General features: G+C 64.9%; 62 protein-coding genes (2 of these 62 cut by a window edge). 26 read left to right on the top strand and 36 right to left on the bottom strand.

Features of this window, described 5'->3' with window-relative positions:
* The 5 genes in view from CFP68_RS12565 to CFP68_RS12545 are tightly spaced (at most 57 nt apart) and all read right to left on the bottom strand, a layout consistent with a single transcriptional unit that may run on beyond the window.
* A protein-coding gene (locus tag CFP68_RS12565) for an NAD(P)-dependent oxidoreductase (RefSeq protein ID WP_099827279.1) crosses the window boundary here: on the bottom strand, positions 1–375 show its beginning. It extends 513 nt beyond the left edge of the window; the window shows 375 of its 888 coding nt (coding positions 1–375); it begins with the start codon at positions 373–375; the stop codon falls past the left edge of the window.
* Positions 368–871 carry a gluconokinase gene (locus tag CFP68_RS12560; protein WP_206601912.1) on the bottom strand — a complete coding sequence of 168 codons (504 nt, stop codon included), beginning with the start codon at positions 869–871 and terminating at the stop codon, positions 368–370. The genes CFP68_RS12565 and CFP68_RS12560 overlap by 8 nt, the downstream gene beginning before the upstream one ends.
* A 57-nt stretch (positions 872–928) precedes the next feature.
* Entirely contained in the window at positions 929–1744 is an 816-nt protein-coding gene (locus tag CFP68_RS12555) for an iron chelate uptake ABC transporter family permease subunit (RefSeq protein WP_193825228.1), read from the bottom strand.
* Positions 1741–2484, bottom strand: a complete 744-nt coding sequence (locus CFP68_RS12550; RefSeq protein ID WP_099827277.1) for an ATP-binding cassette domain-containing protein — start codon at positions 2482–2484, stop codon at positions 1741–1743. The genes CFP68_RS12555 and CFP68_RS12550 overlap by 4 nt, the downstream gene beginning before the upstream one ends.
* Positions 2481–2963 carry a helix-turn-helix domain-containing protein gene (locus tag CFP68_RS12545; RefSeq protein ID WP_099827276.1) on the bottom strand — a complete coding sequence of 161 codons (483 nt, stop codon included), beginning with the start codon at positions 2961–2963 and terminating at the stop codon, positions 2481–2483. Before CFP68_RS12545 ends, CFP68_RS12550 begins: the two co-directional genes overlap by 4 nt.
* A gap of 83 nt (positions 2964–3046) precedes the next feature.
* Between CFP68_RS12545 and CFP68_RS12540 the strand changes: the two genes are divergently transcribed.
* A complete protein-coding gene (locus tag CFP68_RS12540) occupies positions 3047–3961 on the top strand; it encodes a zinc ABC transporter substrate-binding protein (RefSeq protein WP_099827275.1) in 915 nt (304 codons plus the stop codon).
* Between the two features lie 2 nt (positions 3962–3963).
* On the opposite strand, the gene CFP68_RS12535 is transcribed toward CFP68_RS12540, so the two are convergent.
* Positions 3964–4620: a GntR family transcriptional regulator gene (locus tag CFP68_RS12535; RefSeq protein ID WP_099827274.1), complete on the bottom strand. Its 657-nt coding sequence runs from the start codon at positions 4618–4620 to the stop codon at positions 3964–3966.
* 140 nt (positions 4621–4760) lie between these two features.
* Between CFP68_RS12535 and dctP the strand changes: the two genes are divergently transcribed.
* Genes dctP through CFP68_RS12510 form a run of 5 tightly spaced genes read left to right on the top strand, consistent with a single transcriptional unit; the run spans position 4761 to position 10410 of the window.
* Positions 4761–5738, top strand: a complete 978-nt coding sequence (dctP, locus tag CFP68_RS12530) for a TRAP transporter substrate-binding protein DctP (RefSeq protein WP_099827273.1) — start codon at positions 4761–4763, stop codon at positions 5736–5738.
* 55 nt (positions 5739–5793) lie between these two features.
* The gene (locus CFP68_RS12525) at positions 5794–6345 is read left to right on the top strand and encodes a TRAP transporter small permease (protein ID WP_099827272.1); all 552 of its coding nucleotides are present in this window, start codon (positions 5794–5796) and stop codon (positions 6343–6345) included.
* Positions 6345–7661 (top strand): TRAP transporter large permease, encoded by a 1317-nt coding sequence (locus CFP68_RS12520; RefSeq protein ID WP_099827271.1) that lies wholly within the window; start codon positions 6345–6347, stop codon positions 7659–7661. Before CFP68_RS12525 ends, CFP68_RS12520 begins: the two co-directional genes overlap by 1 nt.
* A complete protein-coding gene (locus CFP68_RS12515) occupies positions 7658–8902 on the top strand; it encodes a malonyl-CoA decarboxylase (RefSeq protein WP_099827270.1) in 1245 nt (414 codons plus the stop codon). Before CFP68_RS12520 ends, CFP68_RS12515 begins: the two co-directional genes overlap by 4 nt.
* Entirely contained in the window at positions 8899–10410 is a 1512-nt protein-coding gene (locus CFP68_RS12510; protein ID WP_099827269.1) for a malonate--CoA ligase, read from the top strand. The genes CFP68_RS12515 and CFP68_RS12510 overlap by 4 nt, the downstream gene beginning before the upstream one ends.
* Positions 10411–10441: 31 nt before the next feature.
* Here the strand turns inward: CFP68_RS12510 and CFP68_RS18115 are convergent, their stop codons facing one another.
* From CFP68_RS18115 to CFP68_RS12500, 3 genes are all read right to left on the bottom strand, one after another.
* The gene (locus CFP68_RS18115; RefSeq protein ID WP_158234169.1) at positions 10442–10612 is read right to left on the bottom strand and encodes a hypothetical protein; all 171 of its coding nucleotides are present in this window, start codon (positions 10610–10612) and stop codon (positions 10442–10444) included.
* 103 nt (positions 10613–10715) lie between these two features.
* On the bottom strand, positions 10716–11699 hold the full coding sequence (gene denD / locus CFP68_RS12505) for a D-erythronate dehydrogenase (protein ID WP_099827268.1): 984 nt from the start codon (positions 11697–11699) through the stop codon (positions 10716–10718).
* A gap of 69 nt (positions 11700–11768) precedes the next feature.
* On the bottom strand, positions 11769–12866 hold the full coding sequence (locus CFP68_RS12500) for a mandelate racemase/muconate lactonizing enzyme family protein (RefSeq protein WP_099827267.1): 1098 nt from the start codon (positions 12864–12866) through the stop codon (positions 11769–11771).
* A 120-nt stretch (positions 12867–12986) separates the two neighbouring features.
* Here CFP68_RS12500 and kynU point away from each other — a divergent pair, with 120 nt between their 5' ends.
* Positions 12987–14180, top strand: coding sequence for a kynureninase (gene kynU / locus CFP68_RS12495; RefSeq protein WP_099827266.1), 1194 nt, complete (start codon positions 12987–12989; stop codon positions 14178–14180).
* A gap of 77 nt (positions 14181–14257) precedes the next feature.
* Here kynU and CFP68_RS12490 read toward each other — a convergent pair whose 3' ends face one another.
* From CFP68_RS12490 to CFP68_RS12475, 4 genes are all read right to left on the bottom strand, one after another.
* Positions 14258–14782 (bottom strand): sulfotransferase family 2 domain-containing protein, encoded by a 525-nt coding sequence (locus CFP68_RS12490; protein WP_158234168.1) that lies wholly within the window; start codon positions 14780–14782, stop codon positions 14258–14260.
* Positions 14783–15044: 262 nt separating this feature from the next.
* Positions 15045–15824, bottom strand: a complete 780-nt coding sequence (locus CFP68_RS12485; protein WP_099827361.1) for a gamma-glutamyl-gamma-aminobutyrate hydrolase family protein — start codon at positions 15822–15824, stop codon at positions 15045–15047.
* Positions 15825–15920: 96 nt separating this feature from the next.
* The gene (locus CFP68_RS12480) at positions 15921–16097 is read right to left on the bottom strand and encodes a DUF2256 domain-containing protein (protein ID WP_099827264.1); all 177 of its coding nucleotides are present in this window, start codon (positions 16095–16097) and stop codon (positions 15921–15923) included.
* An 11-nt stretch (positions 16098–16108) separates the two neighbouring features.
* A complete protein-coding gene (locus CFP68_RS12475) occupies positions 16109–16312 on the bottom strand; it encodes a hypothetical protein (RefSeq protein ID WP_099827360.1) in 204 nt (67 codons plus the stop codon).
* Positions 16313–16459: 147 nt separating this feature from the next.
* On the opposite strand from CFP68_RS12475, the gene pepN reads away from it, so the two are divergent.
* The 3 genes from pepN to CFP68_RS12460 all read left to right on the top strand — a co-directional run bounded on the left by pepN (position 16460) and on the right by CFP68_RS12460 (position 20721).
* Entirely contained in the window at positions 16460–19012 is a 2553-nt protein-coding gene (gene pepN / locus CFP68_RS12470; protein ID WP_099827263.1) for an aminopeptidase N, read from the top strand.
* A 102-nt stretch (positions 19013–19114) separates the two neighbouring features.
* Positions 19115–19675, top strand: a complete 561-nt coding sequence (locus CFP68_RS12465; protein ID WP_099827262.1) for a type 1 glutamine amidotransferase domain-containing protein — start codon at positions 19115–19117, stop codon at positions 19673–19675.
* 170 nt (positions 19676–19845) lie between these two features.
* Positions 19846–20721 carry a lysophospholipid acyltransferase family protein gene (locus tag CFP68_RS12460; protein WP_099827261.1) on the top strand — a complete coding sequence of 292 codons (876 nt, stop codon included), beginning with the start codon at positions 19846–19848 and terminating at the stop codon, positions 20719–20721.
* Here the strand turns inward: CFP68_RS12460 and CFP68_RS12455 are convergent.
* Entirely contained in the window at positions 20707–21498 is a 792-nt protein-coding gene (locus CFP68_RS12455; RefSeq protein ID WP_099827260.1) for a transglycosylase SLT domain-containing protein, read from the bottom strand. The two genes, CFP68_RS12460 and CFP68_RS12455, sit on opposite strands and share 15 nt — an antisense overlap.
* 157 nt (positions 21499–21655) lie before the next feature.
* Between CFP68_RS12455 and CFP68_RS12450 the strand changes: the two genes are divergently transcribed.
* Entirely contained in the window at positions 21656–22471 is an 816-nt protein-coding gene (locus CFP68_RS12450; RefSeq protein WP_099827259.1) for an enoyl-CoA hydratase, read from the top strand.
* A gap of 61 nt (positions 22472–22532) precedes the next feature.
* Here CFP68_RS12450 and yghU read toward each other — a convergent pair whose 3' ends face one another.
* From yghU to CFP68_RS12425, 5 genes are all read right to left on the bottom strand, one after another.
* Positions 22533–23405: a glutathione-dependent disulfide-bond oxidoreductase gene (gene yghU / locus CFP68_RS12445; protein WP_099827258.1), complete on the bottom strand. Its 873-nt coding sequence runs from the start codon at positions 23403–23405 to the stop codon at positions 22533–22535.
* 266 nt (positions 23406–23671) lie between these two features.
* Positions 23672–24220 carry a lipocalin family protein gene (locus CFP68_RS12440; protein ID WP_099827257.1) on the bottom strand — a complete coding sequence of 183 codons (549 nt, stop codon included), beginning with the start codon at positions 24218–24220 and terminating at the stop codon, positions 23672–23674.
* On the bottom strand, positions 24217–24561 hold the full coding sequence (locus CFP68_RS12435) for a hypothetical protein (protein ID WP_099827256.1): 345 nt from the start codon (positions 24559–24561) through the stop codon (positions 24217–24219). The genes CFP68_RS12440 and CFP68_RS12435 overlap by 4 nt, the downstream gene beginning before the upstream one ends.
* Positions 24558–25208 carry an SGNH/GDSL hydrolase family protein gene (locus CFP68_RS12430; protein WP_099827359.1) on the bottom strand — a complete coding sequence of 217 codons (651 nt, stop codon included), beginning with the start codon at positions 25206–25208 and terminating at the stop codon, positions 24558–24560. The genes CFP68_RS12435 and CFP68_RS12430 overlap by 4 nt, the downstream gene beginning before the upstream one ends.
* Before the next feature lie 153 nt (positions 25209–25361).
* Positions 25362–26357: an LLM class flavin-dependent oxidoreductase gene (locus CFP68_RS12425; RefSeq protein ID WP_099827255.1), complete on the bottom strand. Its 996-nt coding sequence runs from the start codon at positions 26355–26357 to the stop codon at positions 25362–25364.
* Positions 26358–26615: 258 nt separating this feature from the next.
* Here CFP68_RS12425 and CFP68_RS12420 point away from each other — a divergent pair, with 258 nt between their 5' ends.
* From CFP68_RS12420 to CFP68_RS12360, 13 genes are all read left to right on the top strand, one after another.
* Positions 26616–27479: a branched-chain amino acid aminotransferase gene (locus tag CFP68_RS12420; RefSeq protein WP_099827254.1), complete on the top strand. Its 864-nt coding sequence runs from the start codon at positions 26616–26618 to the stop codon at positions 27477–27479.
* A gap of 97 nt (positions 27480–27576) precedes the next feature.
* Complete coding sequence (locus CFP68_RS12415; protein ID WP_099827253.1) at positions 27577–28032, top strand: universal stress protein; 456 nt, start codon at positions 27577–27579, stop codon at positions 28030–28032.
* A gap of 155 nt (positions 28033–28187) precedes the next feature.
* The gene (locus tag CFP68_RS12410) at positions 28188–28751 is read left to right on the top strand and encodes a NifU family protein (RefSeq protein WP_099827252.1); all 564 of its coding nucleotides are present in this window, start codon (positions 28188–28190) and stop codon (positions 28749–28751) included.
* 99 nt (positions 28752–28850) lie between these two features.
* Positions 28851–29486, top strand: a complete 636-nt coding sequence (tsaB, locus tag CFP68_RS12405; protein WP_241524069.1) for a tRNA (adenosine(37)-N6)-threonylcarbamoyltransferase complex dimerization subunit type 1 TsaB — start codon at positions 28851–28853, stop codon at positions 29484–29486.
* Positions 29483–29923 carry a GNAT family N-acetyltransferase gene (locus tag CFP68_RS12400; RefSeq protein ID WP_099827250.1) on the top strand — a complete coding sequence of 147 codons (441 nt, stop codon included), beginning with the start codon at positions 29483–29485 and terminating at the stop codon, positions 29921–29923. The genes tsaB and CFP68_RS12400 overlap by 4 nt, the downstream gene beginning before the upstream one ends.
* 186 nt (positions 29924–30109) lie before the next feature.
* Positions 30110–31105 (top strand): BMP family lipoprotein, encoded by a 996-nt coding sequence (locus CFP68_RS12395; RefSeq protein WP_099827249.1) that lies wholly within the window; start codon positions 30110–30112, stop codon positions 31103–31105.
* Between the two features lie 8 nt (positions 31106–31113).
* Complete coding sequence (locus CFP68_RS12390; RefSeq protein ID WP_099827358.1) at positions 31114–32736, top strand: ABC transporter ATP-binding protein; 1623 nt, start codon at positions 31114–31116, stop codon at positions 32734–32736.
* A gap of 1 nt (position 32737) precedes the next feature.
* Complete coding sequence (locus tag CFP68_RS12385) at positions 32738–33841, top strand: ABC transporter permease (protein ID WP_099827248.1); 1104 nt, start codon at positions 32738–32740, stop codon at positions 33839–33841.
* Between the two features lie 3 nt (positions 33842–33844).
* Complete coding sequence (locus CFP68_RS12380) at positions 33845–34810, top strand: ABC transporter permease (RefSeq protein ID WP_099827247.1); 966 nt, start codon at positions 33845–33847, stop codon at positions 34808–34810.
* Positions 34794–35597, top strand: a complete 804-nt coding sequence (locus CFP68_RS12375) for a purine-nucleoside phosphorylase (RefSeq protein ID WP_099827246.1) — start codon at positions 34794–34796, stop codon at positions 35595–35597. The genes CFP68_RS12380 and CFP68_RS12375 overlap by 17 nt, the downstream gene beginning before the upstream one ends.
* Positions 35598–35678: 81 nt before the next feature.
* Positions 35679–36590: a sulfite exporter TauE/SafE family protein gene (locus CFP68_RS12370; protein ID WP_099827245.1), complete on the top strand. Its 912-nt coding sequence runs from the start codon at positions 35679–35681 to the stop codon at positions 36588–36590.
* Complete coding sequence (locus CFP68_RS12365; protein WP_099827244.1) at positions 36587–37354, top strand: TIGR02186 family protein; 768 nt, start codon at positions 36587–36589, stop codon at positions 37352–37354. Before CFP68_RS12370 ends, CFP68_RS12365 begins: the two co-directional genes overlap by 4 nt.
* A 131-nt stretch (positions 37355–37485) precedes the next feature.
* A complete protein-coding gene (locus tag CFP68_RS12360) occupies positions 37486–37923 on the top strand; it encodes a PACE efflux transporter (protein ID WP_099827243.1) in 438 nt (145 codons plus the stop codon).
* A 39-nt stretch (positions 37924–37962) separates the two neighbouring features.
* Here CFP68_RS12360 and CFP68_RS12355 read toward each other — a convergent pair whose 3' ends face one another.
* The 6 genes from CFP68_RS12355 to CFP68_RS12335 all read right to left on the bottom strand — a co-directional run bounded on the left by CFP68_RS12355 (position 37963) and on the right by CFP68_RS12335 (position 44140).
* On the bottom strand, positions 37963–39507 hold the full coding sequence (locus CFP68_RS12355) for an ATP-dependent DNA helicase (RefSeq protein WP_099827242.1): 1545 nt from the start codon (positions 39505–39507) through the stop codon (positions 37963–37965).
* A gap of 42 nt (positions 39508–39549) precedes the next feature.
* A complete protein-coding gene (locus CFP68_RS12350; RefSeq protein WP_099827241.1) occupies positions 39550–40173 on the bottom strand; it encodes an acyl-homoserine-lactone synthase in 624 nt (207 codons plus the stop codon).
* A gap of 114 nt (positions 40174–40287) precedes the next feature.
* Positions 40288–41001, bottom strand: coding sequence for a helix-turn-helix transcriptional regulator (locus tag CFP68_RS12345; RefSeq protein WP_099827240.1), 714 nt, complete (start codon positions 40999–41001; stop codon positions 40288–40290).
* A complete protein-coding gene (locus CFP68_RS17925) occupies positions 40946–41194 on the bottom strand; it encodes a hypothetical protein (RefSeq protein WP_145953449.1) in 249 nt (82 codons plus the stop codon). The genes CFP68_RS12345 and CFP68_RS17925 overlap by 56 nt, the downstream gene beginning before the upstream one ends.
* Positions 41195–41348: 154 nt before the next feature.
* Positions 41349–42644: a crotonyl-CoA carboxylase/reductase gene (gene ccrA, locus CFP68_RS12340; RefSeq protein ID WP_099827239.1), complete on the bottom strand. Its 1296-nt coding sequence runs from the start codon at positions 42642–42644 to the stop codon at positions 41349–41351.
* A 104-nt stretch (positions 42645–42748) separates the two neighbouring features.
* Positions 42749–44140, bottom strand: coding sequence for a 1-acyl-sn-glycerol-3-phosphate acyltransferase (locus CFP68_RS12335; RefSeq protein ID WP_099827238.1), 1392 nt, complete (start codon positions 44138–44140; stop codon positions 42749–42751).
* Positions 44141–44299: 159 nt separating this feature from the next.
* Here CFP68_RS12335 and CFP68_RS12330 point away from each other — a divergent pair, with 159 nt between their 5' ends.
* Both CFP68_RS12330 and CFP68_RS12325 read left to right on the top strand, forming a co-directional pair.
* Entirely contained in the window at positions 44300–46270 is a 1971-nt protein-coding gene (locus tag CFP68_RS12330) for a methylmalonyl-CoA mutase family protein (protein ID WP_193825227.1), read from the top strand.
* Between the two features lie 145 nt (positions 46271–46415).
* The gene (locus CFP68_RS12325) at positions 46416–46730 is read left to right on the top strand and encodes an H-NS histone family protein (protein ID WP_099827237.1); all 315 of its coding nucleotides are present in this window, start codon (positions 46416–46418) and stop codon (positions 46728–46730) included.
* A 126-nt stretch (positions 46731–46856) separates the two neighbouring features.
* On the opposite strand, the gene CFP68_RS12320 is transcribed toward CFP68_RS12325, so the two are convergent.
* The 11 genes from CFP68_RS12320 to CFP68_RS12270 form a co-directional block, all read right to left on the bottom strand.
* Positions 46857–47567: an FkbM family methyltransferase gene (locus CFP68_RS12320; protein WP_158234167.1), complete on the bottom strand. Its 711-nt coding sequence runs from the start codon at positions 47565–47567 to the stop codon at positions 46857–46859.
* Complete coding sequence (locus CFP68_RS12315; RefSeq protein WP_099827235.1) at positions 47564–48343, bottom strand: glycosyltransferase; 780 nt, start codon at positions 48341–48343, stop codon at positions 47564–47566. The genes CFP68_RS12320 and CFP68_RS12315 overlap by 4 nt, the downstream gene beginning before the upstream one ends.
* Position 48344: 1 nt before the next feature.
* Entirely contained in the window at positions 48345–49124 is a 780-nt protein-coding gene (locus tag CFP68_RS12310) for a succinate dehydrogenase iron-sulfur subunit (RefSeq protein ID WP_099827234.1), read from the bottom strand.
* Positions 49125–49136: 12 nt separating this feature from the next.
* The gene (locus CFP68_RS12305; protein ID WP_099827356.1) at positions 49137–49436 is read right to left on the bottom strand and encodes a hypothetical protein; all 300 of its coding nucleotides are present in this window, start codon (positions 49434–49436) and stop codon (positions 49137–49139) included.
* A gap of 35 nt (positions 49437–49471) precedes the next feature.
* Positions 49472–49783, bottom strand: coding sequence for a hypothetical protein (locus CFP68_RS12300; protein WP_099827233.1), 312 nt, complete (start codon positions 49781–49783; stop codon positions 49472–49474).
* Positions 49783–51588 (bottom strand): succinate dehydrogenase flavoprotein subunit, encoded by a 1806-nt coding sequence (gene sdhA, locus CFP68_RS12295; RefSeq protein ID WP_099827232.1) that lies wholly within the window; start codon positions 51586–51588, stop codon positions 49783–49785. Before sdhA ends, CFP68_RS12300 begins: the two co-directional genes overlap by 1 nt.
* A 43-nt stretch (positions 51589–51631) precedes the next feature.
* Positions 51632–52003: a succinate dehydrogenase, hydrophobic membrane anchor protein gene (locus tag CFP68_RS12290; RefSeq protein ID WP_099827231.1), complete on the bottom strand. Its 372-nt coding sequence runs from the start codon at positions 52001–52003 to the stop codon at positions 51632–51634.
* Between the two features lie 10 nt (positions 52004–52013).
* Positions 52014–52397, bottom strand: a complete 384-nt coding sequence (gene sdhC / locus CFP68_RS12285; RefSeq protein ID WP_099827230.1) for a succinate dehydrogenase, cytochrome b556 subunit — start codon at positions 52395–52397, stop codon at positions 52014–52016.
* Positions 52398–52624: 227 nt separating this feature from the next.
* Complete coding sequence (locus CFP68_RS12280) at positions 52625–53656, bottom strand: MaoC family dehydratase (RefSeq protein WP_099827229.1); 1032 nt, start codon at positions 53654–53656, stop codon at positions 52625–52627.
* A complete protein-coding gene (locus CFP68_RS12275; RefSeq protein WP_193825226.1) occupies positions 53653–53865 on the bottom strand; it encodes a DUF1737 domain-containing protein in 213 nt (70 codons plus the stop codon). Before CFP68_RS12275 ends, CFP68_RS12280 begins: the two co-directional genes overlap by 4 nt.
* Positions 53858–54234, bottom strand: partial view of an NnrU family protein gene (locus CFP68_RS12270; RefSeq protein ID WP_099827228.1) — the 3' portion only. Its footprint extends 169 nt past the window's final position; only the last 377 of its 546 coding nucleotides appear in the window; its start codon lies beyond the right edge, outside the window; it ends in the stop codon at positions 53858–53860. The genes CFP68_RS12275 and CFP68_RS12270 overlap by 8 nt, the downstream gene beginning before the upstream one ends.

The following is a 54234-nucleotide window of genomic DNA, read 5'->3' as shown; positions in this document are numbered from 1 at the left end:
GCCGCCCGACAGGGGTGCGTCGACCCAGCGCAGACCGGCCTGCGTGGCCCGTTCGGCCAGCGCCCGCGTCGCGGCGGGATCGATCGACGACATGTCGATAATCAATGTGCCTTGCGCCGCGCCCGCGGCCACGCCGGCGTCGCCGAACACGGCCGCCTCGACGATGCGGGGGGCATTCAGGCTGGTGATCACGACGCCGGCCCGCGCCGCCGCCTCGGACGCCGAAGGGGCGGCGGCAGCCCCGAGATCGACCAGCGCCTGTACCTTGTCGCGGTCCAAGTCGAACACATGCAGCGGCACGCCGCACGACACCAGCCGCGCGCCGATGGCGCCGCCCATGGCCCCTGCCCCGATCAGCGCGACGGGATCAGTCATGGCGCGCTCCGATCCGGCGGACGAATTCGGCGACAATACCTTGGGGCGGCTGGTCGATGTCCACCGCGATCGCGGCCTCGTCGGCGCCGGGGGGCTCCAGCGCGGCAAACTGGCTGTCCAGAAGCGAGGTCGGCATGAAGTGCCCCTCGCGCGCGGCCATCCGGTCCTCGATCACCGCGCGTTCGCCCGTGAGATGCAGGAACACCACCGGCCCGCCCACCGCCGCGCGGATCCGGTCGCGATAGCTGCGTTTCAGGGCAGAGCACCCGATCAGCAGGTCGCCGTCGGCCGGAGCGCCCAGGCGTTGGCCGACCAGATCCAGCCAGGGCCAGCGGTCATCGTCGTTCAGGGGTTCGCCACGCGACATCTTGGCGATGTTCGACGGGGGATGCAGGTCGTCACCATCGACGTATTCACCACCCAGCGCGTCGGCCAGCGCCGCACCGATGCTGCTTTTGCCCGATCCGGCCACCCCCATTATCACGTAACGACCCATGCCTGCCCCCCTGTGGCGTTATTGTGCAAATCTTTATGTTATCGTTACCAAAAGCTGTCAAGTTTCAGACCCGCCGCCCACCGCCCGCCCCAGTGCGTTGACCACGGTCGCCAGGGCGAAACACCCCGCCGCAACGCAGACGATGGTCGGCCCCGTGGGCGTGTCGAAGCGGAACGCCGCCGCCAGCCCGGCCAGGGCAGCAAAGGCGCCGATCGCCGTCGCCAGGATCGCCATGCCTTCCGGCGTGCGCGCGAACGGGCGCGCGGTGGCGGCCGGGATCACCAGAAGCGCACCGATCAGCAAGACGCCGACCACCTTGATCGCCACCGCCACGACCAACGCCAGCGACAGCGTCAGCACCAGTTGTTCGCGACGCGGATCGATCCCCGCCGCCTGTGCCAGATCGCCGTTCAACGTCGACAGCAACAGCGGCGACCAGCGCCAGCCGATCAGCGCCAGCACCGCCAGCGCGCCGCCCCAGATCACCGCCACGTCGCCCCAGCCCACGGCCAGGATATCCCCGAACAGATAGGCCATCAGATCCAGCCGCGCGCCGGTCAGGAACGATGCCGCGACCAGCCCGAACGCCAGCGCCGAATGGGCGAGAACCCCCAGCAGGGTGTCCATGGCCAGCCCGCGGTTGCCCAGTCCCGACACCGCCACCGCCATCAGCAGCGCCACCACCAGCGCGCCGAAGAACACCGACCACGACAGCGCCAGCGCCAGCGCGACACCAAGGATCGCGGCATGGGCGGTTGCATCGCCGAAATAGGCCATGCGCCGCCAGACCACAAAACACCCCATGGGCGCCGCGGCAACCGCAACCCCCACCCCGGCCAGCGCCGCGCGGATCAGGAAGGCATCCAGGATCATAGCGTTCCCCCGTGGTCGTGGGCGTGACTGCAATCGTGCCCGTGATCGTGTTCGTGACGATAGAGCGCCAGCGCGCCCTTGGTGCCGGTGCCGAACAGCGCCCGGTATTCGGGCGCGGACGCGACCACCTCGGGGTGGCCTTCGCAACAGATGTGACCGTTCAGACAGATGACGCGGTCGGACGCGCTCATCACCACGTGCAATTCGTGGCTGACCATCAGGATGCCACAGCCGATGTCGCGCCGGACTTCTTCGATCTGTTGATAGAAACTGGCCGATCCGCGCTGGTCCAGGCCCTGGGTCGCCTCGTCCAACAGCAACAGGTCAGGCTTGTCCAGGATCGCGCGCGCCAGCAGAACGCGCTGGAACTGTCCGCCCGACAGGTCCGCCATCTGGCGCGTCCCCAGATCCGGCAAACCCGCCTGCGCCAGGGCCGCGGCAAGCGCGTCGCGCCCGACGCGGTTGGGCAATCCCAGGAACCGCGCCACCGTGATCGGCAGCGTGGCATCGATGTGCAGGCTTTGCGGCACATATCCGATGCGCAGCCCGCCGGCGCGCCGCACCCGTCCGGCATGGGGTTTCAACGCCCCGACCAGAACCCGCAGCAGGGTCGATTTGCCCGACCCGTTCGGCCCGACGATCGTCACGATCTCGCCCCGCGCGACATCCATGTCGATGCCCTGAAGCACGGTGCGCCCGCCGATGCGCACATCGACGCCGCGCAGGGAAATCAGGCTCATGCGGGGGATCCTTCGACACAGTTGGGGCACAGGCCCTCGGCCTCGACCATCGTGCGTTCGATCACGAACCCCTGGGCGCGCGCCGAGGCGTTCAACCCCTCGGGCGCCGGCGCCCCCCGCGCTTCGGAGACCGACGCACAGGCGCGACAGATCAGGAACGCGGGCGAATGATCGACGCCAGGATGGGCACAGGCGGCAAAGGCGTTCAGCCGTTCGATGCGGTGGGCAAACCCTTGGCGCACAAGGAAATCCAGCGCACGATAGGCCACGGGCGGCTGCGCGCCGCGCCCCTCGGCCCGCAGGGCATCAAGGATGTCATAGGCCCCCATCGCGCGGTGTTCGGCCAGCAACAGTTCGAGCACGCGGCGCCGGATCGCGGTGAACTGCACCCCGCGTTCGGCGGACAGGCGCGCGGCGGTGTCCACCGCATCGCGGATGCAGGCATGGTGGTCGTGATGTTCGAAGGCCTGACGCGTCATGGCGTTCCCCCACAGATTTTCCACTTGATATGTTATATCATCCTGATTATCCAGCCCCTGTTATATCATTACATGAGGCGCCGATGAACAAACTTCTTTCCGTGCTGCTTTTCCCGCTTGGCACCGCCATGGCACAGGCCGCGCCCCCCGCCGTGGTGGCCGATATCGCGCCGGTTCACAGCCTGGTGTCACAGGTCATGGCGGGGGTGGGCACGCCGAGCCTGCTGATCCGGCCGGGGGCGTCGCCGCACGATTATGCCATGCGCCCGTCAGATGCGCGGGCGCTGAACGCGGCGCAGATCGTGGTCTGGGTGGGGCCGGAACTGACGCCGCAACTGGACACCCAGATCGACACCCTGGCTGGCGGGGCCGTATCGGTGGCGCTTCTCGATCAACCCGGAACGTTGCGCCTTGCGGTGCGCGACGCGCCCGGTTTCGCGCCACACGACCACGACGACCACGTCGGGCATGACGATCATGATCACGGCGCCATCGACCCCCACGCCTGGCTGGACCCCGACAATGCGCGGGTCTGGCTGGATGCGATCGCGCAGGCGCTGGCCGACGCCGATCCCGACAATGCCGACGCCTACCGCGCGAATGCAGCCGACAGCGCCGCGCGCATTGACGCGCTCGAAGACGACATCGTGACGTTGACGGATCCCGTGCGCAGCGGATCGCACATCGTGTTCCATGACGCCTATCAGTATTTCGAACACCGATTCGATCTGCCTGCCGCCGGCGCGATCTCGCTTTCCGATGCCTCGGATCCCAGCCCGTCGCGCATCGCGGCGCTGCGGCAACGCATCGCGGCAGACGACATCCGCTGCGCCCTGTCGGAACCGCAGTTCAACGCCGGGCTGGTTGACGCTGTGTTCGAGGGCACGGACGCGCGCAGCGCGGTGATCGACCCGCTGGGCAGCGCGCTGACACCCGGCGCCGACCTGTACGGCGATCTGTTGCGCGGCGTCGCCCGGTCGTTCGCCGACTGCCGCTGAGATCACTCGGCGGCGGCGCGCAGGCTGGCCATCAGGTGGTGAAACTTCTCGCCCTGTATGGCGACGTGGCCGCGCAAGAGGTCGGCGGCGCGGCCCGCGTCGCCGGCCGTCAGGGCGGCGACAATGTCTTCGTGTTCGGCCATCGATTGCGACATGCGCCCCCGCAGGCGCAGTTGCATCCGGCGATAGGGTTTCAGCCGCCGGTGCAGGCGTCCAACCTCCTGTTGCAGGAAGGCGCTGCCGGATTGTTCATAGATAACATGATGGAACCGTTCGTTTTCAACGTAATAGAGATCGGCATTGCCTTCTGACAGCGCGGCGCGGCAGTTGTCGTTCGCCGCCTCCAGCACGGCCAACGCCGCATCGCTGATGCGCAGCGCGGCAAGACGACCGGCCAGCGCCTCGAACTCCGCCATCACTTCGAACATCTCGACCAGTTCGACGGGCCCGGGGCGGCGGACGAACACGCCGCGGCGCGGAATCTGTTCGATCAGACCCGACTGGGCCAGCCGCTGAAACGCCTCGCGCACGGGGGTGCGCGAGACGGAAAACCGCTCGGCCAGGCGGATCTCGTCCAGCCTTTCGCCCTCGGCGAAATCGCCGCTCAGGATCATGTCCTCCAGGGCTTCGGCAATGGTGTTGGCGCGTTGGCTTTTCATGACGTGACGATAGGGTCGGCCCATCGGAAATGCAATTCTGCCTTTCTTGCATACAGGAATGTTGACACAGCATACCGATCACCTAACCTGACCAAACCCCGGCCCGCAGAGGCCCGGCACAGAGAATTTGGGAGGATTCGATGAATAAAGTGTTTCTGGGCACCGTGGCCGCTTTCGGCCTTGCCACGACGGCGGGCGCCACCGAACTGCGCCTGTCCCATCAGTGGAGCGACAATGACGTGCGCCACAAGGTTGCGCAGATGGTGGCGGATGAGGTCGCCGCCGCCGACGTCGACCTTGATATCAAGATCTTCGGCTCGCAATCCCTGTTCAAGGCGCGCGAGCAATACATCCCCCTGTCCCGCGGCCAGTTGGACATGACGGTGCTGCCGCTGTCATATGCCGGTGGTCAGCAGCCGGCCTATAACCTGACGCTGATGCCGGGACTGGTGAAGAACCACGACCACGCCGCGCGCCTGACGGATTCGCCCTTCATGGACGAGCTGGAAAAGATCATGGCCGGTGACGACGTGATGGTGCTGGTGCATGGCTATCTGGCGGGCGGCTTTGCCGGCAAGGACGGCTGCGCCACCTCGCCCGAGGAACTGGAGGGCAAGCAGACCCGCGCCGCAGGCAAGGCGTTCGAGCAGATGCTGGCGGGGGCCGGCGCGTCGATCGCATCCATGGCATCGTCCGAGATCTACAACGCCATGCAGACCGGCGTTCTGGACGCGGCGAACACGTCGTCGTCGTCGTTCGTCAGCTATCGCATCTATGAACAGGTCGCCTGCTATACGCCGCCGGGCGATTATGCGCTGTGGTTCATGTATCAGCCGCTTTTGATGAACAAGACCACGTTCGAGGGGCTGACCCCCGAACAGCAGGACGCCCTGATTGCGGCATCCGAAAAGGCCCAGGCGTTCTATCTGGACGAAGCCAAGGCCGAGGACGGCAATTCGCGCGAGGTCTTTGCCGAGGCGGGCGTCGAGATCGACGACATGACCGAGGCCGAGTTCAAGGCGTGGCAGAAGCTGGCCGCCGAAACGTCCTACAAGGAGTTCGCGGCCTCGACGCCCGATGGCCAGAAGCTGCTGGACCTGGCGCTGGCGGTCGAGTGATCGCCCCGGGGGCGGTCGTCGGCCGCCCCGTTTTCCCTGACGACGAGGACAGCAGATGGCGGCCCAAAGCCCCGGCATTCCCCATGCCCGCCACGGCGGCAACCCGTTTCTGAAAGCGGTCGGCGCGATCTCCACCCTTGCGGGCTGGACGGCGGCGGCGATGATTGTTGCTGCCGTTGCAATTACTTGTCAGATGATCTTCATTCGGTTCGTTCTGAACGGATCGACAATCTGGCAGACCGAAATGGTCGTTTACCTGATGATCGCGGCAACGTTGATCGGCCTGCCGTATGTGCAGCATCTGCGCGGTCACGTGAACGTCGATCTGGTGCCGATGGCCCTGCCGATGGCGGCGCGCCGGGCGCTGGCCTTTGTCACGCTGACGGCGGGCGCGGCGATCATCGCGGTCATGCTGTGGTATGGCTTCGAATTCTGGCTGTTCGCGTGGGAGCGGGGCTGGAAATCGGACACCGTCTGGGGTGTGCCACTGTGGAAAGCCTATCTGTCGCTGCCGGTCGGCCTTGCCCTCATGCTGTTGCAACTGATCGCCGATATCGTGGCCCTGGCGTTGCGCATCGAAACCCCTTTCGGATTGGATGACGCCTGATGGATCCGCTGCTTCTGGGGGCGCTGGTCGCCTTTGCCACCATCGCCGTGCTGTTTTCCGGCGTCTCGGTCGCCATCGGGTTGCTGATCGTGTCGGCGGGGTTCCTCGTGGTGTTCGACGGCGCGCGGTCGCTGCAACTGATGCCGGAAATCCTGTTCGCCGACCTGAACAACTTCACCCTGCTGTCGATCCCGATGTTCATCATCATGGGCGCGTCCATCGCCTCGACCCGGGCGGGCGCCGATCTGTATGAGGCGCTGGAACGCTGGCTGACGCGGATTCCCGGCGGGCTGGTCATATCCAACCTTGGCGCCTGCGCGCTTTTCGCGGCGATGTCGGGCTCGTCGCCCGCCACCTGTGCGGCCATCGGCAAGATGGGCATCCCCGAGATGCGCAAGCGCGGCTATCCCGACGGTGTGGCCGCCGGTTCGATCGCGGCGGGCGGCACGCTGGGCATCCTGATTCCGCCGTCGGTGACGATGATCGTCTATGGCATCGCCACCGAAACCAGCATCGGGCGGCTGTTCCTCGCGGGTGTGTTTCCCGGCCTTCTGCTGGTCACGCTGTTCATGGCATGGTCGATCTTTGCCACTTGGCGTTCCGGCGATGCGCGGGTCCTGGCCTTCACCCCTTACAGCTGGAAACAGAAGTTCGAGATCCTGCCCCGCGTGCTGCCGTTCCTGCTGATCATCCTCGGCGTGCTTTACGCCATGTATGGCGGCATCGCCACGCCATCGGAAACCGCCGCCATCGGCGCGCTTTTGTGCCTGACGGTCGCCGTCGTGATCTATAAACTCTGGAGCCCGGCGGCCCTGTGGACCGTGCTGCGTGACAGCACCCGCGAATCGGTGATGATCCTGTTCATCATCGCGGCGGCCGGCGTGTTTTCGTACATGCTGTCGTCGCTGTTCATCACCCAATCGGTGGCGGCATGGATCGCGGATCTGGACGTGAACCGCTGGGTTCTGATGGCGATCATCAACGTGTTCCTGCTGATCGCGGGGTTCTTCCTGCCCCCCGTCGCGGTGATCCTGATGGCGGCGCCGATCCTGATGCCGATCATCACGGCGTCGGGGTTCGATCCGATCTGGTTCGCGGTAATCCTGACGATCAACCTTGAAATCGGCCTGATCACGCCACCCGTGGGCCTGAACCTCTATGTCATCAACGGCATCGCGCCCGACATCAAGCTGAAGACGATCCTCTGGGGGTCGATGCCCTATGTGCTGTGCATGGTGGCCGCGATCATCATCCTGTGTGTCTTTCCCGGCATCGCCACATGGCTGCCCGACGCGGTGATGGGCACGGCGATATGAGCGTTCTGGGCGACATGCTGGGCACTCTGCTGCAACGGCGCGAGGTGCCGGGGGGGGCACGGGTCGAACGGGGCGATCTGGCCGGCCTGTGCGACGAGTTGCTGGGCACCACCGGCGAAATCTCGGGCCTGGTTCTGGCGCGCGAGATCCTTGAGCGATACGCAGCTCTCGACGAGGCCGGGAAGATCGCGTTTTTCGGCCACCTGGTCCGCGCCCTGGGCATTGATCCCGCCCGCGTGCGCGCCACGCTGGAGCAGTATGAGAACGCACCCGACGGCGCCACCTATCGCGCCTTCGCCATTGCCGCCGAACCCCGCCGTCAGGAGCTGGTGCGCCGGCTGAACGCCCTGCCCGGCGCCACCGCGCGGCTGGTGTCGATGCGCGCCGATCTTCTGGCGCTGTTGCCCAGGCACCCCGATCTTGCGCCGCTTGACGTCGATTTCTGCCACCTGCTGTCGTCGTGGTTCAACCGTGGCTTTCTGTTGCTGCAACCGGTGGATTGGGAATCGCCGGCTGTCCTGTTGGAAAAGATCGTGGCCTATGAAGCGGTCCATGCCATCGACAGCTGGGACGACCTGCGCCGCCGCCTGTATCCCGCCGACCGGCGCTGTTTCGCGTTCTTCCATCCCGCCATGCCGGGTGATCCGCTGATTTTCGTGGAAATCGCGCTGACCCGGGGGATTCCCGGCTCGATCCAGTCGGTGCTGGCCGAAGACCGGGCGCCGCTGGCGGCCGAGGATGCGGATACGGCGGTGTTCTATTCGATCTCGAACTGTCAGGCGGGGCTGGCCGGAATATCGTTCGGCAATTCGCTGATCAAGCAGGTCGTCGCGGATCTGTCGGCCAGCCTGCCGGGGCTGAAGACCTTCGTCACCCTGTCGCCGGTTCCCGGTCTGATGCGCTGGATCGGCGACGGCGACCGGCCCGCCGACCTGCGTCCCCTCGCTGCGCACTATCTTCTGGATGCCAAGCGCGACGACGGTCAGCCGCTGGATCCGGTTGCGCGCTTTCACCTTGGCAACGGCGCGTCGGTGCATCGACTGCATGCCGACGCCGACACATCGCCGCGCGGGCAACGGCAATCCGGCGGCGTGATGGTGAATTATGCCTATGACCCCGCGAAGATCTCGCAGAATCACGAAGGGTTCGCCAAAAGCGGCACGATCGCCGCCACCTCCGAGGTTCGCAAGCTGGCCCAGCAGGTCAAGGCGCCCCCCAACTCCGAAAGATCGAAAGCATGAGCAATACACTCTACGATGCGCTGTTCGGCTGTCATGCGGGCCGCGACGCGCCGTTTCTGCATCTCGCCGATGGCAGCGCCGTTTCCTACGATGCCTTCCTGAAAACCGCGGCACGGTTCGCGCACGCCTTGCGGGCCTGCGGCGTAAGCCCCGGCGACCGCATCGCCGTCCAGATCGAAAAGTCGCCCGAGGCGCTGGCGCTCTATGCGGCGGCGGTTCAGTGCGGCGCGATCTTCCTGCCGCTGAACACCGGCTATACCGGGGGCGAGCTGGCGTATTTCATCGAGGACAGCGGTGCGAGGCTGGTGGTGTGCGACGCCGGCCGTTCCGACGCGCTGGCCGATCTGGCACGTGCCGCGGGTGCCGAACTAAGAACCTTGAACGCGGAGGGCACCGGCACCCTTGCCGATACCGCCGCCGGCCAACCCGACAGCTTCGACACGACGCCGCGCGCGCCCGACGACCTGGCGGCGTTTCTCTATACCTCGGGCACCACCGGGCGCTCGAAGGGCGCGATGCTGAGCCATGACAACCTGCTGTCCAATGCCCGCGCGCTGCACGGCGCCTGGCGATGGAGCGGCGACGACGTGTTGCTGCACGCCCTGCCGATCTTTCACACCCATGGCCTGTTCGTCGCCACCAACCTGACCTTGCTGGCCGGGGGCGCGATGATCTTCCTGCCCAGGTTCGATCCCGATGCGATGATCGCCGCGCTGCCGCGGGCCACGACGATGATGGGGGTGCCGACCTTCTATACCCGGCTGCTGGACGATCCGCGCTTCACCCGCGATCTGACGGCGCACATGCGGCTGTTCATCTCAGGTTCGGCCCCGCTTCTGGCCGAAACCCACCGGCGGTTTTCCGACCGCACCGGCCACGCGATCCTGGAACGCTATGGCATGACCGAAACCAACATGAACACCTCGAACCCCTATGACGGCGAACGCCGGCCGGGCACGGTCGGCTTTCCGCTGCCGGGGGTCGAGCTGAAGATCACCGATCCCAAGACCGACGCCACCCTGCCCCGGGGCGAGGTCGGCCGGATCGAGGTGCGCGGCCCGAACGTGTTCCAGGGGTATTGGCAGATGCCCGAAAAGACCGCCGAGGAGCTGCGCGCCGACGGCTTCTTCATCACCGGCGATCTCGGGCGGATCGATTCGGACGGGTATGTCCACATCGTCGGGCGCGACAAGGATCTGATCATCTCGGGCGGCTACAACATCTATCCCAAGGAGATCGAGGTCGTGATCGACGATCAGCCGGGGGTGATGGAATCGGCCGTGATCGGCGTGCCGCATCCGGATTTCGGTGAAACGGTCTTGGCGCTCATCGTGCCGGAAAACGGCGAAACACCTGATCTGGATGCGATCCGCGCGGCGCTGTCGCGCGATCTGGCGCGCTTCAAGCAACCGCGCGACATCTTTGTGATCGACGCGCTACCGCGCAATACCATGGGCAAGGTACAAAAAAAGGCGCTGCGCGAGAAATACGCAGACACCTTTCTCTGAAAATCAGCGAAGACCGTGAACCTTGTGCCGGTTACGCCTTGATCTCGCCCTCGGCCTCGGACGTGCCCTCGACCGGCTCGGCCTTGGGCGGCCGTGGCGCCTGGCGCCCGAATTGACGGTTTCTGGGCCGGGTTCCCGGCGTTGCGGGTTTGGCAAGAAATTCGGCGAGGTCGAATTGCGGCTTCATCGAAAACATCGTCATCGGATTTATCCCCCGTTCCGGCGCGGTCTGCCGCACAGGTATATCCTATATAGGGTGTCGGCCCCCGAATTGTAAGCAAGATGGAGGCCGACAGGGCCGAAACCTAAAGAGATCCGCCAAGTTCGTCCTCGATATGGACACGAATGATCTGCTCGAACGACGTTTCGGCGGTGAAGCCCAGCGCCTTGGCCCGTTCGGGGGCGAAATCGCGCGCCCAGCCGTCGACGATCTTCATGATCTTTTCATCGGGAACATGCTTGATGAGGTCGACGGCCTTCTGGCCCGCCACCGCGCGCAGCGCCTCGATCTGTTCGGCAACCGTGGCCGAAAGGCCCGGCATGTTCAGACAGCGGCGATGGTCCAGACCGGCGGTGTCCATGGTTGCGGCATGGATCAGGAAACCGACGGCAGAACGGGGGCTGGCGTGCCAGTGACGGACGGTATCGGGCACCGGGAGGATCGCTTCCTGCCCCACCAGCGGTTCACGCAGGATGTTCGAAAAGAAGCCCGACGCCGCAAGGTTCGGCTTGCCCGGACGGATGCAGATGGTGGGCAGGCGGATGCCGACGCCATCAAAGATGCCCTTGCGGGAATAATCGTTCAGGAACAGCTCGCCCATGGCCTTTTGCGCGCCATAGGAGGTCTGGGGCGTGCGGTGGAATTCATCGCCGATCTGCGCCGGGAACGGGGCGCCGAACACCGCGATGGACGAGGTGAAGACCATGCGCGGCATCCAGTCCTCGCGCTCGCCCTCGGCGCGGATGGCGTCGAACAGGTTGCGCGTGCCGTCCAGGTTGATGCGGTATCCCTTGTCCAGATCCTGTTCCGCCTCGCCCGACACGATGGCGGCGAGGTGGAAGATGATGTCGGGGCGCAGGGCCGCCAGGGTTTCGGCAACGCCATCGGCCGACAGATCGGCGACATGGGTGTCCACCTGGCCGTCGTATCCGGCCGGTGCCGTCGGTTCGATCACGTCCACAAGGGTCATCCGGTCGACCGGCTGACCTTTCAGGCCCCCGTCGGCCACGACCCGTTCGATCAGCTTGCGCCCCACCATTCCGGCAGCGCCGATCACCATGATATGCATGTTCTTCCCCTTGCTTGGTTCGCGCGCAACCTACGACCGCGGCCGCGCGGGGGCCAGTGGATTTCGCACTCAGGCGGGGGGGTTGTCGGCCGCGTTCAGCAGATCCCAGTCGAAGGTGACGCCGGTGCCGGGCACATCGGGTGCCACCGCGCGGCCGTCTTCGATCACCAGCGGGCGGGTGGTGTAGGTGTCGATGGGAAAGGAATGAACCTCGATCCAGCCGGCGCCGCCCTGCCCCGCGACCAGCGAACAATGCAGCTCCTGCATGCCGTGGCTGCACACCGTCAGCCCGGCGCGCTTGCCCAGATCGGCCGCGGCCAGCCAGCCGGAGATGCCACCGCAGTTCGACGCATCGGGTTGCAGGAACGTCAGGCGGGCCCGGTCACAGGCATACTGAAATTCGTGAATCGTATGCAGGTTCTCGCCCATGGCCAGAGGCAGGTCGGTGGCGGCGGCAATCCGGGCATAGCCGTCGTAATCGTCCGGAATCGTGGGCTCCTCGAACCAGAACAGATCATAGGGGGCGAAGGCACGGGCGGCCTTGATCGCCTGATCGACCGACATCGAATAGTTGGCATCGACCATGAATGTCACATCCGGCCCGATCAGATCGCGCACGGCCGCGATGCGTTCGACGTCTTCGGCCAGGGTCGGCTGGCCGATCTTGATCTTCACGCCCGTCGCACCCTGCGCCAGGTATCCGCGCACCGATTCGAGCAGCTTGGGCAGGGGAAACCCCAGGTCGATGCCGCCGAAATAGGCCTGGCACGTCTGCCCCGCACCGCCCGCCATCTGCCACAGCGCGCGGCCTTCGGATTTGCCCTTCAGATCCCACAGGGCGATGTCGATGGCGGAAATCGCGAACGATGCGATGCCGCCCCGCGCGACGTAATGCACGTGCCATTGCATCGCGTCATACAGGGCGGCGATATCCGCGGCGTCCTTGCCGATCAGGAACGGCGCCAGATCATGCGCGACCATGGCGCGGATCGCATGGCCGCCCTTGCCGCCGGTATAGGTGTATCCGGTGCCCTCGCGCCCGTCATCGGTGCGGATGGTTACGGTGACCAGCTGGAAATGCGTGTGATCGCCATGCTTGGCATCCACCAGCACCTCGGCGAGCGGAACATGGAACAAGCGGCAATCGACGGCAGAGATGACGGGCATGACATATCCTCTTGTGCGGCGCCTTCACAATGCGCACCTAGCACCCCGCGCGCAAGAGCGCTTGCCCGCGTCGCCGTGATCCGCCACCCTGAAGACCAAACCCGCCAACGGAGAGCGACCTTGACCGATTTCAACGCCACCCGCGCCCAGTTTCAACTGCCCGAGGGGATCATCTATCTTGACGGCAACTCCTTGGGGCCACTGCCGAAATCCGCGCCGGATCGGGTCGCGAAAATGATGACCGACGAATGGGGCAAGATGCTGATCACCGGGTGGAATCGCGCCGGATGGATGGCCGCGCCGGCGAAGATGGGTGATCGCGTCGCCCGCTTGATTGGCGCGGCCGAGGGCACCGTGGTCCTGGGCGACACGCTGTCGATCAAGGTCTACCAGGCGTTGGCCGCGGCGCTGGCATTGCGCCCCGACCGCCGGGTGATCGTGTCGGACAGCGGCAACTTCCCGACCGATCTCTACATGGCCGGCGGGCTGATCGACACCCTGGGGCAGGATCACCGCCTGGTAACGCCGGCGCCCCAGGATGTGCATGACGCGATTACCGATGATGTCGCCGTCGTGATGCTGACACAGGTGGATTACCGCACCGGCCGATTGCACGACATGGCGACGATCACCCGTCGCGCCCACGAGGTCGGCGCGCTGATGATCTGGGATCTGGCCCATTCCGCCGGTGCCCTGCCCATCGACCTGACGGGCTGCGACGCAGACTTCGCCGTGGGATGCACCTACAAGTACCTCAATTCCGGCCCCGGCGGGCCTGCTTTCATCTATGCCGCGCCGCGCCATGCCGACGACATGAAGCCCGCGCTGGCGGGATGGTTGGGCCATGCCGCGCCCTTCGCGTTCGATCCGGACTACCGGCCGGGTGTCGGAATCGAGCGGATGCGCGTCGGCACGCCGCCGATCATCCAGATGGCGGCGCTGGACGCCGCGCTGGACATCTGGGAGGGCGTCGACATGCAAGACCTGCGCGCCCGGTCGATCGAATTGTCCGAAGCCTTCATCGCCGGGGTCGAGGCCGCCTGCCCCGATCTGACGCTGGCCTCGCCCCGCGATCCCCACGGCCGCGGCAGCCAGGTGTCGTTCTCGCACCCCGAGGGGTATGCCATCATGCAGGCGCTGATCGCGCGTGGCGTGATCGGTGATTTCCGCGCGCCCGACATCCTGCGCTTCGGCTTCACCCCGCTCTATACCTCGCCGCAGGACGTGACCGATGCCGTCGCGCATGTGAAAGCGGTGATGGATGATCGGCTGTGGGACCGGCCGGAATACAAGACCCGTGCCGCGGTGACATAGCTTACCCGGGTTCAGAAGGGCCGTGCCGCAAGCAATGGTGGATGCCACGCGTTCGAGCCGTGGCATCCACCGGTTTTCTAAAGGTAATTTCCGAACGCTTCATAGTCGGCGTGATAAAAGGATTCCATCTTCGCCAACTGCGCCGGACTCAGATCTTCCTTCCTGAACTTGCGCCCGCCCGTCTGATGGCGGCCGATCGTCAGCGCGGCGCCCACATGTTCACCGACATCCGCCACGAAATCATCGACATCGCCTATTTTATACACCTTGGAAAAGTATGACGGATCGTCACCGACAAAGTCGACCATCGGCCGCATGTGGTGATGGATCGGCCCGCTGGCGCCGTAATACTCTTCGAACCTGTCGATGAAGAGATCGAGATCGGGATTATGTTCAAGACCCCGGTTCTTGAATTTCGGGCCGGTTTTCCGGGGTGAGAGTTCCCGGTGGTGGATAACACGGTTGCCATAGGCCGAAAGAAACCGCTCGACCGGATCACGCACCACGGTCACACGGTGGAAATCCGCGATGCGCTTGTGTGGAATGACGTCCCAAAGGCTGGATCTGTAATACTCGTGGATATGCCTTTTGCGGCCGTTCACGATATATCCCTTGAACGGAAATCCGTTCTCGAGCTCAAAAAAACATGAGCTTGATCGACGTGCACGCAACCTTGGGTATGGGTGCGTAGAACAGGGAAAATTTATCGAGCATTACACTCATCTCGTTCCTCTATGTTGTAACGGTTCGACCCCGCGGCCGCGGATTACGGGCTGGCTAGGCCACATGCGCCAAGGCCAATCCAACCTGCGCTGCCCCCGGGGACGCTTGGGCGAGCGCGCGTGGGAACGAAACGCGCCTCCCTTACGCCACCTTTGACACCGGCGTGGCCTGTCCCGCTTCGGCCCAGGCGCGCAGGGCGTCGCCGAAGGCGGTGAACAGCGGGCGCGAGACGGGATCGTTGGCGGCATTCCACTCGGGGTGCCATTGCACCGACAGGGTGAAGCCGGGGGCGCCGTCGATATAGATCGCCTCGGGCGTGCCGTCGGGGGCGTGGCCGTCGATCACGACACGCTTGCCGGGGGTGCGGATGCCCTGTCCGTGCAGCGTGTTCGTCATCACCGATTGCGCGCCCATCAGGCGGTGGAACGGCCCGCCCTCGGAAAAGCTGACGGCGTGGCGCAGCTCGAACTTCTCTTCCAGCGTGCCGTCGGGCGGCATCCGGTGGTTCATGCGCCCCGGCAGGTCGCGGATCTCGGGCCAGAGCGATCCGCCCATGGCGACGTTGACCTCCTGGAAACCGCGGCAGATGCCCAGAAACGGCTGGCCCCGTTCGACCAACGCCCGGATCAGCGGCAGCGCCACGGCATCCCGGGCGCGGTCGAACGTGCCATAAGCCGGCGTCGGATCCTCGCCGTATTCTTCGGGATGGACGTTGGGACGCCCGCCGGTGAACAGGAAGCCGTCGCAGGTATCCATCAGATCATGAACGTCGACGAACCGGGGATCCGCCGGAATCAGCAGCGGCAGCGCGCCGGACACCACCGCCACCGCCTCGGTGTTCATCATGCCGCCGCCGTGCACTTCGTAGGAGTTTTCGATCAGGTGATGATTGCCGATGATGCCGACGACGGGACGGGTCATTTCGCTGCCTTCATGTGTGCTTGTGCATCTTATATCGCCGCGGCGTTGGCGGGGGAAGAACGAACCCGCGGCAAAGCCGGCGAAACCGGCCAAGGCTTACCTTGCCATCGCCGGCCGGTCACCGCGTGGCGTGCGCGCGGCACCCCGGCACCGTTGCGAGCAGTAGATCACGTTGTCCCAATCGCGCGCCCATTTCTTGCGCCACGCGAAAGGGCGCCCGCAATGCGGGCACACCTTGGTGGGCAGATCGCGCTTGGCGGTGCCGCGCGGCATCGCGCGTGTCCTCAGTTCGCCGGCGTTTCCTCGACTTCGCCGGTGCGGCCATCGACCTCGGCGCCGGCTTCGTCGGGGCTGTCGCCCTGGGCGAAGATGTAGACGATGAAAATGACCAGGATGACGGCGGCGAAAACCGCAACGCCCTTCATGCCCCACAGGGCCGGGCGGTGCTTTTTTTCCTGTTCTTCGATGTTGGTCTTGGGTGCGGACATCGTGACCTCCTTGTTTGCGGCGCAGATGAACCTGTCGCCGGTATTCATTGAACTGACGGCGGCATTGAAGCCTTGGGGATTGCGCCCTACCGTGCCGCCGGACAGCTTTGCTTGCCAATTCACCTAGCTTAACCTGAAAGACCGTCCATGAAAGATTCCGCCCCGGTGGCCATTCAGTTGGCAGATTATCGCCCGTTCTCGCATCTGATCGACTCGGTTCACCTGACGTTCCGGCTGGATCCCGCCGCGACGCGCGTTCTGTCGCGGATCGCCTTTCGCCCCAATCCCGCGGCCACGCCCGGTGATCGGTTGCGACTGGATGGCGAGGGTCTGACGCTGATCTCGGCGGCGATCGACGGCGTCGCGGTGTCGCCCGAGATCGACGATACGGGCCTGACCGTCGACGTGCCCGAGGGTGCTTTCATCTGGGAGGCCGAGGTCGAGATCGCACCGGCCACCAACACCGCGCTGGAAGGGCTGTACATGTCGGGCGGCATGTATTGCACCCAGTGCGAGGCCGAGGGCTTTCGCAAGATCACGTTCTATCCCGACCGCCCCGACGTGATGGCCCCTTTCGAGGTGCGCATCGAAGGCGACATGCCGGTGCTGTTGTCCAACGGCAACCCCGGCGCGACCGCCAACGGCGTCGCCGAGTGGAGCGATCCGTGGCCGAAACCCGCCTATCTGTTTGCGCTGGTGGCCGGTGATCTGGTCGCCCATTCCGACCGCTTCACCACCTGCGAGGGGCGCGAGGTGGCGCTGAACATCTGGGTGCGCCCGGGCGACGAGGACAAATGCGCCTATGCCATGGACGCCCTGAAACGCAGCATGAAATGGGACGAGGACGTTTACGGCCGAGCCTATGACCTGTCGGTGTTCAACATCGTCGCGGTCGATGATTTCAACATGGGGGCGATGGAAAACAAGGGGTTGAACATCTTCAACTCGAAATACGTGCTGGCCAGCCCGGAAACCGCGACCGACCGCGATTTCGAACTGATCGAAGGCATCATCGCCCACGAGTATTTCCACAACTGGACCGGCAACCGCATCACCTGTCGCGACTGGTTCCAACTTTGCCTCAAGGAAGGGCTGACCGTGTTCCGCGATCAGCAGTTTTCCGGCGACATGCGCAGCGCCCCGGTCAAGCGGATCGAATCCGTGCTGGCCCTGCGCGGCCGCCAGTTCCGCGAGGACAACGGCCCGCTGGCTCATCCGGTGCGTCCCGAACGCTATGTCGAGATCAACAACTTCTATACCGCGACCGTCTATGAAAAGGGCGCCGAGGTGATCGGCATGCTGAAACGGATCGTCGGGGACGATGCCTATTACAAGGCGCTGAACCTGTATTTCGACCGCCACGACGGCCAGGCCTGCACGATCGAGGATTGGCTGAAGGTGTTCGAGGATGCCACCGGGCGCGACCTGACCCAGTTCAAACGCTGGTACACCCAACCGGGGACGCCGCGCCTCAAGGTCGAGGAGAGATTTGAAAACAACCGCCTGACCGTGACGCTGACGCAGAGCACGCCGCCCACGCCCGGCCATCAGGAAAAGCTGCCCCAGCTGATTCCCGTCGCGATCGGGTTTCTGCACCCCAAGGGGCACGAGATGCTGGAAACCAAGGTTCTGGAGATGGACAAGGTGCAGGAAACGGTGACCTTCGACACCCAGGGCACGCGCCCGGTGGCGTCGATCCTGCGCGGATTCTCCGCCCCGGTCATCGTCGAGCGCAACCTCACCGCGCAGCAACGCGCCTTCCTGCTGGCCCATGACACGGACCCCTTCAACAAGTGGGAGGCGGGCCGCGCCCTGGCCAAGGAGGTTCTGGTGGCGATGATCGCCGACAACCAGGCACCGCCGAGCGGGTTTCTCGACGGGTTGGAGGCCGTGTTGCGCGACGACACGCTGGACCCGGCGTTCCGCGCGCTGGTCCTGGCGCTGCCCGGCGAAGACGACATCGCGCAAACCCTGTTCGATGGCGGGCTGACCCCCGACCCCGACGCGATCCATGCCGCGCGCCGGCGTCTGTTGCTGACCCTCGCCGAACATCTGTCCGAGCCGCTGGCGATCACCTATGACGCGATGGCGGTGCCCGGCCCCTATTCGCCCGACGCGCATGCCGCTGGCCGGCGGGCGCTGCGCCTTGCGGCGCTGGGCCTGCTGGGCTGGATCGACGGCGGCGAGCGGGCGGCCAGCCAGTTTGCCGACGCCGACAACATGACCGAACAGGCGGGCGCGCTGGCGGCGCTGATGACCATCGGCGCGGGCGACGAACAGGCCGCGGCGTTCCAGCGCCAATGGTCCGGCGACCGGCTGGTGATGGACAAGTGGTTCATGATGCAGCCGCTTTACGCCGCGCCCGACCGTGCCGCACAGATGACCCGCGTCCTGAGCGAGCGGGCCGATTTCGACTGGAAGAACCCCAACCGGTTCCGCTCGCTCATCGGCGGGTTGGCGGGCAATCACGCCGGTCTGCACGCGGCATCGGGCGATGCCTATGCCCTGATCGCCGACTGGCTGATCCGGCTGGACCCGGTGAATCCGCAGACGACCGCACGGATGACGACGATCTTCGAAACCTGGCGGCGCTATGACGCCGACCGCCAGCAGATGATGCGCCGCGCGCTGGAACGGATCGCGAACCAACCGGGCCTGTCGCGCGACACCGGCGAAATGGTCGGCCGGATCCTGGGCTGATGGCGACAAAAAGGCACGTCCGATGGAACAGCGGGCGTGCCCTTTCCGTTGCTGATCCGACAGCGTCCCACGGGGACGCATCCGGAACACAAGGAATGAACAATGCCAGAGATTGCAAACGCCAAGATTCTGATCATGTCCACCAACGGTTTCGAGCAATCGGAGCTGGAAGTGCCGCGCGACAAGCTGGCCGCGGCGGGCGCCACGGTTCACGTCGCATCCCCCGATGGCAAGGACATCCGCGGCTGGGACGGCGGTGACTGGGGTGAAACGGCCAAGGTCGACATGGCGATTTCCGACGCCAATGTCAGCGATTACGATGCGCTGGTGCTCCCCGGCGGCCAGATCAACCCCGACATCCTGCGCACCGAACCCGACGCCGTGAACCGGGTGAAGGAGTTCGTGAAGGCCGGCAAGGTCGTCGCGGCCATTTGTCACGGTCCCTGGATGCTGATCGAGGCCGATGTGGTCAAGGGGCGCGAAATGACGTCGTATCCGTCGATCCGGACCGACCTGAAGAACGCCGGCGCCAACGTGGTGGACAAATCCGTCGCCGTCGACAACGGCATCATCACCAGCCGCAATCCCGATGATCTGAACGACTTCGTGGCCAAGATCATCGAAGAGGTCCAGGAAGGCCGTCACGAACGCCCCGCCGCCTGAGGCAGCGATTGACCGCTGATCGCATGCGCCCGGCCCCGTGCCGGGCGCATCGTCGTTACAGGGTGGTCAAAAACAACAGCGGCGGCCGATTTTCGTCACTTTGACGTGACGCGGAACAGATTCGATATTACCTGTCTTTACAAAAGACAGGTCAGTGTTCCGAGGACGCCATGAGACACCGGATCGATCCCCTGATCGCGGAGCGCGCGCCGTGGTTGTATCGGGACACGCAATTCGCGGCCACGGCGCGCCGCGGCCTGGAAACCCTTCTGGGATACGGCAAGACCGTCGAAATCGCCGAACGCCTGAAAGACCGTCCAACCCCCGAACTGATGTCGTTCATGGGGCGCCTGCTGGCCAAAAAGGTCTGCGTCTCGGGGCTTGAACATATCCCCCGCCACGGTCCAGCCCTGCTGGTGGCCAACCATCCCACGGGAATTGCCGACGGCATCATCCTGCATCATCTGATCGCGCGCCGCCGGCCCGACCTGTTCATCTATGCCAACTCCGACATCCTGCGGATCATGCCGCAAATGGACAGCCTCATCCTGCCGGTCGAATGGCGGCAGGACCGGCGATCGCTGACCAAAACCCGCGAAACCATGGCGCTGACCCGGCGGGCCATCGCCGACGGACGCATTGGGCTGATCTTTCCCTCGGGGCGCCTGGCCAAGCGGCGCGGCCTGAAACTGCATGAACGGCCCTGGATGACCAGCGCCGCGATGATTGCCCGCCGGTTCGATCTGCCGGTGATCCCGGTCAACATCCAGGCGCGCAATTCGGCCCTGTTCTATCTGTTCGACCTGATCCACCCGACATTGCGCGACATCACGCTGTTTCACGAGACGCTGAACAAGATGCGGCAACCCTATCGCGTCCGGATCGGCGATGCGATTTCGCCCACCGCGCTGCCGGTGCGGTCCGAAGACGGGATCGAGATGCTGCGACGCGCCACGCTGGCCCTGGGCGGTCGCCACGCGCCTGCCCTGTCGCTGATCGACAGCACCGCGCGCCCCCGCTGGATCCCGGTGTCAAAGCCGGTCTGACGCGGCGAAGTCACGGCCAGGTGGCGGCGACGGTGGCAAGACCTGCCGCCTTTCGGGATGCACCGGACGGATCCTGGCGATGGCCGACGCCTCGGCCGTGTTGCCCGACGCGCGCAACGCCGGTCGCGCCTTGGGTCGCGGGCTGGTCATGCGCTGGCAATAGCTCTGCGACCTCAGCCATTCGGCCATCTCGGCGCGCTTCCGGTCCGATCGCATGGGCCCCCAGTCGGCGGCGACACCGCTCCAGCGTGGCGTGCGGGCGTGGATCACACCGTCGCGCCGGACGGTGCGGGCCATGATGCGGATCGCACAGGACAGGTTGTCGGCCCCGGTCTTCAACGCAGCGCCCGACCGCGCGCGGCAGCCATATCCGCGCGCCGTCGCCGGAAGGATCTGCAACAGACCGAACCAGCGCCCGCCGCCCCCGACCGCCCCAGGCCGCCAGCGGCTTTCGTATTTCGCCAGGGCCGACAGAAACCCGACCCAGAACGCGCGCCGCTGCGCCGCATCGCCGGTGGCATAGCCGGGGCACCACTGCCCGATATCGCCCGGCACGGTATCGGCCAGGGGCGCGCCATGGCTTTTCAGGGCGGCCAGGGCGGCGCGGGTCCAGGCGGCGCCGCGCCCGTGATGATCCCATTGGGTTTCGGGGATCACGTCAACCAGCCCCGGCGGGCGCGGTTTCGGGCGCACCTCGGCGCGGATCGGCGCAACGGCAAGGGCCGCGATCAGGGCTGCCAGCCCGAAGTGATATGCCAGACGCCGACGCGGAACCATGGCCCCAGAATGTCGGCACCGGGATCGCGGGGCAAGCCTGTTCTGACCCATCGCACCAAGACGGCGGCGCGCCGCGCCAGGTCCATGGCCATGCGACTGGCATCGCGGCCGGTCCCGTATATACCGACAATGTGTTGGACAGGGATGGAGACGGACAATGGCGGACACGACGGCGGCACGCACCCACGATCTGGCGGACGGACGCATCGTCGTCACCGCGGGCGTGCCGGTGGGACGGATCCTGTTCAACCAGCCCGCAAAGCTGAACGCGATGTCGCTTGCGATGTGGGCGGGCTTGTCGGATGCCCTGGCGTTGCTGGGCGATGACGGTGCGGTGCGGGTCGTCGTGCTGTCGGGCGCCGGAGACCGGGCCTTCGTGTCAGGCGCCGACATCTCGGAATTCGGAGAGCAGCGATCGGGCGACGCCGCCGTCGCCGACTATAACCGCACCTCCGAGGCCGCCGAGCGCCAGCTTTGCGATTTCGCCAAACCCACCATCGCCATGATCCGGGGCGTCTGTGTCGGGGGCGGCATGGCGCTGGCGCTGGCCTGTGACCTGCGGATCTGCGCCGACGATGCGCGGTTGGGGATCACGGCGGGCAAGATGGGCCTCGGCTATGGCCTGGACGCGGTGACACGGCTGGTCGATACCGTCGGCCCGTCCGTCGCCGCCGAAGTGCTGTACACCGCGACGCTGTTCAACGCCGACCGGGCCCGCGCCATGGGGCTGGTCAACCACGTGGTGCCCGTGGATGCCTTGGGCGCAGAGGTCGAGGCACTGGCCGGCCGCATCGCCGCCAACGCCCCGTTGACGATCGCCGCGGCCAAGGCGGCGATCCGCGCGGCCCAAGCGGAAAACCCCGACCACGACCACGTGGCCCGCATGGTCGCCGCCTGTTACGCCAGCGCGGATTACATCGAAGGGCGCACTGCCTTCCTGGAAAAACGCCCGCCGGTGTTCAGGGGCCGCTAGGCCGGATCCCGCGGCGCCACAGGTCACGGGCCGGCCCGCACCGCGAACCGGCCGGCGACGATCACTCCGATCCGGCGATCTTGTCCTGGGTTTCGGTGTCGAAATCGGTGGCATCGTGGCGTTCGTGCAGTTGCCGCTCCAACGGGCCGCTGGTCTTGTTGACGATCTGCCCGCGCTGAACGGCCGGACGGGCGTCGATCTTCTTCGCCCAGGCCAGAACATGGGTATAGCTTTCGACGTCCAGAAACTCGGCTGCATCGTACTGCCGCCCGAGGACCAGCTGCCCGTACCACGCCCAGATCGCGATATCGGCGATGGTGTACTGGCCACCGGCCATCCACTCGTGATCGGCCAGATGCCGGTTCAGCACATCCAGCTGCCGCTTCGTTTCCATCGCGAAGCGGTTGATCGGGTATTCCATCTTGTAGGGGGCATAGGCATAGAAATGGCCGAAACCGCCCCCGAGGTAAGGCGCGCTGCCCATCTGCCACATTAGCCACGACAACATCTCGGCGCGGTGGTCGGCATCGGTCAGGAAGGCGCCGAACTTTTCCGCCAGATACAGCAGGATCGCACCGGATTCGAAGATCCGGGTGGGCGGTGTGGTCGAATGATCCATCATCGCGGGGATCTTGGAGTTCGGATTGATCGCGACGAAATCGCTGCCGAACTGGTCGCCCTCGCCGATGCGGATCAGCCAAGCGTCGTATTCCGCGCCCTCGATACCGGCCTCCAGCAATTCCTCCAGAAGCACCGTGACCTTGACCCCGTTCGGCGTCGCAAGAGAATACAGTTGCAGCGGATGGCGACCGACCTGAAGCTCCTCATCATGGGTCGCCCCGGCAATGGGCCGGTTCGTACTGGCAAACGTGCCGCCGGACTCGGTGTCCCAGGTCCAGACCTTCGGCGGTTGATAACTTTCAATATCGGACATCTGTCGTCTCTCCTTGCAAGCCCTGCAGAACCTATGCCGCGCATGCGCGAAGGCCAATGCGGAAATCGCGCGACGCGGTGACGCCATGCCCCTGACAGAGTTTCAACGCGCTGGCCACCCGGGCCCAACTTCTTGCCGACGGCACTACGCCCGCGCGGCGCGCTCCGATCCCCGTCGCATGCGCCTGTGCCCTGCCCGCAGTGAACCACAACACGATTCGCCCAACGCCGCCCCGTCCAAGCCACGCGAACCAGCATCACCGCGCTTCACGGGGCCGGCGGCACATGCACCATGCGCGACAGGTCATAGCCGTTGAAGGCCAGCACCTCGCGCGCCGCCGCCAGACGGTCGGGCGGAATCCGCACATCGCGGTTCAGGATCCATCCCGCCCTGCCGGACGGCATGCCGATCACGGCGGTGCGATACCCTTCGTCCACCCACAGCACCCAATACGGGGCATCGGTTGCGACCCCGTCCAGGTCCACCGACAACCGCCCCGGACCGACGACGCGCGCGCGCCCTTCGATCCGCCGGGCAACCCCTGCCGACGGCCCGTCGCCACAGGTGTTCACGATGTCGAACGTTCCGCCGGCCTGCAGCGTATACTCCGACCGCGCCCCGACACAGCCCGCCTGAAAGGCCACGGGATATCGCGCCACCTCGTACCACGTTCCGCCAAAGCGGCGCGGATCGAACAATGCGTTCGAGGCGATGGTGATGTCGCCGTCCCGATAAACGGCGGACCGGTCGGGGCTTTCCACCGGTTGCGCGGCGCAGGCGCCGAGCAGCAGCACGACACTCAGCGCGCGGATCATTCCACGCACAGCGTTGTCCGCGCCCCGAGGGCGTTCAGCACTTCGTTACAGCCGAAAATCGGCTTGATCGGGGCGCAGGTGCCCGAGCGCGCAAGGCAAAGGCCCTCGCAATCGGTGGCGGCGGTGCAGCGCCGGTTCGCATCGCGCGTTTCAAGGTAACAGACGAATCCACCGCCCTTGCGGCCTTCGGCCCAGCGCCCGTCACGTTTTTCGCAGGCCGCCTGCTGGTTCCGGATCATGTCGGGATCGTAGCCGCCCGGACCGATGCCGGGGGACTCGGGCTCTGGGGTGCAGGCCGCCAACAGCAGCAGGATCAGCCCGCCGGACACGGCCCGGATCATGCCAGCGGCCCCTTCTGCATCCGGGCATGGCGGTCGCGCACCGCTTCGGCCATGGCGGCGCCCAGCACCGCATGGGCGCGCACATCCAGGTGCACACCGTCCAGCGGATCGACCGAAACATGGGCGCCGGCATCGACGAACCCGCAACCGCGCCGCGCCGCCTCCTGCATCATGTGCACGAACAGACCGGCACCGCGCGTCTCGGCGCCCTGGAACACGTCGGCAAGACAGCCGACCTCGCGCACAGGTGCCGGGCAGACGACCATGATGTCGCCGGCGGCGGCGCTGTTGCGGACCTCCTCGATCAGCCGGCCCACCGATGTGGCGATATCGATGGCCGGCAGGTTGAACCGCATCTTCAGATCGTTGGTCCCCAACATCAGCACCACCAAGTCCAGCGGCGCGTGACTTTCGAGTATCGCGCGCAGCGGCGGCAGGCCGTTCTTGTGCTGGCCTTCCACAGGATCGGGATGCACGGTGGTGCGCCCGGGCAGCGCCTCGACGATCACGTCCCATTCGGCGCCCAGGGCGCGCTGCATCACCATGGGCCAGCGTTTGGCGGCAGTCATGCGTTGCCAGACGCCACGCTCGGCCATGGGCGGCGTCCCGTGTGAATTGCTGTCGCCATAGACAAGAATCGTCGGCATCGGGTCCGCCTCCATTGCAACGCGTCGATCAACGGTCGGCCATGGCCGATCCCGCCCGCGAAACGTCCGCGATTTCGCGCGGGGTGTCCACAGCGCGCGCGCAATTCCCTCGCGGCCCCGAACGGCCGGCGAGGCGATCAACAGCCGATGGCGTCAGGCCGCGTGGGTCTTGTTCCACCCCGACAGAACGTCGGCGGCAATCTCGAACGATCGCAGACGTGCCGCGTGGTCATGGATCTGGCCCGTCAGAATCACTTCGTCGGGCCGGTGGGCGGCAATCAACTCGGACAGTTTCGCGCGCACGCTGTCTGGCGATCCGGTGGCGGTGATCCGCAGGGCGTGGTTGACACCCTGCAACATCGGCGCGCCGATCGCGGCACCTATGTCCTCGACCGGACGCGGCAGTTTTCCGGGCTGGCCGGTCCGCAGGCGGGCAAAGGCCTGCTCCATCGAGGTGCGCAGGAACGCGCCTTCCGCATCGGTATCGGCGGCGAATACGTTGACCGCCAGCATTGCATGCGGCCGCCCCAGTTGCGCCGAAGGGCGGAAATGGCGGCGATATACCTCGAACGCCTGCTCCAGCGCGTCGGGTGCGAAATGCGACGCGAAGGCATAGGGCAGCCCCAAGTGCGCCGCCAGTTGCGCGCCATAAAGCGACGAGCCGAGGATCCAGACGGGCACATGGGTCCCCTCGCCCGGATGGGCGCGCACCGCCGCGCCCTCGCGCGGTTCGCCCAGATAGCCGATCAGATCGACCACATCCTGTGGGAAATCATCGCTGCCCGGCCGGCGGAACGCGCGCGCCACGGCCATGTCGCCGCCCGGCGCCCGCCCCAGCCCCAGGTCGATCCGCCCCGGATGGATCGTGGCCAGCGTGCCGAATTGTTCGGCTATGGCGATCGGCGCGTGATTGGGCAACATGATGCCTCCCGCCCCGACCCGGATCGTGCGGGTGGCATCGGCGATATGACCGATCAGGACCGACGTCGCCGCACTGGCGATGCCGGGCATGTTGTGATGCTCGGCCATCCAGTGGCGGTGATAGCCCCAGCTTTCGGCATGACGCGCCAGGTCGACGGAATTCGCGATCGCCCGCGCGGCGTTTTCGCCTTCGGGAACAGGCGAAAGATCGAGAACGGAATAATGCATGAGATATCTCCTTGAGAGACGATATGGGAACGACAGGACATCGTTTCAAATCCGCGTCGGACGCGCTTCGCGCGAGAGTATTTGAAGCAAGAAAAAGCCGGGACGCCCACGCCTTGAACGCGCGGTTTTTTCTTGCCGGAAATACTCCCGCCGGAGGCATCCCGGACCCGCGGCCTTGCGCGGCGGCCCGCAAGTCGTTCTGGACCCGACGTGCCCGGCATGGTCTAAAACCCGCGCGTCGTTTGAAAGGGAACCCCGATGGCCACAGGTATCAACATCCGCACATGGTTCGAGGGCGCGTGGCATGACGGCGACCTGCCCATCATGCGCGCGGCCGATCACGGCGCGTGGCTGGGCAGCACAGTGTTCGATGGTGCGCGCTGGGTGGACGGCGTGGCACCTGATCTCGAGGCCCATTGCGCACGGGTCAACCGCTCGGCCGAAGCGCTGATGCTGCGGCCGACCTGTTCGACCGGCGACATGGTCGATCTGGTGATGGAGGGGCTGGCCGCCTATCCCGCCGACGCCGCGGTTTACATCCGGCCGATGTATTGGGCGACCGAAGGTGACGCCAGCGCGATCGTGCCGCGCGCCGAGGGCACCGCGTTCTGCATCTGTCTCGAGCAGATCGCGATGCCGGACCCCGACGCCTCGGTCACGCTGGGACGCACCCAGTTCCGCCGCCCCGTTCTGGAAAGCAGCGTGGTCAACGCCAAGGCGGGATGCCTTTATCCCAACAACGCGCGGATGTTGCGCGAGGTGCGAAGCCGCGGCTTCGGCAACGCCCTGGTCGCCGACGCATTGGGCAACGTGGCGGAATCCGCCACGGCCAACGTGTTCATGGCGAAGGCCGGCGAGGTTTTCACCCCGATCGCCAACGGCACCTTCCTGGCCGGCATCACCCGCGCCCGCCATATCGCCAATCTGCGCGCCGACGGCGTGCGCGTCCACGAGACGGTGCTGGGGTTCGCCGATTTCGAGGCCGCCGACGAGGTGTTCCTGAGCGGCAACATGGCCAAGGTCACACCCGTCACGGGGTTCGAGGGCGTCTCCTACCCGGTGGGCCCAATCACCCTGCGGGCGCGCGCGCTCTATTGGGACTGGGCGCGCGCGGCCCGCTGATCCAGGCCGGTTCACCCTGCCATCGCCGTCCTTGCCAGATCTTCGAGGCTTCGGCATCATCGCCCCAGCGTGACCGGCCGCACTGACAGGAGCCCCCATGCGAAAGTTTCTTGTCGTTCTCGACGACACCCGTGAATGTCTCAACGCGATGCGCTTTGCCGCCATGCGCGCGGCAAAGACGGGCGGCGGCGTCCAGATCCTCGCCATCATCCCGCCCGAGGAGTTCAATCACTGGATCGGCGTCGGTGACATCATGCACCAGGAAGCGCGCGAGCGGATCGAGGTGCATTTCGAGGTTTTCGCAAAGTGGATGCGCGACCGCCAGGGGGTCGATCCCGAACTGGTGATCCGCGAGGGCGAGCCCGTGCCCGAAATCCTGGCACAGATCCGCGACGATCGCGAAATCGGCGTTCTGGTTTTGGGCGCCAGCGACGACAAGGGCGGGCCCGGCCCGATCGTCAGCCAACTGACCCGCAACATCGGAGAATTGGCCATCCCGATCACCATCGTTCCCGGCGATCTGAGCAAGGAACAGCTTGAGGCGGTGTCTTAGGTGGGTCTTCACCTTACGACCGGATCCAGCGTTGCGTGCGGAATGACATGGGTGCGCGGAGGGGCCCTTGCCCCGGCACCTTAGAATCGTTCCAGATCGTTGACATCCCGCGTCGTCGGGCGCATATCTGGTGCCTGACCGAAAGGGGGCCTTCCATGTTCATCCAGACCGAATCAACGCCGAACCCGGCGACGCTGAAGTTCCTTCCGGGGCAAACCGTGCTGGACGCGGGCACCGCAGATTTCCCGACGCCCGATGCCGGTGGAAAATCGCCGCTCGCGCAGCGGCTGTTCGCCGTCGATGGGGTGGCCGCCGTCTTCTTCGGGACCGATTTCATCACCGTGACCAAGAACGACGGCGTTGACTGGGAACACATCAAGCCGGCGCTTCTGGGTGCCATCATGGAACATTTCCAGTCGGGCGCCCCGGTGATGGAGGGCGAGGCCGACACCTCTGGCGGGCACGCGGCACACGACGGGCCGGACCATGAGATCGTGGGCCAGATCAAGGAGCTGCTGGACACGCGGGTGCGCCCGGCCGTGGCGCAGGATGGCGGCGATATCACGTTCCACGGGTTCGATCGCGGCGTCGTATACCTGCACATGCAGGGGGCCTGCGCCGGTTGTCCGTCTTCGACTCTGACCCTGAAAATGGGGATCGAGAACCTGCTGCGCCATTACATCCCCGAGGTCACCGAAGTGCGCCCCGTCACCGTCTGACGGTTCGCGATACCCCGGCATGGCGCCGCGCGTTGCGGGCCTGCCCCGGCATCGGGTATGGAGGCGTCTAAGCGATCCCTTTCCCACCGGCGGCCTTTCATGATCCTCGCGTTCGACACCTCGGGTGCCTATTGCTCAGCGGCCCTGTTTGCGGACGGGGCCGTCCTCGGGTCTGTCCACGAAGACATGAAGCGCGGTCAGGTCGAGCGGTTGATGCCGATGCTGGCCGAACTTCTGACGGCGCAGGGTATCGGATGGCATGATTTGACCCGGATCGCGGTCGGGACCGGCCCGGGCAATTTCACCGGCCTTCGGATTGCGGTGGCCGCGGCGCGGGGGTTGGCCTTGTCGCTGGACATTCCGGCCATCGGCGTCTCGACGCTGCAAGCGCAGGCGCTGGGGATTCCGGGCCGCGTTCTTTCGCTGGTCGCCGCCCCGCGCGACGCGTTCTGTGCCCAAGTTTTCGCCGAAGGCTACGCCGCGGCGCCCGGGTTTCATGACGCAGGTGCCCTGCCCGACGTTGCCGCGCCCTTTGTCTGCGTGGGTGCGCCCGCCCCCAGGGTGGCCGCCGCCCTGGGGGCGCCGTGGCGCGACCCGGCGTTTCCGTTGGTTGAGGCGATGGCGCGGATCGCGGCCGGGGCCGATCCGGTCACCGCACCCCGGCCCGCGCCGCTCTATCTGCGGCCCGCCGACGCCGCGCCGCCCCGTGATCCGGCACCCGTCATCCTGCCGTGACGCCCGATGCGCTGGCCCGTCTGCACGCCGCCGCCATGGACGGCGCGCGCCCGTGGAGCAGGGACGAATTTGCCGACCTTTTGCCCCGCCCCGAGACTGTTCTGGCCGCAACACCGCAGGCTTTTGCCCTGGGTCGCGTCCTGCTGGACGAGGCCGAGCTTCTGATGCTGGCCGTCGATCCCGCCTGTCGTCGGAACGGCCTGGGACGCCGGTGCCTTCACGATCTGCATGTGCAGGCCGTGGCCCGGGGTGCCGTGCGGATCTTTCTTGAGGTCGATGCCGAAAATGCCGCCGCGCGGGCGCTTTACGACGCGATGGGCTACGAGGTCTGCGGTCGGCGTCGGGGGTATTACGCGCATCCGGGTCGGCCAGCCAGCGATGCTATCGTCATGGCCTGCGCCCTGCCCCGCCTCGCTCGCTCGCCCTGCGCCGGGTGACACCACGTCATGCGGTCGAATACTGCGAAACGTTCCGTCGGCCGGGGTCTCGTGCCCCGAAAACGGGTTGACCGCCCCCGACCGCTGCGGCCTTATTCAGACGTGATGCGACACCGAAACAACCGCGATTCCGGGCCGGCGTTTTACGGCGCGCCCCAAAAACCGATACAACACGGGAGACGACCAATGACCCTCATGCAGAAACTTCTCGGTGCCACAACCGCGCTGGCCCTGTCCGCGGGCGCCGCTCTGGCCGAACCGGGCCTGATCATCGATCTTGGCGGCAAGTTCGACAAATCGTTCAACGAATCCGCCTATAACGGCGCCCAGCGTTGGGTGAAGGACACCGGCGGCGACTATATCGAAACCGAGCTGTCGTCCGAGGCGCAGCGCGAGCAGACCATGCGCCGGATGGCCGAACGCGGGGCAAACCCGATCATCGTCCTGGGCTTCGCCAATGCCTCGACCCTGGAAAAGGTCGCGCCGGATTATCCCGACACCAAGTTCGCGATCGTCGACATGGTGGTGGACCAGCCCAACGTGCAGTCGATCGTCTTCGCCGAGCACGAGGGATCGTATCTGGTCGGCATGCTGGCCGCCATGGCGTCGAAAACCGGCACCGTGTCGTTTGTCGGCGGCATGGACGTGCCCCTGATCCGCAAGTTCGCCTGTGGTTACGCCCAAGGCGCCAAGGCGGCCAATCCGGACATCACCGTGATCCAGAACATGACCGGCACCACCCCGGCCGCATGGAACGATCCGGTGAAGGGCGCCGAACTGACCAAGGCACAGATCAGCCAGGGATCCGACGTTGTGTTCGCCGCGGCGGGCGGCACCGGGGTCGGCGTGCTTCAGGCGGCAGCGGACGAGGGTGTCTATTCCATCGGCGTCGATTCGAACCAGAACTACATGCACCCCGGTTCGGTCCTGACCTCGATGACCAAGCGGGTCGATAACGCCGTCTATACCGTCTTCAACACCGCCGCCGACGGCGAACTGCCCACCGGGATCAACGCCCTCGGGCTTGAGAACAACGGTGTCGGTTACGCGGTCGACGAGAACAACAAGGACCTGATCACGCCCGAGATGACCGCCGCCGTCGAAGAGGCCAAGGAAAAGATCATCGCCGGCGAAATCGAGGTGCATGATTACACCACCGACGACAGCTGCCCGGTGATGTGAGCGCCGGCGTGACAGGGCACAGCGAAAGGGGGCGGCCCGCCGCCCCCGACGCCCCCGCGATCGAGTTGAAAGGCATCTCGAAGGCCTTCGGCACGGTGCAGGCGAACAAGGACATCTCGATCCGGGTCATGCCGGGCACGATCCATGGCATCATCGGCGAAAACGGCGCCGGGAAATCGACGCTGATGTCGATCCTGTATGGATTCTACAAGGCCGACGGGGGCGATATCTTCATCGCCGGACGCAAGACGGCCATCCCCGACAGCCAGGCGGCCATTGCCGCCGGCATCGGCATGGTGTTCCAGCATTTCAAGCTGGTCGAGAATTTCACGGTGCTGGAAAACGTCGTGCTGGGCGCGGAATCGGGCGCGCGGCTGACGCCATCGTTGTCGAAGGCGCGCAAGCTGCTGACCGAACTGGCCGCCGAATACGAATTGAACGTCGATCCCGATGCGCTGATCCAGGATCTGGGCGTGGGGATGCAGCAGCGCGTCGAGATCCTGAAGGCGCTGTATCGCCAGGCCGACATCCTGATCCTGGACGAACCCACCGGCGTTCTGACCCCCGCCGAGGCCGATCACCTGTTTCGCATCCTCGAAGGGCTGCGCGCGCAGGGCAAGACGATCATCCTGATCACCCACAAGCTGCGCGAGATCATGGAAATCACCGACACCGTGTCGGTCATGCGACGCGGCGAGATGACGGCGACGGTGAAGACTGCCGAAACGTCGCCCGAGGCGCTGGCCGAACTGATGGTCGGGCGCAAGGTGCTGCTTCGGGTCGACAAGGCCCCCGCCGCGCCGAAACAGATCGTGCTGGACGTCGAGAACCTGCGCGTAAAGGACGACAAGGGTGTGGAGCGGTTGAAATCCGTGTCGCTGAACGTGCGCGCCGGTGAAATCCTGGGCATCGCCGGCGTGGCGGGCAACGGCCAGTCTGAACTGTTGGACGTGCTGGGCGGCAGCCGCGAGGCCACCGGTCGCGTCACGTTGAACGGCACCGATCTGGACCTGACCGGCAAGCTGTCCGATGCCCGCACGCGGCGCGCGCGGGGTATTGCCCATGTCCCCGAGGATCGCCACCGCGAGGGTCTAATCCTGGACTTCCACGCCTGGGAAAACGTCGCCTTCGGCTATCACCACGATCCGAAATACAACCGCGGCTGGCTGATGGACAACGACGCGCTGCGCCGCGATACCGAGGAAAAGATCGCCAAGTTCGATGTGCGCCCGGCGGATTGCTGGCAGACGGCCAAGAATTTCAGCGGTGGCAACCAGCAGAAGATCGTCATCGCCCGCGAATTGGAGCGCAATCCCGACCTGTTGCTGGTCGGCCAGCCCACACGCGGTGTCGACATCGGCGCCATCGAATTCATCCACCAACAGATCGTGGCGTTGCGCGATGCCGGCAAGGCGATTCTGCTGGTGTCGGTCGAACTGGACGAGATCATGTCGCTGTCCGACCGCATCGCGGTGATGTTCGACGGCAGGATCATGGGCGAACGTTTGCCGTCCGAAACGACCGAACGCGAACTGGGGCTGTTGATGGCCGGAATTACGGATACGGATACCCCGCACACAGTGCAGGAGGTCGAGGCGAACCTGGCCGAACGCCACGGCAAGGTGCAATGACATGAGCCTTCCCAAGTGGGCCGACGTGGTCCTGATCCCGCTGATCAACCTGCTGCTGGCGCTGTTCGTGTCGGGGCTTGTCGTGCTGCTGATCGGCGAGGATCCGGTCAACGCCATGCAGATCATGGTCAAGGGCGCGGTCGGGTCGACCTATGGCTGGGGCTATACGTTGTTCTATGCCACCAACTTCATCTTTACCGGGTTGGCCGTGGCGGTGGCATTCCATGCCAAGCTGTTCAACATCGGCGGCGAAGGACAGGCGCAACTCGGCTCGCTCGGCGTCGCGCTGGTCTGCCTAGCGCTGCCTTGGCCGCACTGGGCGCTGGCATTGCCGTTCGCCATTGTCGGCGGGGCGCTGTTCGGCGCGGCCTGGGCGGCGATCCCCGCATATCTTCAGGCGCGGCGCGGATCGCACATCGTCATCACCACGATCATGTTCAACTTCATCGCCTCGGCGCTGTTGGTGTATCTTCTGGTGGGCGCACTGAAGGCGCCGGGCATGGCCCCCGAAAGCGCGCGGTTCCCCGAAGGCACGTTCCTGCCCAACGCCCGCGACATCTTTGCGCTGGTGGGGATCAAGTTCGCCCGCTCGCCGCTGAACGTGTCGTTCCTTCTGGGGCTGATCGCGTGTTTCCTGGTCTGGCTGCTGCTGTGGCGCACCCGGTTGGGATACGAAATCCGCGCCTATGGCCATTCAGAACCGGCCGCCCGCTATGCCGGGATCGCGCCGTTCCGCATCATCATGATCACGATGCTGATTTCCGGTGCATTGGCCGGGTTGATGGCCGTGAACGCGGTGATGGGCGAACAGCAGCGGCTGTTGCAGGACAACGTGCTGGGTGCCGGTTTCGTCGGGATCGCCGTGGCGCTGATGGGTCGGTCGCACCCGGTGGGTGTGCTGATCGCGGCGGTGCTGTTCGGCGCATTGTATCAGGGGGGCGCCGAGCTGGAGTTCGAAACCTCGGTCCCGCGCGAGATGGTTCTGGTGATTCAGGCGCTGGTGATCCTGTTCACCGGCGCGCTGGACAACATGGTGCGCGGCCCGGTCACCGGCGCCTTCCTGCATTTCGGCCGCAGGCGTCCGAAAATCGATCCGGCGGAGTAAGCCATGGAACTCATCACGATCATTCAGATCCTCGATTCCACCGTTCGGCTTGCAACCCCGCTGCTGCTGGCCTGTCTTGCGGGCCTGTTCAGCGAACGCGCCGGGATCTTCGACATCGGTCTCGAGGCCAAGATGCTGGCCGCCGCGTTCTTTTCCGCTGCCGTCGCCGCGATGACCGGTTCGGTCTGGCTGGGCCTGATGGCGGGGATTGCCGCGTCGCTGGTGTTCGCGCTGATCCATGGCATCGCGTCGATCACGTTTCGCGGCGATCAGCTGATTTCCGGCGTCGCGCTGAACTTCCTTGCGTCGGGCATGACCGTGCTGATCGCGCGCGACTGGTTCAACGAGGGCGGGCGCACCCCGGCGTTGATCGACGGCGGACGGTTTCAGGAAATCACCCTGCCCTTTGCCAACGCCCTGGCGGACGTGCCGGTGCTCGGGCCGATCTATTCCGAGCTTCTGTCGGGGCATACGGTGCTGGTCTATGTGGCGTTCCTGGCGGTTCCCGCGACATGGTACATCCTGTTCCGCACCCGGTTCGGCTTGCGCCTGCGCGCCGTCGGCGAAAATCCGGGCGCGGTCGACACCGCCGGCATTTCCGTCGTGCGACTGCGGTATTCCGCGGTTCTGATCGCCGGTCTGCTGTGCGGCCTGGCGGGGGCTTACCTGGCCACCGGTCTGGCCGCCGGGTTCGTCAAGGACATGACGGCGGGGCGCGGATATATCGCGCTGGCCGCCCTGATCTTTGCGAAATGGCGGCCGTGGTATGCCATGGGCGCCTGCCTGCTGTTCGGCCTTTTGGATGCGATCGGAAACCGCTATCAGAGCCTTGAACTTCTGGGCCTGCCGATCCCGACGCAATTCATGCAGGCCCTGCCCTATATCCTGACCGTCGTGATCCTGGCCGGGTTCGTCGGAAAGGCAATTCCCCCCCGTGCCGGAGGACAGGCCTATGTCAAGGAACGCTGACGAACTCGTCGATCTGATCCGTGAAAAAACCGGATCGGCCAAGGTGCGCTATGGCCTGATCCTGGGATCGGGCCTCGGGCACCTGGCGGATGCGATCAACGGGGTGTCGGTCGATTATGCCGATCTGCCGGGCTTTCCCCACGCGGGGGTGTCGGGGCACAATCCCAGGCTGGTGATCGGCGACCTCGAAGGGGTTCGCGTCGCGGTTTTCGGCGGACGCGCGCATTATTATGAAAAGGGGCGCGCAGACGCCATGCGCCTGCCGCTGGAGGTTCTTGCCGGTCTGGGCGCCGAAGCGATGATCGCCACCAACGCCGCCGGATCCCTGCGCGAGGACATGCCGCCAGGCAGCCTGATGATGCTGAACGACCACATCAACTTTTCCGGCATGAACCCCCTGATCGGCGAGCCGACAGATGCGCGGTTCGTCTCGATGGTCGATGCTTACGACCGCGATCTGCGCAACGCGTTGCTGACGGCGGCGGGTGAGGAAAACGAGATTCTGGATGAAGGCATCTATGCCTGGTATTCCGGCCCTTCGTTCGAAACCCCGGCCGAAATCAACGCGATCCGGATACTGGGGGCGGATGCCGTCGGCATGTCGACCGTGCCCGAGGTGATCCTGGCGCGGTTCCTCGGCCTGAAGGTCGCCGCCATCTCGATCGTCACCAACATGGCCGCGGGCATGAGCGACGAAACCATCAGCCACGAACACACCAAGGAAATGGCGCCGATCGGTGCGGCAAAGCTGGAAAAGGTGCTCCGCGCGTTCCTGCGCACCCGTTAGGACGGAAATAACCGCACCGTCACTGGCCTTGGTGCGCACGACCTGCTTTGATCGGACAAACGCCGAAACGGACACACCGACATGCAGCTGTATCTGCCCATTGCCGAGGTTTCGATCAACGCCTTCCTGTTGCTGGGCATTGGCGGGCTTGTCGGCATCCTGTCGGGCATGTTCGGTGTCGGCGGCGGCTTCCTGATCACGCCGCTGTTGTTCTTCATCGGTATTCCGCCGGCCGTCGCCGTTGCCACCTCGGCCAACCAGATCGTGGCATCGTCGTTTTCCGCCCTGTTGGCGCATCTCAAGCGCAAGACGGTGGATCTGCGTATGGGAACAGTCCTGCTGATCGGCGGTCTGATCGGATCCTTCCTGGGGGTGCAGGTCTTCAACCTGCTGCGCCAGCTCGGGCAGGTCGATCTGCTGGTCAATATCTTCTATGTCGTCTTTCTGGGCATCATCGGCGCGATGATGTTCGTCGAATCCCTCAACGCCATTCGCCGCAGCCGCAAGGGCGGGCGGGTGACGCGCCGGCATCACACCTGGATCCAGGCCTTACCCCTGAAGGTGAAATTCCGCAAGTCGGGGCTGTATATCTCGGTGATCCCGCCGGTGATCGTGGGAATACTGGTGGGGATCCTGGCCGCGATCATGGGTGTGGGGGGCGGTTTCATCATGGTGCCGGCGATGATCTATCTGCTGGGGATGCCGACGAAGGTGGTGATCGGCACCTCGCTGTTCCAGATCGTTTTCGTGACCGCCGCCACCACCCTGTTGCACGCGACCACGAACTATACCGTCGACATCATGCTGGGCCTGCTGCTGATCGTCGGCGGCGTGATCGGCGCCCAGGTGGGCACACGCATCGGCACAAGGATGAACGCAGAACAGTTGCGCATCCTCTTGGCCGGGCTGGTCCTGTTGGTGTGCGGCAAACTGGCGTTCGACCTTCTGGTGCCCCCGGACGAGGTGTATTCGATCACCGAGGGCTGGTCATGATCCGCGCTGCGCTGATGCTGCTGTGTCTTGCGTTGCCCGCCAACGCCGCGCCCGAGGAGGACAGCGTGCTGGCCGGCCTGTCGCAGAACCGCATCGCCATCACTGCCGCCTTCGACGGCACCGAATTGCTGATCTTCGGCACGGTGAAGCGCAGCGCGCCCATGCGCGGCGAAACGCCCCCCGGCATCATCGTCACCGTCTCGGGGCCGTCGCAGGAGATCACCGTGCGGCGCAAGGAACGCTGGGCCGGGATCTGGGTCAACCGCGCGGCGCTGAAGATCAACCGCGCGCCCAGCTTCTATGCCATCGCCACCTCGGGGCCGCTGACCGAGGTTCTGTCGTTCACCGACGATCTGCGGTACTCCGTCAGCATCCCCCAGGCGATCCGAACCGTCGGTGCCGCCCATACGGTCGAATACACGGACCTGTTCACCGACGCATTGGTGCGCATCCGCAGTCGCGCGGACCTGTATCAAAACAACGAAAGCACCGTGAACATTCTTGAGGATACACTGTTCGACACGTCGATCACGCTGCCGGCGAACCTGGTCGAGGGCGATTACGTCGTGCGCCTGTTGCTGACCCGCGACCGCGAGGTCATTTCGACCTTCGAGACGGAAATCTATGTTCAGAAAGTCGGGCTTGAACGGTTCGTCTATAACCTCGCCCACGAACAGCCGCTGCTCTATGGCTTGCTGTCGCTCGTGCTTGCCATCGGTGCGGGCTGGGCGGCATCCCAGGCTTTCCGCTTTGTGCGCGGATAGAGCGGAATTTCCCGAAACCGCCACCGTCTTGAAGCGCCCATCGGCCGATGCTAGATACCGCCACTGAGGACGACCTCTCCCGATAATGGGTTATTTGCCGGGACGACCCGGCGCCGTTTATTGAGGAAGTCATGCGCTCTCCGCTCGACCGTCTGCGTCACGCCATCAGCTTTGAAATCATCGCCCTTCTTCTCGTCGTGCCTCTTGGCGCGCTGGCCTTCGGGGTGCCGATGCAGAGCCTGGGTGTCGTCGGGATCGTCAGTGCCACGATCGCGACGCTGTGGAACATCGTCTACAACTTCGTGTTCGATCTCTGGCTGCGGCGGCAGACCGGCACGACCGAAAAGACGCTGGCCATGCGCGTTCTTCACACGGTCCTGTTCGAAATCGGCCTTCTGTTCGTCCTTCTGCCGTTCATCGCGTGGTATCTGGACCTGACGCTGTGGCGGGCTCTGGTGATGGACGTGTCCTTTGCCGTTTTTTACATGATCTATGCGTTCGTGTTCAACTGGAGCTATGACCGGGTGTTCCCCCTGCCCGAATGGAAGGCCGCGCGGTCGGCCCAATGATCCGGATCTGGGTGTGACCGGTGCGCGCAATCGCCGATCTCAGGCGTCTTCCTCCCCGCTTTCCAGCGACAGCGGCGCCGGTGCCGCCGTCAGGTCATCGACGCCCAGGGGTTGATCGGGCCGCGCCAGCCGGTTGCGCACCACCCAGAACAGCCGTTCCTCGGCCCGCGTGATCGCGACATAGGCGAGCCGCTTCCACAGCGCGATCCCGGCTTCGGTGCGTCCGACGCGGGCGGCGGCGAACAGGTCGGGGGCGAACACCTGCACGTCGCGCCATTGCGACCCCTGCGCCTTGTGGATCGTCACCGCCGCGCCGTGCAGGAACGTCGCCCCCATGCGCGCGGCGAAGGGGATGAAGGGTTCTTCCTCGTCCGGCATCTCGATCTTGACGATCGAGGCGGCACTGACCTGGGGATCCTCGGCGCCGATGACGTGCAGGCGCGAAAATCCGGGCTTGCGCCCCTGCCCCAGAAAGATCACCTGCGCGCCCTTGATCAGGCCCCGCGCCTCGAGGTCGATGCGTTTCTTGCGGTGCTTCAGCGGCAGTTCCAGACCGTCGCAGATCAACGGCTCACCGGGCAGCAGGGCGTCGGGCGGTGCGCCATACGCCGCCCGAAAGGCGTGGATCAGCCGGATCCGCGTGGCGTTGCGCCAGACCAGAACCGGCGAGCGCGCCATTTTCGACGCCTCGACCCGCTGCGCCAGCACGACGCGACCGTCGCGCTGTGCCGCGTCCTCGACCATCCGCTCGAATGTGTCGAAGGTCAGGGAGTCGTCGGCCAGGGCATGGGCGAGGTCCAGGATCGGGTTGTCCTTGTCCTGTCGGTGGACCCGGTGCAGCACCAGTTTGCGTTCCGGCTCGAGCGTGTCAAAGACCATCGCCCCGGATTGTTGCACCGGCGCCAACTGTGCCGGATCGCCGAACAACAGCAGCGTCGGGAAGATCTCTTGCAGGTCCTCGAACTGGCGGTTGTCCAGCATCGAGGATTCATCGACCAGCCCGATATCCAGCGGCTCCTCCCGGCGTTTCCAGCCGGTGATGAAATCGCTGCCGCGCAGCCCGGCGGTGGCCAGCGCGCCGGGCACAGATTTGTTCGTCTGGTAAAACGCCAGCGCACGATCCAGCGCCAGATCGGTCAGTCCCTCGACCACCGGGCGTTCGCCGTTTCCGGCTAGCCATTCGGCGACCTTTTCGTATTCCGGATCGTAAACAGGGGTATAGAGGATGCGGTGGATCGTCGTCGCCGGCACGCCACGGTTGCGCAGCACCGAAGCCGCCTTGTTGGTCGGCGCCAGGATCGCCAGCGTGCGGCGATCTTTCTTCCTGCGCGATTCGTAATCGCCGGACACGACATCGACCCCCGCCTCCTCCAGCGCCTTGTAAAGCCGTGCCAGAAGCAGGGTCTTGCCCGATCCGGCCTTGCCGACGACGGCCAACAGGTGGGATTTGCCTTCGGCCATGGGGCGCCACGTGTCGTTGTCCAGATCGATACCGGCGGATCGCAGCACCTCGGTGATGCGATCATAGGCCAGGGCCTGGTCTTCGGAAAAGGCGATCTGGGCGGTTTCGGCGGGCATCTGCATGGCGCGGACCTTAATCGCGCGCCGCGCCGATGCCCAGAGACGTCAGGCCGCCAGAACCAGTTTCCCATCCCCAAAGGCCCGCCGATACCAATGACGCGACACTTCTGATGACACCCCGGCGCGGGCCAGCAACGCCGCCCGCAACTCCGGCCCATAGGTCCAGAGACCCGCACAGATCGCGTCCCGTCCCGCCCCGTCGCGCCCCAGCACCGCTGGCGGCCAGCCGAGGCGGCCATAAACCCGCAGCATCCGGGCATCGAAGACGCCGACGGCATGGGTCAGACCAAGGTTCAGCCCGACCTCGAGCCCGCCCAGCATCAGCGCGGCCGACACATGGCCGCCCGCCCCCGGTGCCAGGCAGAACCGCGTGCATTCCCAGATCAGCGGATCACGCACCGGATCGGCAAGATGACCGAAATGTTCACCCAGCATGGTGCGCCCGGTGGTCGGCAGATACCTGAGGGATCCGCCATGCAGGCCATCGGGACGTTCCCAGATGATATAAAGCGGGTTCAGCGCGTCGTATTGATCCCGTTCGCGCCCCGCATCGTCCAGCGCCACGTCCCATCCCAGACGATGGCGGAACTGGGCCGCGCGGTCGGCGAACATGCTGTCGCGCAGCCGCGGATAAGTGGACAGGCCATTGCCATAGATATACCGGATCATCCTGATCTTCCTTCGCTTGAGGTGAAGGAAGGGATCGCCCGGTTGTGGTTAATACGCGCCTGCGCAAGCGCGCGTTGCCTAAAACTGTCGGCAGAATTTCCTGCCGAATCCCCGCTAGAGGATCAGAAGCCCCTGCGCCAGCGCCTTGGCCACCGCGTGGGTGGTGTTGCTGGCGCCCAGCTTGAAGCGCGCACTTTCGATGTAGACGCGCAATGTGTGTTCAGAGATGGCCAGGGTATCGGCGGCCTGGGCCCGGTTCAGACCGGACGCCAGCATCGTCAGGGCATCGACCTCGCGCGGTGACAGTTTCTGCACCGGGATGTGATCGGACCCGCGTTCGATTTCCAGCGCCTTCTGGTTGATGAAATGCGCCAACAGGATCAGGTCGGACAGGTGCGCGTCGCGAAAGGTTTTCCAGGCCTCGTCAGTGGCGCGGTGGCTGATCGTGAACAGCGCGAACTGGCCGCTGGGGCCACGGATCGGCACCGAATACCCCTGATGGCCCACGCCGTTGTCGACGGCCGCGCCCAGGAACGCGCGGGTGGGCTTGGGCGACCAGTCGAGCTGTTTCCAATCCACCGGATGAAAGCGGCGCAGACAGCCCTGCACCACCGGATCGATACGGGCGTAATCCTGTGTGGTGTATTCGCTTACCCAGGCGTCGGAATAGGTCAGTGCGGCATATTGTTCGCCGATGGAGTTGACGGAATGATAGACCAGATGTTCCGCTTCGAAGGCATCCCGCAGCCGGAAGATTTCGGCGCGCAGATCGTCAAGCGTCGTCGTGGATTGCAACCTCTCGATGAACCATTCGCGCTTCTGCCGCATTTCGTCCGATCAGGGCCACGGCCCGCTGTTCACCGGTGGCGATTTCGAATGCCGCCACCGCAGACGCCCGCTCCAACTGCTCGGCCAGGGCCGACAGATCATTGCGCGACGCGAATTGCTTCAAGTCCGTCAGTACGTCAAGTATCCAGTCATTCGCCATCGGCGACACCCCTATTCCAAGCATGAACGTCACTACCAATCAACCCTAGCATGTATAGGTTGCCCGGTGATATTCACACTTTTCAACTCCCCCGATATGGTGAGGCGGGGTCAGGCAAGTCATTGAACCCTCAAGACCTGCCCTGTCCGGCGCGACAAACCCGGCCGGTGCCCCGAACGTCCGGCGCTCAGCCGAACGGGCTGGCCTCGACGGCGTCCTCGAAGGTGCGCAAGCCGGTGCGCGGCGCCTGCACCAGAACCGCCATGTTGCCCGGCTTGTGTTCGTTGGCGCGCATCTTGGTGTGTGCCGCAGGGATCTGGTCCCAGCCGAACACTTCCGACATGCACGGATCCAGCCGCCGTTCGATCATCAGCTTGTTGGCCGACGACGCCTGTTTCAGATGCGCGAAATGCGATCCCTGCACCCGCTTCTGGTGCATCCACAGATACCGCGCATCCAACGTCAGGTTGTATCCGGTGGTGCCGGCGCAGATCACGACCATGCCGCCCTTCTTGCACACGAAGGTCGACACCGGGAACGTCGCCTCGCCGGGGTGTTCGAACACCATGTCGACGTTCACGCCCTTGCCCGTGATACCCCAGATCGCCTTGCCGAACTTGCGCACCTCGTCGAACCACGTCTTGTAGGCGTCGGTATTGACCGTGGGCATCTGCCCCCAGCAGTCGAAATCCTTGCGGTTCAGAACGCCCTTGGCGCCCAGCGACATCACGAAGTCGCGCTTGTCCTCGTCGGAAATCACACCGATCGCATTGGCGCCGGCGGTGTTGATCAACTGGATCGCATAGGATCCCAACCCGCCCGAAGCGCCCCAGACCAGAACGTTCTGCCCCGGCTTCAATTCATGGGGGTGGTGGCCGAACAGCATCCGGTATGCGGTGGCCAGGGTCAGGGTATAGCAGGCCGATTCCTCCCACGTCAGATGGCGCGGACGGGCCATGAGTTGCTGCGCCTGCACGGTCGTGAACTGCGCGAAGCTGCCGTCGGGCGTCTCGTATCCCCAGATCCGCTGACTGGGCGAGAACATGGGATCGCCGCCGTTGCATTCCTCGTCATCGCCGTCGTCCTGGTTGCAGTGGATGACAACCTCGTCGCCCACCTTCCAGCGGGTGACCTTGTCGCCCACCGCCCAGACAATGCCGGACGCATCCGATCCCGCGATGTGATACGCCGCCTTGTGCACGTCGAAGGGCGAGATCGGAATGCCCAGACCAGCCCAGACACCGTTGTAATTCACGCCCGCGGCCATCACCAGAACACAGACCTCGTGGCTGTCGGGGCGCGTGACGTCCACGACCTCAAGCTGGAACGCCGTGTCGGGTTCGCCGTGCCGCTCGCGCCGGATGGCCCAGGCGTGCATCTGCTTCGGCAGATGGCCCAGGGGCGGCATCTCGCCCACCTGATACAGATCCTTCAGCGCCGAGGTGTCGGTGCGCGGGGTGTTATCTGTGTCCAAGGCCGCCATGGGAAAACTCCGTTCAAGATGCCGCAGCGCAGAATTGCGCCTCGCATTCCGGAATACGAAGCAGCCCGCAACAATGCAACCTCTAGAAGTGGTCTTTTGTAATTTTATGTCTCGTCAGGACGTGAATGCGGAAGTGCTGCGCCGTCTTCCGGCGCATTTTCCAGGTGATGCGCGATCGACGCCGCGTAATAGGCGACAAGTGACACCTTGCTTTCCACGACACGAACGCCCGCGGGGTCATCGCGCACCATATTGCGCAGGCGCAGCATGTCCAGCGCCGGCAGATCCCCCTTGGACACGTCCAGCGCAAGGCGCGCGCCGCAAGCCACCAGTCGGGCCGTCAGTTCACGGGTTTCGCGATGAAACTCCGCCTCGCTCATCACGCCGCCGGCGCGCGTCAGCACCAGGCAGGCCAGCGGAATCGGCAACACCGGCACCGCCCGGCGCAGACGTCGCATCAGTTCGGCGCCCACCGCATCGGGATCGCGGTCGTCCGGCCCCACGTGCAGCGGCGTGCCATAGCTGACGGCAGCGGTGCCAAAGCGCCGGATGCGGCCGGTGATCCGGCGCCACACCCACCGCAGAACGAACGGCACGCTGCTGCGCCACGAGCCGCGAAAGCGCCGTTCGCCGGTGCGGGCCGCCTCGATCAGGATCCGGTCCTCCATCACCCGGTCGTAATTCAGCGCGACAGGCACGAACACCAGGGGCCGCGTGCCGTCGCGATTGCCGTCCAGAAGATAGCTGAGCAACCCCAGCTTGGCCTGCCCCACCGCGCCGGTGACCGACAGACCACCTTCGGGAAAGATCGCCTGTGTCACGCCCGCCGCCGTGGCCAGTTGCACATAGCGCGCCAGCACCCGGCGATAGAGCGCGTTGCGCGACTTCCGGCGGATGAAATACGCGCCCATCGCGCGAAACAGCGCCGACAGCGGCCACACCCGCGCCCATTCACCCACCGCATAGGACAGGGCCGACCGTTCGGCGACAAGATAGGTGACCAGCACGTAATCCATGTTCGAGCGGTGATTCATCACGAACACCACCACCGCCTCGGGGTCGAGATCGGCCAGAAGTTCGGTTTCGGTCTCGATCCGGCGGACGGAATACAGGCTGGTCGACAACCAGCGTGCTGCCCGGATGGCGAACCCGAAATAGGCGCTGGCGCTGAAACCGGGCACGATCTCGCGCGCATAGCGTTTGGCCTCGGCAAAGGCGACATCCTCGCGCACGCCCAGCTCGCGGGCGCGGGCGCTGACCGCGTCGATGACCGCGGGATCGTAGATCAGCCGCTGGATCATGTCGGCCCGCCGCAACAGCTTGAACGGCTGAATAGGCACCTGAAGCCGCGTGTTCAGCCGTGCCACGACCCGCTCGGCCCGCTTGCGGAAAAACCACCCTACCGTCGGGTTCAGGAAATGCGTGGCAAAGGTGACCGCCGCGAACAGAAGGATCAGGCCTAGCAGCCAGACGGGAATTTCGACGCGCGCGAACATGGGGGAAACCGTGGCACGTCGGCCCGGCCCGGTAAATCCCGATCCGGCACCGCAGCGACGGCGACGCGAATTTGCCGCAACGCAGCGATTGACAGCGCCATTTTATTACCCTAGCAAGTTTTGAAACGTAATTTAATTACGCGACTTCAGGAGTTCCAGATGGCAGGCATCCCCCCGAAAGACGACCCCTGGCTGTTTCGCACCTATGCCGGTCATTCCACTGCCCGCGCCAGCAATATCCTGTATCGCGGCAACCTGGCCAAGGGGCAGACCGGTCTGTCGGTGGCGTTCGACCTGCCGACCCAGACCGGATACGACAGCGACCATGAACTGGCGCGCGGCGAGGTCGGCAAGGTCGGCGTGCCGGTGGCGCACCTGGGCGACATGCGGGCGCTGTTCGCCGATATCCCGCTGGACCGGATGAACACCTCGATGACCATCAACGCCACGGCGCCGTGGCTGCTGGCGCTTTATATCGCGGCCGCCGAGGAACAGGGCGCCGACATCGCCCGATTGCAGGGCACCGTGCAGAACGACATCATAAAGGAATACCTGTCGCGCGGCACCTATATCTGTCCGCCCGAACCGTCCTTGCGCATGATCACGGATATCGCCGCCTACACCCGCGAACATCTGCCGAAATGGAACCCGATGAACGTCTGTTCCTATCATCTGCAGGAAGCAGGCGCGACGCCGGATCAGGAACTGGCCTATGCATTGGCCACCGCCACGGCCGTTCTGGACGATCTGCGCGGCAAGGTGGCCGCGGCCGACTTTCCCGAAATGGTCGGTCGCATTTCATTCTTCGTGAATGCCGGAATCCGCTTTGTCACGGAATTGTGCAAGATGCGAGCGTTCGGCGAATTGTGGGACGAGATTTGCGTGACGCGCTATGGCGTGACCGACCCGCTCTATCGTCGTTTTCGTTATGGCGTCCAGGTCAATTCCCTTGGATTGACCGAACAACAGCCTGAAAACAATGTGCATCGCATCATGCTGGAAATGCTTGCCGTCACGCTGAGCAAGAACGCCCGTGCCCGCGCCGTGCAACTTCCCGCGTGGAACGAAGCTTTGGGGTTGCCGCGCCCCTGGGATCAACAATGGTCGCTGCGCGCACAACAGATATTGGCCTATGAGACCGATCTGCTGGAATACGGCGACCTGTTCGATGGCAACCCGGCCATCGCGGCCAAAGTCGAAAGCCTGAAGGACAGCGCGCGGGCGGAAATGGCCACCATCGACGCCATGGGCGGCGCGGTGAAGGCGATCGAGCACATGAAATCACGCCTGGTCGAAAGCAATGCCGCGCGGATCGCCAGCATCGAAAGCGGCGAGACGACGGTGGTCGGCGTCAACCGGTTTACCGGCGCCGAAGCCTCGCCGCTGACCGCGGGCGAAGGTTCGATCATGGCGGCCGACAAGGATGCCGAAGCCGACCAGATCGCCCGCCTGGACGCGTGGCGAACCGAACGCGACGAAGCGGCCTGTCGCGCTGCTCTGGACGCCTTGCGCGCCGCGGCGCACAGCGGAGAGAACATCATGCCGGCGTCGATCCGCGCGGCCAAGGCGGGCGTCACGACAGGCGAATGGGGCGATACGATCCGCGCCGTGTTCGGCCAGTTTCGCGGCCCCACGGGCGTGTCGCGCAACCCCTCGAACCGCACCGAGGATCTGGCCGAAATCCGCGCCGCGGTCGATGCCGTATCGACCCGTCTGGGCCGGCGGCTGAAACTGCTGATCGGCAAACCCGGACTCGACGGTCATTCCAACGGTGCCGAACAGATTGCCGCCCGCGCGCGCGACTGCGGGATCGACATCTCTTACGACGGCATTCGCTTTACCCCGGATGAAATCGTCGCGGCGGCGCGCAATAGCGAGGCCCACGTCATCGGCCTGTCGATCCTGTCCGGCAGCCATCTGCCATTGGTGGCCGAGGTTCTGGCCGGGCTGAAAGCCGCGGGATTGGGCCATCTGCCGGTTATTGCGGGCGGCATCATCCCCGAATTGGACGCCGCCGAATTGCGACGACTCGGAGTGACCCGCGTCTATACCCCGAAGGATTTCGAACTGAACCGGATCATGTTGGATATAACCGCCATCGCCGACCCGACCAGGGTTGCGGCGCAATGATTTCGCGCAATCACGCCGGTAGTAATGATCATATTCCGAATTTTGCGGGTCTTTAACGGGGTTTTGACTTGCATTTTTCCATGCATGGGGGAAGAAGGCCGCACAAGCGCAATTGATAAGCGCAGGGCAAACGGAAAGATGCACCATGGATCTGGATAAACTCGACCGGAATGAACTTTTGAAATTGCGCAAGGATGTGGACAAGGCATTGGATTCACTGGAAGCCAGACGCCGGGCCGATGCCCGTAAAGCGGCCGAAAACGTCGCATTGGAACATGGCTTTGATCTGTCCGATCTAGTCGGCGATGATCGCAAGAGCCGAAAGCCCACCCAGAAAAATCCGCCGAAATATCGCAACCCCGAAGACCCGACTCAAACCTGGACGGGTCGCGGGCGTCAACCGGGTTGGGTCAAGAAGGCGCTTGAGAATGGCCAATCGCTGGACGATTTCAAGATCTGAGAAACACGGGCGGCCAACCGGTTTTTGACGCCCGGTATTGCCGTCGAAATCGGGCGCGTTCCCTGAACGGGACTGCGCCCGAAATTCGGATAAAGCCGGGCAAATCACCCGACCGCCATCGGCCGTTCACGGTTGCCGGACGTAAGCCACCACGGTGCCCGATGCCAGGTCGTCGCGCGCCACCAGCCCCCCATCCCCGAGCGTTTTTTTCAACGCGGCAAGCCTGTCGGCAGGCACCACGTCTGGGTGCAGTTCGATCACCACCGCGCGCAGCCCGTCCAGCGATACCGCCGGCAGAAGATCGACTTCCGCCCCCTCGATATCGCAGATCAGGACGGTGGGGCGGAACGCCTCAACCACCGCATCCCAGCTTTCAACCGGCACGTCGATGGTTTCGGTCGACCCCCGCGCCGACGCAATGCTGCCTTCGGGAAAGTTCACGTTCAGATGGAACGTGGCGGTGCCGGCACCGGCGCCCCCCTGCACCAGACCGTGACGGGGCGTGACGTTGGTGATCCCGTTGGCACGATGAAGCGCCTTGATCGACGGTTGCAGGTTCGGATTGCCATCGAAGGTCAGAACCTTGCCCCGCGTCAGTTTCTGCGCCACCAGGGCCGAAACCACCCCCAACCCGGTGCCCAGTTCCAGCACGCGGTCGTCGGGCCGGATCAGCGCCAGGGCGGCTTCGATTTCCGGCACTTCGTATTGGCCGCGCAGCAATTGCTTGATCACCGCCTTCGGCACCAGATCGCGGTCAATCGGCACCACGAGGCCGCGATATTTCAATCGGTTCGATTTCAGCAACCGAAAACGCAATTCGCCCCAGGATCTTATCACCAATGCTCTCCAAGTATTTCCGGAAGCACCAGAACATCATATGTCAGGGCAAAGCGACGATACATCACACCATCCGATTCCGACCTTTTGTCGCTCCATCCGCCCTGCTCCAGCCACAGGTCGCGCCGCATCACCAGTTGCATCGCGTCGATAAAACCCGGACGCACCGGCACGCCCCCCATCACCAGCGCATGATCCTTCGCCGTCTCGGGCAGGCGCATGTATTTTCCGCCCGACGGCAGAACACCGCGCAGCAGGATCGCGAAGATCACGATCTGTCGCTGCGTCACGGTGCGGATTTCGCGCTTTTGCAGGTTGGTGCCGAACCATTTGTCGCATCGCTTGGCGATGCTTTTCAGGCCCGCGGGATACCTGTGCTGACGGGCGCTGACGTAGGGGCGTTTGTCTTTCACCGTGGCCGACAGCCGTTCGATGGCCTGCGGATAAAGAACATTGTCGGCATTGGTGTGCAGGATCCACTGCCCCCGCGCCGCGCGAATGCCGCGATCGCGGTTTGAGTGACCCCAATCGTCCTCGCGACGCTCGGACGTGAAAAACCGCAATCGCGCGGGTTTCGGCGTCTGGGCAAGCTCATCCTCATAGGGCGTGTCCTTCGGCCCGTCGTGATAGATCAGCACCTCGAAGTCGTCACAGGTCTGCGCGGCAAGGCTGGCGATCGCGCGGCGGAAATCGTCGCGCGCAACCGCCCCGTCGTAATCGACCATCACGATGCTGAATGTCGGCGCCGTTTCCTGCCCGCCCGCGGTGCCGGTCATCTCAGACCTGGCGTTCGACCATCAACGACTTGATCTCGCCGATCGCCTTGGCCGGGTTCAACCCCTTGGGGCAGGTTTTGGCGCAGTTCATGATCGTATGACAGCGATACAGCTTGAACGGATCCTCCAGATCGTCCAGCCGTTCGCCCGTCGCCTCGTCACGGCTGTCGATGATCCAGCGATAGGCATGCAACAGCGCGGCCGGCCCGAGATACCGATCACCATTCCACCAATAGGACGGACAGGCAGTGGAACAGCACGCACACATGACGCATTCATAGAGACCGTCCAGCTTCTTGCGGTCCTCGATGCTCTGCTTCCATTCCTTGGCCGGGCGCGGCGTCGTCGTTTCCAGCCACGGCATCACGCTTTCATGCTGGGCATAGAAATGGGTCAGGTCGGGAATCAGGTCGCGGATCACCGGCATGTGCGGCAGCGGATAGATCTTCACATCGCCCTTCACCTCGTCCATGCCATAGATGCAGGCCAGCGTGTTGATGCCGCCGATGTTCATGGCGCAGGATCCGCAGATGCCTTCGCGGCAGGACCGGCGGAACGTCAGGGTCGGGTCGATCTCGTTCTTGATCTTGATCAGCGCGTCCAGAACCATCGGCCCGCAGGTATCCATATCGACGAAATAGGTATCGATGCGGGGATTCTCGCCATCGTCGGGGGTCCAGCGATAGATGTTGAAGGTGCGCAGGTTCGTCGCGCCCTCGGGTTTGGGCCATGTCTTGCCCGTGCGCATCCGGCTGTTCTTGGGCAGCGTCAGTTGGACCATCTCTTGGCTCCTCTATCTCAGCAGGGCTGGCAGACCTTCGGTCGCCAGACATCTCAGGGCCCCCTCGCGGGAGGCGATATTCGTCACGATCTGCACGGTATTCGCGGTCGGCCCGGTCACCGCATCCGAAGCAAGCGACAGCAGTTCGGCGGACTGGGCGTTGTCGATGACACAGTCGATGGCAGGTTCCACCGGCACCCCCGGCAAACGCTGCTGCACGACGGGGCGGATCGCGTTGCGCGCGGCCGCGCGGGTCAGATCGTCGCGCGCCATGGGCGTGCAGGCCACCCCCACGCCAAGCGCGACGAGCATGGCGATCGTCGCGCCGGATCTGCCGATCGGATGTCTCACAGGCAGCCGTGACGGCGGCGCACGTCATCCTTGATCAGGTATCCCGCGCCACCGATGAACACCGAATCCGACGGTCGGTGGGGATAGCGGCAAAAAAACCCGCGCCGCCGTTCGCGCGGTGCGCCGGTCAGATACCCGCGGTTCTGGGCGTTCGACACCGGCATCACCTGCCGCACACAGATCGCCCGGCCCTGGGTGTCGTGGCTCAGCACGAAACCGGCCTCGACGTTGCAGGCGGCACGTCCGCCCGCAAGGGCCGGCGCGGCGGCAAGACACAGAACTGCCGCGGCAAATGCCCGAACGCGCATCAATACACCCGTTTCTTCGGCGCGATCTTCTTCAGATCGATACCGCCTTCATTGTGGCTGGTCAGCGGTTGCAGGTGGACGCCGCGGAAGCCCAGCGTCGCCTTCTGGCCCTTGAACCAGATCAGCGAATGCTTGCGCCAGTTTTCATCGTCGCGCTCGGGGTAATCCTCGTGGGCGTGGGCGCCCCGGCTTTCCTTGCGCGCCGCTGCCGCCGTGATCGTCGCCACGGCGTTGGGCATCAGGTTTTCCAGCTCCAGCGTTTCCATCAGGTCGCTGTTCCAGATCATCGAGGTGTCGGTGACCTTGATATCACTCAACTTGCCTGCGACCTCTTCCATCTTCTTCTGGCCGGCGGCCAGGGTTTCATCGGTGCGGAACACGGCAGCGTCTTCCTGCATCGTCTTCTGCATCTCCAGCCGCAGTTCCGCCGTCGGCACGTGGCCCTTGGCGTAGCGCAGACCGTCGAACCGCGACAGGGCCGCTTCCACCGAGCGTTTGTTCGGGGTCGGCACCGGGGTCGAGGGATCGACGATCTGACCGGCGCGGATCGCGGCGGCGCGCCCGAACACCACCAGGTCGATCAGCGAGTTCGACCCGAGGCGGTTGGCCCCGTGGACCGACGCGCACCCGGCTTCGCCCACGGCCATCAGGCCCGGCGACACCGCGTCATCCTTGCCATCGGTGGGCGCCAGGACTTCGCCCCAATAGTTCGTCGGGATACCGCCCATGTTGTAGTGAACCGTGGGCAGGACCGGGATCGGCTCTTTCGTCACGTCGACACCGGCAAAGATGCGCGCGGATTCCGAAATGCCGGGCAGACGTTCGTGCAGTGCCTCTTTCGGCAGGTGGTTCAGGTTCAGGTGGATGTGGTCGCCGTTCTTGCCGACGCCGCGCCCTTCACGGATCTCCATCGTCATGCAGCGCGACACCACGTCGCGCGACGCCAGATCCTTGTAGGTGGGGGCATAGCGTTCCATGAACCGCTCGCCTTCGGAGTTGGTCAGGTATCCGCCCTCGCCCCGCGCGCCTTCGGTGATCAGACAGCCGGCGCCATAGATACCGGTGGGATGGAACTGAACGAACTCCATGTCCTGAAGCGGCAGACCGGCCCGCGCGGTCATCCCGCCCCCGTCACCGGTGCAGGTATGGGCCGAGGTGGCCGAGAAATAGGCGCGTCCGTATCCGCCCGTGGCCAGCACCACCATCTTGGCCGAAAACAGGTGCAGCGTGCCGTCGTCCAGCTTCCAGCACATCACGCCCTGACACACGCCGTCGTCTGACATGATCAGGTCGATGGCGAAATATTCGATATAGAACTGCGCCTTCTGCTTCAGCGATTGGCCATACAGCGTGTGCAGGATCGCGTGGCCCGTGCGGTCGGCGGCGGCGCAGGTGCGCTGAACCGGGGGGCCTTCGCCGAACTGCGTGGTATGTCCGCCGAACGGCCGCTGATAGATCTTGCCTTCCTCGGTGCGCGAGAACGGGACGCCGTAATGCTCCAGCTCGTACACCGCCTTGGGCGCCTCGCGGGCCAGGTATTCCATCGCGTCGGTATCGCCCAGCCAGTCGGACCCCTTGACGGTGTCATACATGTGCCACTGCCAGTTGTCCGGTCCCATGTTGGACAGCGACGCCGCGATGCCCCCCTGGGCCGCGACGGTGTGGGACCGGGTCGGAAACACCTTGGTCACGCAGGCGGTGCGCAACCCCTGTTCGGCCATGCCGAGCGTCGCACGCAGACCGGCGCCCCCGGCCCCGACGACCACGACGTCGAATTCGTGCGTCTCGTAATCATATGCTGCCATTTGGGTCGCTCCAGATCAGCCAGTTGTCATTCAGCGAGTTAGCTCAGAGTGCCAGTCGGACCAGGGCGAACAGCCCCACCGCCGCTGCCGTCCACGACAGGCAGGTGACGCCGACGATCAACGCCTTGCGGGCGAACCCCTGGGCGTAATCCTCGATCATGACCTGCGCGCCGTTCTTGAAGTGCATGAAGCCGACGACAAAGGTCAGCGCCGCCACCACCGCGGGGAACGGCCGGGAATAATAGGCTACCACCTCGGCGTGGGAGGCGCCCAGCATCGGACCCACCGTGAACACGAACAGCGGAACCAACCCCACCAGGGCGACCGAACTGATCGTCATGTGCCAATGATGCGTCGTGCCCGTCTTGGCCGATCCAAGGCCCGAGGCCCGCTTGCGATCCGTCATAAATCCCATGTCGGCCCCCTTAAACCACGATGATCGTCAGGATGGTCAGAAACACCGACCCGCCAATGCAGGCCCAGCCCAACATTTCCGCCGTCGGCACGTCCATGCCGCGTCCGGTGTCCCAATACAGATGCCGCAGCCCGGCCAGCGAATGATACCACAGCGCCCAGACCGACCCGAACATGACAAGGTCGCCGAACCAGCTGGTGATCACGCCATCGGCGCGGGCGAACGCCTCGGGCGACACGGCGGCGGCCACGAACCACCACACGATCAGCAGCGCGGCCACGATCAGGGCGTTGCCGGTGATCCGCGTCAGGATCGACGTGATCGACGTCAGTTGCGGTCGGTAGATCGAAATATGCGGCGACAGGGGCCGCTGACCCCGGTTCACATCTGCCATGGCGTCGTCCTTTCGCTTCCGTTGAGTCGGTTCTAACGCTTTTCCCGCCCTTGTCACGGGATCGGCGCGCGATCGATTGCGGTTTTTTGGCGCAATCCCGAAAAATCGCCGGGTGGAACGCCGGTTGTGATCACAAACGACCATCCGGTGTCCGACGTTTCGTCACACTCTCGGCCATCGCCCGATGCTGTGCAACCACATCACACCGAGCGCGGGCATGGCCGCCGTCACACCGGCATCAGCGCCCAGTAATCCAGATCCAGCAGGACATGGGGCAGGTATTTGCCGTCCTCGCCGCGCAACCCCTCGCCGCCGTTCCTGGTCGCCACGGTGCGCAGGCGGATCGCGCCGACGCCGGGGGCGGATGTTTCGGCAGTGCCCAGAACCTCGGACCAGGCGCGCACGGTATCGCCCGCCGCGCAAGGGTTGGCATGGGCACCGGCGTTCAGCGCCACAACCATCTGCGCATTGGCCAGCCCGTTGAACGACAGCGCCCGCGCCAGCGATATGACGTGCCCGCCATAGATCAGCCGCCCGCCATCGCGCGCCGTGGCGTCGAAATGCACCCGCGCGGTATTCTGCCACAGGCGGGTGGCCATCATGTGTTCGGCCTCTTCCACCGTCACGCCATCGATATGGTCGATTACCTCGCCCACGGTGTAGTCGCCCAACCGCCAGGGTTCGCCCGCTGCCGCGAAATCATAGCCTGTGAAATCCAGGCCCTGCGGGATCACCAGATCACCGTGCGCGACCGTCGCTGCGAGATCGGGCACCACCGTTTCGGGGGCATCGCCCGGTGCACGGCGCCGCACCATGACCCAGCGCACATAGGTCAGCACCGGTTCGTCATGCTGGTCATAGCCGGTCGTGCGCACCCAGACGATCCCGTTGGTGCCGCCCGAGGTCTGCTTGACGCCGATCACCCGGGATTCGGCGCGCAGGGTATCGCCCGGCCACACCGGTTTCAGCCAGCGGCCTTCGGCATATCCGAGGTTTGCCACCGCATTCAGCGAGATGTCGGGCACCGTCTTGCCGAACACCACATGAAAGGCGATCATGTCGTCCAGCGGCGCGCCCGACAGACCGCATTGCCGCGCGAAAACGTCCGACGAATACAGCGCATGGCGCGCCGGATACAGCGCATGATAAAGCGCGCGTTCACCGGATCCGACCGTGCGCGGGACGGCATGGGCGATCACCTCGCCGACGCGGTAATCCTCGAAAAAACGGCCGGCGTTGGTTTTCGCCCCTGCGTTCACTGCTGGCCCAGCTTCATGTCGGGCGTATAGGGCACGCTGACCGTCTTGGTCACCGCCTGCGCACAGCGCATCACGCCGTTGGCCGCGTCGAAGCCATAGGCCGGGCTACCGTGCAGCACCCAGCCCTTCGCCAGGGCATCCGAAACCTTGTGACAGAACTCGGACGTGTCATCGCCGGTCAACAGGCGATAGATGGTATGCTCAGCCAAAGGGGTTCACTCCCAACCAGATGTGGATCGCGGAGACGATGCCATAGGCGACAACCGCCGCGATCACGGCTGTCACTTCCTTCTTCACCGGCACCGGATGGGCCGGCGGCCGGTTCGGTTCGGCGCGGTTGATGACGATCACCTCGACCACCGCCCAGGCCAGCAAGCCGCCGAACAGGACGATGGACGCCAGATCGCCATTCACCAGCAGGTGCGCGATGGCCCAGGTCTTGACCGCCGTCAATTGCGGATGGCGCACCTTGCCGGTGATCCAGGTCTTTGCGCCACTGGCCGCGAACAGATAGAATGCCAGCAGCATCAACAGGTTGTTGATGCCGGTCATGGCCGGCGTGCGGCCCCAGTACACGG

This window comes from Oceaniglobus indicus, from assembly GCF_002751875.1.
Classification (GTDB): domain Bacteria; phylum Pseudomonadota; class Alphaproteobacteria; order Rhodobacterales; family Rhodobacteraceae; genus Oceaniglobus; species Oceaniglobus indicus.
The sequence above is the reverse complement of the archived record's forward strand: the minus strand, read 5'-3'. Positions and strand labels throughout refer to the sequence as shown.

What these genes read in the sequence shown, in the direction of transcription:
- CFP68_RS12560 (WP_206601912.1), bottom strand. Translation starts at nt 871, where the DNA reads ATGGGTCGTTACGTGATAATGGGGGTGGCCGGATCGGGCAAAAGCAGC.
- CFP68_RS12555 (WP_193825228.1), bottom strand. Translation starts at nt 1,744, where the DNA reads ATGATCCTGGATGCCTTCCTGATCCGCGCGGCGCTGGCCGGGGTGGGG.
- CFP68_RS12550 (WP_099827277.1), bottom strand. Translation starts at nt 2,484, where the DNA reads ATGAGCCTGATTTCCCTGCGCGGCGTCGATGTGCGCATCGGCGGGCGC.
- CFP68_RS12545 (WP_099827276.1), bottom strand. Translation starts at nt 2,963, where the DNA reads ATGACGCGTCAGGCCTTCGAACATCACGACCACCATGCCTGCATCCGC.
- CFP68_RS12540 (WP_099827275.1), top strand. Translation starts at nt 3,047, where the DNA reads ATGAACAAACTTCTTTCCGTGCTGCTTTTCCCGCTTGGCACCGCCATG.
- CFP68_RS12535 (WP_099827274.1), bottom strand. Translation starts at nt 4,620, where the DNA reads ATGAAAAGCCAACGCGCCAACACCATTGCCGAAGCCCTGGAGGACATG.
- dctP (WP_099827273.1), top strand. Translation starts at nt 4,761, where the DNA reads ATGAATAAAGTGTTTCTGGGCACCGTGGCCGCTTTCGGCCTTGCCACG.
- CFP68_RS12525 (WP_099827272.1), top strand. Translation starts at nt 5,794, where the DNA reads ATGGCGGCCCAAAGCCCCGGCATTCCCCATGCCCGCCACGGCGGCAAC.
- CFP68_RS12520 (WP_099827271.1), top strand. Translation starts at nt 6,345, where the DNA reads ATGGATCCGCTGCTTCTGGGGGCGCTGGTCGCCTTTGCCACCATCGCC.
- CFP68_RS12515 (WP_099827270.1), top strand. Translation starts at nt 7,658, where the DNA reads ATGAGCGTTCTGGGCGACATGCTGGGCACTCTGCTGCAACGGCGCGAG.
- CFP68_RS12510 (WP_099827269.1), top strand. Translation starts at nt 8,899, where the DNA reads ATGAGCAATACACTCTACGATGCGCTGTTCGGCTGTCATGCGGGCCGC.
- CFP68_RS18115 (WP_158234169.1), bottom strand. Translation starts at nt 10,612, where the DNA reads ATGACGATGTTTTCGATGAAGCCGCAATTCGACCTCGCCGAATTTCTT.
- denD (WP_099827268.1), bottom strand. Translation starts at nt 11,699, where the DNA reads ATGCATATCATGGTGATCGGCGCTGCCGGAATGGTGGGGCGCAAGCTG.
- CFP68_RS12500 (WP_099827267.1), bottom strand. Translation starts at nt 12,866, where the DNA reads ATGCCCGTCATCTCTGCCGTCGATTGCCGCTTGTTCCATGTTCCGCTC.
- CFP68_RS12485 (WP_099827361.1), bottom strand. Translation starts at nt 15,824, where the DNA reads ATGACCCGTCCCGTCGTCGGCATCATCGGCAATCATCACCTGATCGAA.
- CFP68_RS12480 (WP_099827264.1), bottom strand. Translation starts at nt 16,097, where the DNA reads ATGCCGCGCGGCACCGCCAAGCGCGATCTGCCCACCAAGGTGTGCCCG.
- CFP68_RS12475 (WP_099827360.1), bottom strand. Translation starts at nt 16,312, where the DNA reads ATGTCCGCACCCAAGACCAACATCGAAGAACAGGAAAAAAAGCACCGC.
- pepN (WP_099827263.1), top strand. Translation starts at nt 16,460, where the DNA reads ATGAAAGATTCCGCCCCGGTGGCCATTCAGTTGGCAGATTATCGCCCG.
- CFP68_RS12465 (WP_099827262.1), top strand. Translation starts at nt 19,115, where the DNA reads ATGCCAGAGATTGCAAACGCCAAGATTCTGATCATGTCCACCAACGGT.
- CFP68_RS12460 (WP_099827261.1), top strand. Translation starts at nt 19,846, where the DNA reads ATGAGACACCGGATCGATCCCCTGATCGCGGAGCGCGCGCCGTGGTTG.
- CFP68_RS12455 (WP_099827260.1), bottom strand. Translation starts at nt 21,498, where the DNA reads ATGGTTCCGCGTCGGCGTCTGGCATATCACTTCGGGCTGGCAGCCCTG.
- CFP68_RS12450 (WP_099827259.1), top strand. Translation starts at nt 21,656, where the DNA reads ATGGCGGACACGACGGCGGCACGCACCCACGATCTGGCGGACGGACGC.
- yghU (WP_099827258.1), bottom strand. Translation starts at nt 23,405, where the DNA reads ATGTCCGATATTGAAAGTTATCAACCGCCGAAGGTCTGGACCTGGGAC.
- CFP68_RS12440 (WP_099827257.1), bottom strand. Translation starts at nt 24,220, where the DNA reads ATGATCCGCGCGCTGAGTGTCGTGCTGCTGCTCGGCGCCTGCGCCGCG.
- CFP68_RS12435 (WP_099827256.1), bottom strand. Translation starts at nt 24,561, where the DNA reads ATGATCCGGGCCGTGTCCGGCGGGCTGATCCTGCTGCTGTTGGCGGCC.
- CFP68_RS12430 (WP_099827359.1), bottom strand. Translation starts at nt 25,208, where the DNA reads ATGCCGACGATTCTTGTCTATGGCGACAGCAATTCACACGGGACGCCG.
- CFP68_RS12425 (WP_099827255.1), bottom strand. Translation starts at nt 26,357, where the DNA reads ATGCATTATTCCGTTCTCGATCTTTCGCCTGTTCCCGAAGGCGAAAAC.
- CFP68_RS12420 (WP_099827254.1), top strand. Translation starts at nt 26,616, where the DNA reads ATGGCCACAGGTATCAACATCCGCACATGGTTCGAGGGCGCGTGGCAT.
- CFP68_RS12415 (WP_099827253.1), top strand. Translation starts at nt 27,577, where the DNA reads ATGCGAAAGTTTCTTGTCGTTCTCGACGACACCCGTGAATGTCTCAAC.
- CFP68_RS12410 (WP_099827252.1), top strand. Translation starts at nt 28,188, where the DNA reads ATGTTCATCCAGACCGAATCAACGCCGAACCCGGCGACGCTGAAGTTC.
- tsaB (WP_241524069.1), top strand. Translation starts at nt 28,851, where the DNA reads ATGATCCTCGCGTTCGACACCTCGGGTGCCTATTGCTCAGCGGCCCTG.
- CFP68_RS12395 (WP_099827249.1), top strand. Translation starts at nt 30,110, where the DNA reads ATGACCCTCATGCAGAAACTTCTCGGTGCCACAACCGCGCTGGCCCTG.
- CFP68_RS12385 (WP_099827248.1), top strand. Translation starts at nt 32,738, where the DNA reads ATGAGCCTTCCCAAGTGGGCCGACGTGGTCCTGATCCCGCTGATCAAC.
- CFP68_RS12380 (WP_099827247.1), top strand. Translation starts at nt 33,845, where the DNA reads ATGGAACTCATCACGATCATTCAGATCCTCGATTCCACCGTTCGGCTT.
- CFP68_RS12375 (WP_099827246.1), top strand. Translation starts at nt 34,794, where the DNA reads ATGTCAAGGAACGCTGACGAACTCGTCGATCTGATCCGTGAAAAAACC.
- CFP68_RS12370 (WP_099827245.1), top strand. Translation starts at nt 35,679, where the DNA reads ATGCAGCTGTATCTGCCCATTGCCGAGGTTTCGATCAACGCCTTCCTG.
- CFP68_RS12365 (WP_099827244.1), top strand. Translation starts at nt 36,587, where the DNA reads ATGATCCGCGCTGCGCTGATGCTGCTGTGTCTTGCGTTGCCCGCCAAC.
- CFP68_RS12360 (WP_099827243.1), top strand. Translation starts at nt 37,486, where the DNA reads ATGCGCTCTCCGCTCGACCGTCTGCGTCACGCCATCAGCTTTGAAATC.
- CFP68_RS12355 (WP_099827242.1), bottom strand. Translation starts at nt 39,507, where the DNA reads ATGCAGATGCCCGCCGAAACCGCCCAGATCGCCTTTTCCGAAGACCAG.
- CFP68_RS12350 (WP_099827241.1), bottom strand. Translation starts at nt 40,173, where the DNA reads ATGATCCGGTATATCTATGGCAATGGCCTGTCCACTTATCCGCGGCTG.
- CFP68_RS12345 (WP_099827240.1), bottom strand. Translation starts at nt 41,001, where the DNA reads ATGCGGCAGAAGCGCGAATGGTTCATCGAGAGGTTGCAATCCACGACG.
- ccrA (WP_099827239.1), bottom strand. Translation starts at nt 42,644, where the DNA reads ATGGCGGCCTTGGACACAGATAACACCCCGCGCACCGACACCTCGGCG.
- CFP68_RS12335 (WP_099827238.1), bottom strand. Translation starts at nt 44,140, where the DNA reads ATGTTCGCGCGCGTCGAAATTCCCGTCTGGCTGCTAGGCCTGATCCTT.
- CFP68_RS12330 (WP_193825227.1), top strand. Translation starts at nt 44,300, where the DNA reads ATGGCAGGCATCCCCCCGAAAGACGACCCCTGGCTGTTTCGCACCTAT.
- CFP68_RS12325 (WP_099827237.1), top strand. Translation starts at nt 46,416, where the DNA reads ATGGATCTGGATAAACTCGACCGGAATGAACTTTTGAAATTGCGCAAG.
- CFP68_RS12315 (WP_099827235.1), bottom strand. Translation starts at nt 48,343, where the DNA reads ATGACCGGCACCGCGGGCGGGCAGGAAACGGCGCCGACATTCAGCATC.
- CFP68_RS12310 (WP_099827234.1), bottom strand. Translation starts at nt 49,124, where the DNA reads ATGGTCCAACTGACGCTGCCCAAGAACAGCCGGATGCGCACGGGCAAG.
- CFP68_RS12305 (WP_099827356.1), bottom strand. Translation starts at nt 49,436, where the DNA reads ATGCTCGTCGCGCTTGGCGTGGGGGTGGCCTGCACGCCCATGGCGCGC.
- CFP68_RS12300 (WP_099827233.1), bottom strand. Translation starts at nt 49,783, where the DNA reads ATGCGCGTTCGGGCATTTGCCGCGGCAGTTCTGTGTCTTGCCGCCGCG.
- sdhA (WP_099827232.1), bottom strand. Translation starts at nt 51,588, where the DNA reads ATGGCAGCATATGATTACGAGACGCACGAATTCGACGTCGTGGTCGTC.
- CFP68_RS12290 (WP_099827231.1), bottom strand. Translation starts at nt 52,003, where the DNA reads ATGGGATTTATGACGGATCGCAAGCGGGCCTCGGGCCTTGGATCGGCC.
- sdhC (WP_099827230.1), bottom strand. Translation starts at nt 52,397, where the DNA reads ATGGCAGATGTGAACCGGGGTCAGCGGCCCCTGTCGCCGCATATTTCG.